57 protein-coding genes (2 of these 57 cut by a window edge) are annotated in these 55,950 nt (G+C 63.5%); 27 read left to right on the forward strand and 30 right to left on the reverse strand.

Annotated features, from left to right (window positions below):
- The 3 genes from HRU92_RS13165 to HRU92_RS13175 form a co-directional block, all read left to right on the forward strand.
- Positions 1-498, forward strand: the 3' end of a protein-coding gene (locus tag HRU92_RS13165; RefSeq protein ID WP_173088298.1) for a DNA repair exonuclease. It extends 771 nt beyond the left edge of the window; only the last 498 of its 1,269 coding nucleotides appear in the window; its start codon lies off the left edge, out of view; its stop codon occupies positions 496-498.
- A complete protein-coding gene (locus HRU92_RS13170; RefSeq protein ID WP_172121520.1) occupies positions 498-3,980 on the forward strand; it encodes an AAA family ATPase in 3,483 nt (1,160 codons plus the stop codon). Before HRU92_RS13165 ends, HRU92_RS13170 begins: the two co-directional genes overlap by 1 nt.
- Before the next feature lie 232 nt (positions 3,981-4,212).
- A complete protein-coding gene (locus HRU92_RS13175; protein ID WP_173088300.1) occupies positions 4,213-5,388 on the forward strand; it encodes a hypothetical protein in 1,176 nt (391 codons plus the stop codon).
- Between the two features lie 130 nt (positions 5,389-5,518).
- Here the strand turns inward: HRU92_RS13175 and HRU92_RS13180 are convergent, their stop codons facing one another.
- The 5 genes from HRU92_RS13180 to HRU92_RS13200 form a co-directional block, all read right to left on the reverse strand.
- Positions 5,519-6,286, reverse strand: a complete 768-nt coding sequence (locus tag HRU92_RS13180) for a hypothetical protein (RefSeq protein ID WP_172121522.1) — start codon at positions 6,284-6,286, stop codon at positions 5,519-5,521.
- 134 nt (positions 6,287-6,420) lie between these two features.
- Positions 6,421-8,727, reverse strand: a complete 2,307-nt coding sequence (locus tag HRU92_RS20880) for an EAL domain-containing protein (protein WP_172121523.1) — start codon at positions 8,725-8,727, stop codon at positions 6,421-6,423.
- Positions 8,728-8,861: 134 nt separating this feature from the next.
- A complete protein-coding gene (locus HRU92_RS13190; RefSeq protein ID WP_173088302.1) occupies positions 8,862-12,284 on the reverse strand; it encodes an error-prone DNA polymerase in 3,423 nt (1,140 codons plus the stop codon).
- A complete protein-coding gene (locus tag HRU92_RS13195) occupies positions 12,281-13,951 on the reverse strand; it encodes a DNA polymerase Y family protein (RefSeq protein ID WP_172121525.1) in 1,671 nt (556 codons plus the stop codon). Before HRU92_RS13195 ends, HRU92_RS13190 begins: the two co-directional genes overlap by 4 nt.
- On the reverse strand, positions 13,836-14,642 hold the full coding sequence (locus HRU92_RS13200; RefSeq protein ID WP_172121526.1) for a hypothetical protein: 807 nt from the start codon (positions 14,640-14,642) through the stop codon (positions 13,836-13,838). The genes HRU92_RS13195 and HRU92_RS13200 overlap by 116 nt, the downstream gene beginning before the upstream one ends.
- A 197-nt stretch (positions 14,643-14,839) precedes the next feature.
- Between HRU92_RS13200 and HRU92_RS13205 the strand changes: the two genes are divergently transcribed.
- Positions 14,840-15,280 (forward strand): TerB family tellurite resistance protein, encoded by a 441-nt coding sequence (locus HRU92_RS13205; protein WP_127754712.1) that lies wholly within the window; start codon positions 14,840-14,842, stop codon positions 15,278-15,280.
- A gap of 1 nt (position 15,281) precedes the next feature.
- Here HRU92_RS13205 and HRU92_RS13210 read toward each other — a convergent pair whose 3' ends face one another.
- Entirely contained in the window at positions 15,282-15,854 is a 573-nt protein-coding gene (locus tag HRU92_RS13210) for a hypothetical protein (protein WP_172121528.1), read from the reverse strand.
- A gap of 66 nt (positions 15,855-15,920) precedes the next feature.
- Here HRU92_RS13210 and HRU92_RS13215 point away from each other — a divergent pair, with 66 nt between their 5' ends.
- From HRU92_RS13215 to HRU92_RS13230, 4 genes are all read left to right on the forward strand, one after another.
- Positions 15,921-16,373 (forward strand): universal stress protein, encoded by a 453-nt coding sequence (locus HRU92_RS13215; protein ID WP_172121529.1) that lies wholly within the window; start codon positions 15,921-15,923, stop codon positions 16,371-16,373.
- Between the two features lie 94 nt (positions 16,374-16,467).
- Complete coding sequence (gene ppa, locus HRU92_RS13220) at positions 16,468-17,001, forward strand: inorganic diphosphatase (RefSeq protein WP_127754715.1); 534 nt, start codon at positions 16,468-16,470, stop codon at positions 16,999-17,001.
- A 64-nt stretch (positions 17,002-17,065) separates the two neighbouring features.
- Positions 17,066-18,436, forward strand: coding sequence for a serine hydrolase (locus HRU92_RS13225; RefSeq protein WP_173088308.1), 1,371 nt, complete (start codon positions 17,066-17,068; stop codon positions 18,434-18,436).
- The gene (locus tag HRU92_RS13230) at positions 18,433-19,032 is read left to right on the forward strand and encodes a chloramphenicol phosphotransferase (protein WP_172121531.1); all 600 of its coding nucleotides are present in this window, start codon (positions 18,433-18,435) and stop codon (positions 19,030-19,032) included. The genes HRU92_RS13225 and HRU92_RS13230 overlap by 4 nt, the downstream gene beginning before the upstream one ends.
- Here HRU92_RS13230 and HRU92_RS13235 read toward each other — a convergent pair.
- Entirely contained in the window at positions 19,029-19,562 is a 534-nt protein-coding gene (locus HRU92_RS13235) for a cytochrome b (RefSeq protein ID WP_172121532.1), read from the reverse strand. The genes HRU92_RS13230 and HRU92_RS13235 overlap by 4 nt on opposite strands.
- A 75-nt stretch (positions 19,563-19,637) precedes the next feature.
- Between HRU92_RS13235 and HRU92_RS13240 the strand changes: the two genes are divergently transcribed.
- On the forward strand, positions 19,638-20,096 hold the full coding sequence (locus tag HRU92_RS13240) for a MarR family transcriptional regulator (protein ID WP_173088310.1): 459 nt from the start codon (positions 19,638-19,640) through the stop codon (positions 20,094-20,096).
- On the opposite strand, the gene HRU92_RS13245 is transcribed toward HRU92_RS13240, so the two are convergent.
- The 4 genes from HRU92_RS13245 to HRU92_RS13260 all read right to left on the reverse strand — a co-directional run bounded on the left by HRU92_RS13245 (position 20,093) and on the right by HRU92_RS13260 (position 23,757).
- The gene (locus HRU92_RS13245) at positions 20,093-20,644 is read right to left on the reverse strand and encodes a dihydrofolate reductase family protein (protein WP_172121534.1); all 552 of its coding nucleotides are present in this window, start codon (positions 20,642-20,644) and stop codon (positions 20,093-20,095) included. The two genes, HRU92_RS13240 and HRU92_RS13245, sit on opposite strands and share 4 nt — an antisense overlap.
- A 217-nt stretch (positions 20,645-20,861) precedes the next feature.
- Positions 20,862-23,003, reverse strand: a complete 2,142-nt coding sequence (locus HRU92_RS13250; RefSeq protein WP_172121535.1) for a sodium-translocating pyrophosphatase — start codon at positions 23,001-23,003, stop codon at positions 20,862-20,864.
- Between the two features lie 153 nt (positions 23,004-23,156).
- Positions 23,157-23,483 carry a DUF167 family protein gene (locus tag HRU92_RS13255; protein ID WP_349236725.1) on the reverse strand — a complete coding sequence of 109 codons (327 nt, stop codon included), beginning with the start codon at positions 23,481-23,483 and terminating at the stop codon, positions 23,157-23,159.
- On the reverse strand, positions 23,467-23,757 hold the full coding sequence (locus HRU92_RS13260) for a YggT family protein (RefSeq protein ID WP_127754723.1): 291 nt from the start codon (positions 23,755-23,757) through the stop codon (positions 23,467-23,469). The genes HRU92_RS13255 and HRU92_RS13260 overlap by 17 nt, the downstream gene beginning before the upstream one ends.
- A gap of 153 nt (positions 23,758-23,910) precedes the next feature.
- Here HRU92_RS13260 and HRU92_RS13265 point away from each other — a divergent pair, with 153 nt between their 5' ends.
- The gene (locus HRU92_RS13265) at positions 23,911-24,408 is read left to right on the forward strand and encodes a DUF3597 domain-containing protein (protein WP_172121536.1); all 498 of its coding nucleotides are present in this window, start codon (positions 23,911-23,913) and stop codon (positions 24,406-24,408) included.
- A gap of 39 nt (positions 24,409-24,447) precedes the next feature.
- Here HRU92_RS13265 and HRU92_RS13270 read toward each other — a convergent pair whose 3' ends face one another.
- From HRU92_RS13270 to HRU92_RS13290, 5 genes are all read right to left on the reverse strand, one after another.
- The gene (locus HRU92_RS13270; protein ID WP_172121537.1) at positions 24,448-25,056 is read right to left on the reverse strand and encodes a DedA family protein; all 609 of its coding nucleotides are present in this window, start codon (positions 25,054-25,056) and stop codon (positions 24,448-24,450) included.
- 92 nt (positions 25,057-25,148) lie between these two features.
- Complete coding sequence (gene typA / locus HRU92_RS13275) at positions 25,149-26,960, reverse strand: translational GTPase TypA (RefSeq protein ID WP_127754726.1); 1,812 nt, start codon at positions 26,958-26,960, stop codon at positions 25,149-25,151.
- A gap of 186 nt (positions 26,961-27,146) precedes the next feature.
- A complete protein-coding gene (chrA, locus tag HRU92_RS13280; protein ID WP_172121538.1) occupies positions 27,147-28,367 on the reverse strand; it encodes a chromate efflux transporter in 1,221 nt (406 codons plus the stop codon).
- A gap of 60 nt (positions 28,368-28,427) precedes the next feature.
- Positions 28,428-30,521 (reverse strand): EAL domain-containing protein, encoded by a 2,094-nt coding sequence (locus HRU92_RS13285; RefSeq protein WP_248307174.1) that lies wholly within the window; start codon positions 30,519-30,521, stop codon positions 28,428-28,430.
- A 115-nt stretch (positions 30,522-30,636) separates the two neighbouring features.
- Positions 30,637-31,863: an argininosuccinate synthase gene (locus HRU92_RS13290; RefSeq protein ID WP_172121540.1), complete on the reverse strand. Its 1,227-nt coding sequence runs from the start codon at positions 31,861-31,863 to the stop codon at positions 30,637-30,639.
- A gap of 114 nt (positions 31,864-31,977) precedes the next feature.
- Between HRU92_RS13290 and HRU92_RS13295 the strand changes: the two genes are divergently transcribed.
- Complete coding sequence (locus HRU92_RS13295; protein ID WP_172121541.1) at positions 31,978-32,625, forward strand: LysE family translocator; 648 nt, start codon at positions 31,978-31,980, stop codon at positions 32,623-32,625.
- A 51-nt stretch (positions 32,626-32,676) separates the two neighbouring features.
- Entirely contained in the window at positions 32,677-32,835 is a 159-nt protein-coding gene (locus HRU92_RS13300) for a YqaE/Pmp3 family membrane protein (protein ID WP_072343446.1), read from the forward strand.
- Positions 32,836-32,837: 2 nt separating this feature from the next.
- Here the strand turns inward: HRU92_RS13300 and HRU92_RS13305 are convergent, their stop codons facing one another.
- From HRU92_RS13305 to thpR, 8 genes are all read right to left on the reverse strand, one after another.
- Entirely contained in the window at positions 32,838-33,218 is a 381-nt protein-coding gene (locus tag HRU92_RS13305; protein ID WP_172121542.1) for a restriction endonuclease, read from the reverse strand.
- A complete protein-coding gene (locus HRU92_RS13310; RefSeq protein WP_172121543.1) occupies positions 33,218-33,622 on the reverse strand; it encodes a VOC family protein in 405 nt (134 codons plus the stop codon). Before HRU92_RS13310 ends, HRU92_RS13305 begins: the two co-directional genes overlap by 1 nt.
- A gap of 10 nt (positions 33,623-33,632) precedes the next feature.
- Positions 33,633-34,835 (reverse strand): 23S rRNA (adenine(2503)-C(2))-methyltransferase RlmN, encoded by a 1,203-nt coding sequence (rlmN, locus tag HRU92_RS13315; RefSeq protein ID WP_172121544.1) that lies wholly within the window; start codon positions 34,833-34,835, stop codon positions 33,633-33,635.
- A 95-nt stretch (positions 34,836-34,930) separates the two neighbouring features.
- A complete protein-coding gene (locus tag HRU92_RS20770; RefSeq protein ID WP_282567565.1) occupies positions 34,931-35,056 on the reverse strand; it encodes a hypothetical protein in 126 nt (41 codons plus the stop codon).
- The gene (locus HRU92_RS13320; protein WP_127754735.1) at positions 35,053-35,274 is read right to left on the reverse strand and encodes an amino acid transporter; all 222 of its coding nucleotides are present in this window, start codon (positions 35,272-35,274) and stop codon (positions 35,053-35,055) included. Before HRU92_RS13320 ends, HRU92_RS20770 begins: the two co-directional genes overlap by 4 nt.
- Before the next feature lie 4 nt (positions 35,275-35,278).
- Positions 35,279-35,782, reverse strand: a complete 504-nt coding sequence (locus tag HRU92_RS13325) for an invasion associated locus B family protein (protein ID WP_172121546.1) — start codon at positions 35,780-35,782, stop codon at positions 35,279-35,281.
- 90 nt (positions 35,783-35,872) lie between these two features.
- Complete coding sequence (locus HRU92_RS13330) at positions 35,873-36,394, reverse strand: invasion associated locus B family protein (protein ID WP_172121547.1); 522 nt, start codon at positions 36,392-36,394, stop codon at positions 35,873-35,875.
- 216 nt (positions 36,395-36,610) lie between these two features.
- A complete protein-coding gene (gene thpR / locus HRU92_RS13335) occupies positions 36,611-37,150 on the reverse strand; it encodes an RNA 2',3'-cyclic phosphodiesterase (RefSeq protein WP_127754738.1) in 540 nt (179 codons plus the stop codon).
- 201 nt (positions 37,151-37,351) lie between these two features.
- On the opposite strand from thpR, the gene HRU92_RS13340 reads away from it, so the two are divergent.
- Positions 37,352-38,122: a Bax inhibitor-1/YccA family protein gene (locus tag HRU92_RS13340; RefSeq protein WP_127754739.1), complete on the forward strand. Its 771-nt coding sequence runs from the start codon at positions 37,352-37,354 to the stop codon at positions 38,120-38,122.
- 99 nt (positions 38,123-38,221) lie between these two features.
- Entirely contained in the window at positions 38,222-38,719 is a 498-nt protein-coding gene (locus tag HRU92_RS13345; protein WP_172121548.1) for a GNAT family N-acetyltransferase, read from the forward strand.
- A gap of 80 nt (positions 38,720-38,799) precedes the next feature.
- Here HRU92_RS13345 and HRU92_RS13350 read toward each other — a convergent pair whose 3' ends face one another.
- From HRU92_RS13350 to acnA, 4 genes are all read right to left on the reverse strand, one after another.
- Positions 38,800-39,147, reverse strand: a complete 348-nt coding sequence (locus HRU92_RS13350; RefSeq protein ID WP_248307176.1) for a DUF2794 domain-containing protein — start codon at positions 39,145-39,147, stop codon at positions 38,800-38,802.
- A 321-nt stretch (positions 39,148-39,468) separates the two neighbouring features.
- The gene (locus HRU92_RS13355; protein ID WP_173088312.1) at positions 39,469-40,170 is read right to left on the reverse strand and encodes a DUF1223 domain-containing protein; all 702 of its coding nucleotides are present in this window, start codon (positions 40,168-40,170) and stop codon (positions 39,469-39,471) included.
- A gap of 108 nt (positions 40,171-40,278) precedes the next feature.
- The gene (locus HRU92_RS13360) at positions 40,279-40,644 is read right to left on the reverse strand and encodes a VOC family protein (protein ID WP_127754743.1); all 366 of its coding nucleotides are present in this window, start codon (positions 40,642-40,644) and stop codon (positions 40,279-40,281) included.
- Positions 40,645-40,770: 126 nt separating this feature from the next.
- Complete coding sequence (gene acnA, locus HRU92_RS13365; protein WP_172121551.1) at positions 40,771-43,461, reverse strand: aconitate hydratase AcnA; 2,691 nt, start codon at positions 43,459-43,461, stop codon at positions 40,771-40,773.
- Between the two features lie 153 nt (positions 43,462-43,614).
- On the opposite strand from acnA, the gene ccmA reads away from it, so the two are divergent.
- From ccmA to HRU92_RS13390, 5 genes are read left to right on the forward strand one after another with little or no spacing between them, the layout of a single operon-like run.
- On the forward strand, positions 43,615-44,250 hold the full coding sequence (gene ccmA, locus HRU92_RS13370; protein ID WP_248307142.1) for a heme ABC exporter ATP-binding protein CcmA: 636 nt from the start codon (positions 43,615-43,617) through the stop codon (positions 44,248-44,250).
- Positions 44,247-44,912, forward strand: a complete 666-nt coding sequence (gene ccmB / locus HRU92_RS13375) for a heme exporter protein CcmB (protein WP_172121552.1) — start codon at positions 44,247-44,249, stop codon at positions 44,910-44,912. The genes ccmA and ccmB overlap by 4 nt, the downstream gene beginning before the upstream one ends.
- Before the next feature lie 9 nt (positions 44,913-44,921).
- Complete coding sequence (locus HRU92_RS13380) at positions 44,922-45,686, forward strand: heme ABC transporter permease (protein WP_172121553.1); 765 nt, start codon at positions 44,922-44,924, stop codon at positions 45,684-45,686.
- Positions 45,683-45,856, forward strand: a complete 174-nt coding sequence (gene ccmD, locus HRU92_RS13385; protein WP_172121554.1) for a heme exporter protein CcmD — start codon at positions 45,683-45,685, stop codon at positions 45,854-45,856. The genes HRU92_RS13380 and ccmD overlap by 4 nt, the downstream gene beginning before the upstream one ends.
- A complete protein-coding gene (locus tag HRU92_RS13390; protein WP_172121555.1) occupies positions 45,856-46,389 on the forward strand; it encodes a DsbE family thiol:disulfide interchange protein in 534 nt (177 codons plus the stop codon). Before ccmD ends, HRU92_RS13390 begins: the two co-directional genes overlap by 1 nt.
- 252 nt (positions 46,390-46,641) lie before the next feature.
- Here HRU92_RS13390 and HRU92_RS13395 read toward each other — a convergent pair whose 3' ends face one another.
- Positions 46,642-46,872 (reverse strand): DUF1674 domain-containing protein, encoded by a 231-nt coding sequence (locus tag HRU92_RS13395; RefSeq protein WP_172121556.1) that lies wholly within the window; start codon positions 46,870-46,872, stop codon positions 46,642-46,644.
- A 92-nt stretch (positions 46,873-46,964) separates the two neighbouring features.
- On the opposite strand from HRU92_RS13395, the gene htpX reads away from it, so the two are divergent.
- The 6 genes from htpX to HRU92_RS13425 all read left to right on the forward strand — a co-directional run bounded on the left by htpX (position 46,965) and on the right by HRU92_RS13425 (position 54,562).
- The gene (gene htpX, locus HRU92_RS13400; protein WP_173088314.1) at positions 46,965-47,948 is read left to right on the forward strand and encodes a zinc metalloprotease HtpX; all 984 of its coding nucleotides are present in this window, start codon (positions 46,965-46,967) and stop codon (positions 47,946-47,948) included.
- Positions 47,949-48,022: 74 nt separating this feature from the next.
- Entirely contained in the window at positions 48,023-49,258 is a 1,236-nt protein-coding gene (locus tag HRU92_RS13405) for an RsmB/NOP family class I SAM-dependent RNA methyltransferase (protein ID WP_172121558.1), read from the forward strand.
- 116 nt (positions 49,259-49,374) lie between these two features.
- Positions 49,375-50,988 (forward strand): heparinase II/III family protein, encoded by a 1,614-nt coding sequence (locus HRU92_RS13410; protein WP_172121559.1) that lies wholly within the window; start codon positions 49,375-49,377, stop codon positions 50,986-50,988.
- Positions 50,989-51,060: 72 nt separating this feature from the next.
- Positions 51,061-52,653, forward strand: coding sequence for a bifunctional phosphoribosylaminoimidazolecarboxamide formyltransferase/IMP cyclohydrolase (purH, locus tag HRU92_RS13415; RefSeq protein WP_248307143.1), 1,593 nt, complete (start codon positions 51,061-51,063; stop codon positions 52,651-52,653).
- Positions 52,654-52,751: 98 nt separating this feature from the next.
- Entirely contained in the window at positions 52,752-54,155 is a 1,404-nt protein-coding gene (leuC, locus tag HRU92_RS13420; protein WP_172121561.1) for a 3-isopropylmalate dehydratase large subunit, read from the forward strand.
- A complete protein-coding gene (locus tag HRU92_RS13425; protein WP_172121562.1) occupies positions 54,146-54,562 on the forward strand; it encodes a metallopeptidase family protein in 417 nt (138 codons plus the stop codon). The genes leuC and HRU92_RS13425 overlap by 10 nt, the downstream gene beginning before the upstream one ends.
- Positions 54,563-54,565: 3 nt before the next feature.
- On the opposite strand, the gene HRU92_RS13430 is transcribed toward HRU92_RS13425, so the two are convergent.
- Positions 54,566-54,958, reverse strand: coding sequence for a hypothetical protein (locus HRU92_RS13430; RefSeq protein ID WP_172121563.1), 393 nt, complete (start codon positions 54,956-54,958; stop codon positions 54,566-54,568).
- A 125-nt stretch (positions 54,959-55,083) separates the two neighbouring features.
- Here HRU92_RS13430 and rimM point away from each other — a divergent pair, with 125 nt between their 5' ends.
- Together rimM and trmD are read left to right on the forward strand one after the other, a co-directional pair.
- A complete protein-coding gene (gene rimM, locus HRU92_RS13435; protein ID WP_127754758.1) occupies positions 55,084-55,620 on the forward strand; it encodes a ribosome maturation factor RimM in 537 nt (178 codons plus the stop codon).
- On the forward strand, positions 55,617-55,950 hold the 5' end (the start) of the coding sequence (trmD, locus tag HRU92_RS13440) for a tRNA (guanosine(37)-N1)-methyltransferase TrmD (protein ID WP_172121564.1). The gene runs 347 nt beyond the window's last position; the window shows 334 of its 681 coding nt (coding positions 1-334); its start codon is at positions 55,617-55,619; its stop codon lies beyond the right edge, outside the window. The genes rimM and trmD overlap by 4 nt, the downstream gene beginning before the upstream one ends.

Below are 55,950 nucleotides of genomic sequence, written 5' to 3' on the forward strand. Positions count from 1 at the left end.
CTTTCGGGCCAGCAATCCTGGCGCGAAGTCATCGACGCGCTTGAAAGCAGCGTCGCCGCCTTACGCGCCGCCACCGCAGCGCCCCATCTGGTGCTGCGCCTCAAGCTGGCTGGTGAAACGCCCCTGAGCTGGCGCATGCGCCGCGATCGCGACTTGCTCCTCACCGAAATTGAGCAGCGCCTCGAGGAACTTGGTCAAACCTGGATCGAAAAGATCGAGCTGGCCACCACCTCCCCAAACACAGCCGAAATCCGTCCTTCGGCCGATCCCGTGCTCGAACTGGGTGACCTCATGCGCACCCAAAGCATCGGCCAGCACAGCGTCCGCGAAACCCTCCGGCAACTGGTCAAGGATGTGCGCGACAGCTTGCCACCCGAAGCGCGGCGCTTTGCCGGCGATGACGAAGCAGGTTTCGAAGCCTTTATCGATCAGGTGCTGAGCGAAGGCAGTGAGGACGTGGTCGCCCGTTTGCGTCAAAGCGAAGCCGGGGCCGATTAATGCGCCTGCGCCGGCTCGATCTGCTTCGCTATGGCAAGTTCACCGATTTTTCGCTGGATTTCGGCGCTCATGAGCCCGGAACGCCCGACCTGCACATCATCTATGGGCTCAATGAAGCGGGGAAATCCACCTCGCTTTCGGCCTATCTCGACCTGCTGTTCGGCATCGAGGAGCGCAGCCGCTACAATTTTCTCCACCCCTATCCGTCCATGGAAATTGGGGGGGTTTTGGAATTCAACGACGAAAATCACGCCCTTCGCCGCGTCAAGGGGCGCGCCAATTCGCTGCGCGACAACCGGGGCCAGCCTGTCACCGAGGCGCTGCTGAGCACGCCCCTAGCGGGCCTTACCCGCGACGCCTATCGGATGATGTTCTCGCTCGATGATCAAACCCTCGAAGATGGCGGCAACGCCATTCTGGAAAGCCGGGGCGATCTGGGAGAGCTGCTGTTTTCGGCGAGCACGGGCCTTGCCGATATCGGCCGCATTCTTGAAGGCCTCAAGGCGGAAGCGGACGGGATTTACCGCAAAAGCGCCAGCTCCACCCAGATTGCCGTCCACAAGCGCCAACTTGCCGAGCTGAAAACGAAGCGGGACCAGATTGATGTGCAGGCTTCCGCCCACAACGCCCTTGTCGCCGAACTGGACCGGGCGACCAGGGCGTACGAAGAGATCAGCAGTGAACTTGGGCGCGCCCGGGCTGAGCATGAAGCTCTAAGCCGCATTGCACGCGCATTCCCCCTCGCCCAGGATCACGCTCGCCTGACCGAGACGCTCGCCAAGTTGGAGGATCTTCCCCGCCCGCCCGCCCATTGGGGCCAGGAACTGCCAGGCCTGATGCACGATGAAACCCGGCTTCAAACGCGCAATGCCGAACTGGAAGGCCGCGCCAAGCGCCTTCGTGCCGAGATCGAGGCCATTGCAGTGGACGGGGCCGTGCTGGCTCTCGCCGAGCCCATCGAGGCACTTGCCGATGCCGCGGCCCGCTTTCGCACCGCCGAAGACGACTTGCCTAAGCGGCGCCAGACCTTGCTGGAGCAACAGGCCCGCATCTCCGCCATTACCCGCTCACTTGGGCGGGCGGACCAAGCCGACGCCCGCGCCCTCCTCATCCCGGCGCCGGTTGCCGGAACCCTGCGCGACCTGATCGAGCAGCGCTCCGGTATCGACGCGCTGCTCGCGACGGCCGAGCAGGAAGTCACCGCAGCTCAACTTGCCTTCGAGGCGGCCGAGCAGGAGCAACAAGCCTTGCTTGCCAAGCGGCCAAGCTTAGATCCATCGACTCTAGCCAATCTGCAAGCCGGCATCGCCGCCGCGCGCCAAAGCGACCTTAGCGCCCGTGAGCGGATCCATGCCAGAGAGCTCCCGCGGCTGCAACGGGAGTTCGATGGCGCGATGGCTGCCTTGCTGCCCTGGTCCGGCACTGCTGATGATCTGGCTGGCCTCACATTGCCAACAGTCGCGCAAATCAGCCAATGGCGGAGCGGCATCAGCGAAGCGGAGGCACGCGCAACAAGGCACCGGGAGAACCAGCGGGAACTGCTGGCGCGCCAAACTGAACAGCTTAATCGCATCAAGCATTTGCGGGCTGCCGGAGCGATCGACGATACCGAGGCTGCAAACCTGCGGGCCGAACGCGATGCCGCCTGGGGCCGCCATCTGGAGCAACTCGACCGCGACAGCGCTCTGCAATTTGCGGCTACCATGACGGCCGCCGACCAAATGACTGACGCCCGCATCGCCAACGCGCAGGCTACGGTGGAGATGCGCAGCCTTTCGGCTGAACTCACTTCCACCGAGGCGCGCCTGGCCCAGGAAGAAGCACAGCTGGAGGAAGCGGCAGCAGAACTCGAAACGCTGCGCTCGGCCCCCCGCGCCAGCCTGCCCGCTGACCTGGATCAACTCGCCGACACCGCCACACGCCAATTGCTGGACGACATCGACAATTGGCGCACGGGGGTCGAGCGCGCTCGCGCTGCGCTGGCGACGCTGGACGGCGCAACCGCCGCGCTCAGCGACACGCGCGCTGAACTTACCCGTGAACGGGACGAGCTTGCCCAAGCGCTGACCGCCACTGGCGCCGACACAAGCGCGTTGAGTGTGCCCGCGCTGCTGCAAAGCGCCGAGAACGCTTTGAACGCCGTCGCCTCCGCTCAGGCGGCAAGCGAAAGCGCGGACAAACTGCTGCGTGAGCGTGAGCGCGAACTGCTGGCGCGCCGCCGCGTTCGAGACGCAGCTTTGGGCAAGCAAGCAGACTGGCAGAACCGCTGGGACCGAACGGTGGAAGAAACCTGGTTTGCCGACCAGGCCCCCAGTACCGGCGCAGTGCGGGCAATTCTGGACGCCTTGGCGGAGCTTGGTGCAGAACTGCGCCACCGAGAGGAAACCGAGCATCGTATCGCTGCCATGGAGCGCGATCAGGCTGCCTTTCGCGAGCGAGTGGCGGAACTGCACAACGAGCTGAAGGAGACGTTCGAGCCTGCACAAGCCCCGCAACTGGCTGGAGCCCTTGCCCAAAGGAGCCGCCAAGCCCGCCAGAGCCTGCAACGCCGCATGGAAAAGGCTGGCGAACTCGAAGCGCTGCAGGCCGAGTTGGGGTCCCTGGCGCAAGAGCTGCGGGTCTGCGAGGCCAAGAAAGGCGAACTGCTCGAGTTCTTTGCCGCCGAGGACCTGGCCGGGGTAGCGGCAGCCCTGGCGCAGTGCGCCGAGCGCGACCGGCTCGAACATGAGCAAGCCAAGCTTGCAGCCCGCATTGTCGGCGAGATGAACGTGTCGAGCCTTGAAACGGCATTGAACAGGCTTGCCGATATTGACCGTACGGCGCTGGACGAAACGGCGGCGGTGCTTGCCGCCAGGCTTGAGGATTTGGACGAGCGGCGGCGGATGCTGTTCGCTGAAAGATCAATGGCGCAGGAACGACTCGCCGCAGTTGGCGGCGATGACGCGGTTGCCCGGATCGAAGCGGAACGGCGCACCTTGTTGCTCCAGATCGAGGAGCTCGCCTTGCGCTTTGTGCGCCTCCGCGCGGGAGGGCTTGTGGCCGAGCACGCCTTGCATGCCTACCGCGAACAGCACCGCTCTTCCATGATGCAACGCGCGTCCCAGGCATTCCAGCTGATTACCCGCAACGAATATACGGGCCTCACCACCCGCGCTGAAAAGGACGGGGAAGCGCTCATTGGGCTCGCGCGCGGCGGCGGCTCCAAGCTCGCCACCGATATGTCCAAAGGCACCCGGTTCCAGCTCTACTTGGCCTTGCGCCTTGCAGGATATGCCGAGTTCGCTGCCGTGCGCCCTTCTGTGCCGTTCATCGCCGACGACATCATGGAAACCTTTGACGAGCCGCGCTCGGAAGAAGTGTTTCGGCTCTTTGCCCAAATGGCCATTGTGGGGCAAGTGATCTATCTGACCCACCACCGCCACCTCTGCGACATTGCCCAGCAAGTGGTTCCGGGTGTGCGCATCCACCAGATCGCTTCCTGAGGCCTCAACTGGGCGCTCGGTGCATTCCCAGTGCCCCGCCGCCCTTTTATGTAAGAAACTTACAACTATCCTCAGCTCTTTGGGCAAATTCGTCATTGCCACCGAATGAATAGGTGGCCCTTCGCGGCGGTTGCTTGACGACGAAAGTAGGTTTGTTACAGATTGCTGCATCCCGGCCGTTTCGGCCAAGCGCACCAGCGCTCTAACCTGCCATTCCTGTCGAGGTCCGCCGATGAGCTACAAAGCCATCTATACCTATGCCTGGGACCTCCAGGAGGCTGGTGTTCCCGCGGCCGTTGACGAATTCCGGCGGCTGGGGCTCGACACCGTAACAGTGGCCGGTAGTTATCATGCCGGCAAGTTCCTGCGGCCGCGTGGCACCAGGGGCAAGGTGTATTTTCCCGAGGATGGCACAGTTTATTTCCATGCCGATCCGGCACGCTATGGCACAATTCAGCCGCTGGCAAACTCCCTGCTCGCCGAGGGCGATGTCCTTGGTGAACTGACGCGCTCGGATATGGCTACCAATGTGTGGCTGGTGCTGTTGCACAATACGCGGCTGGGGATGGCCCACCCGGAAAGTGTCGTGCGCAACGCCTTTGGCGATCCCTATTTCTACAATCTCTGCCCATCAGCTCCGGACGCACGCGCCTATGCTGTTGCTCTCGCGAGCGACGTAACCGAGCGCTATCCGGTATCGGGCATTTCCCTCGAAGCACCCGGCTGGACGCCTTATGCCCATGGCTTTCACCACGAATTTGCCCTCCTGAAGTCCAATGCCTGGCTCGAAAACCTGCTCGGGCTTTGCTTTTGCGAGCATTGCCTCGCCGACGCTGAGCGAGCCGGCATCGATGCGCGCCGGCTCAAGGCTCAAATTGCCAGCGACATCGAGGCTTATCTGGAAAGCGGCATCGATTATCCCGCCGACATGGCGGAAGCCTTCTGGCGAGCCGACCTGGCGGGAGACTTCGAGCTCCAGAGCTTTCTGGATTTCCGTTGCGGCGTCGTAACCTCCTTGGTCGGTGAAATTCGGGACGCCGTCAGAGCCGATGCAACGGTTTCGGTGATCCCCTCTGTTGCCCGGCCGACCGCCGGAGCCTGGTACGAGGGCAGCGATTTGCCCGCGCTGGCGCAAACGGCTGGAATCATCGAGGCGTGCTTTTATGAAGCATCGGCCGAGCGGGTTTCCGCCGACCTTTTCGATCTCCAGCGACGCCTCAGGGGCGCGGGCAAGCTGCGCGGCATCCTGCGCCCCTCCTATCCCGACCTTGCGAGCAAAACCGAATTCCTCGGCGCTGTGCAGGCGCTCCGCAACAGCGGCGTTGAAGAAGTCGCCTTCTACAACTGGGGCTTCCTGCGCCAAGACAATTTGGCGTGGATTGGTGACGTGATGCGGGAGCTTGGCTGAGCGAACCCGGTAACCGCTCTGCCGCAGACTCCCTGGCGGGTCCGGACGCTTGAGACATCGGTCTGGAACCACACGCCCCTCCCCCGTGCGCGAGTTTAGCCCGGCTGTGTGCACCACAAGGGCCCGGTTCTCACAGCTCCCCTTCGTCTGAGCCGCCGAGTTGGGCAATGCGCCGGGCCATGCGGGCGCTGGGAGCGACCAGCTTTACCGAGCCGCTGGGCGAGCCGAACAGCGCCTGCCGCTCTTCTTCGGTGGACATGAAGAACGGGTATCGCTCCAACAGCGGCGGATAAATCACCGGCACATCGGCCACCATCAGCACCATCGGGAAGCGCAGCCCGTGATAATACCGAGCCTCGCCCCACTGCGTGGAGTTGAACACCCTTCGGTAAAAGGCGGAGTGTTCGGGCCTCACCGAGGACAGGCAATAGCGAGCGCCATAATGGCGCGCGGCCATCACCCCGATCCTCAGGGCCAGAAAGGGCAAGGCCGGATAAGCTAGAGTCGCTTCGTGATCGGCGGTGAACCGGCCGGGATCCACCATGTGCACCCCGTCCGCAATCAACGGATCGAGGAGGTCAGGAAATACCGATTGTGATGGCGAAACCGGGGTGTCTCGGCTCAGATGATGGACGCGGATGGAACTCACCAGCCGCCCGTCGATAAGCACCCCGAAACAGGAAACATTGGGCAGTTCGTCGAACTCGTCGCGCACCACCTGCTGGCTGTTGAACGGGATGAATTCCTCCCGCCGATAGGCCTCGTAACGAAGCCGATACACTGGATCAAGCTGATCCTCTACGCTCACCCGCCGGTACTCGACCCTGTCCAAGAGATCGACAAGCGCTTCCGCAAAACGGGAAGTGCCCCCAGCAACGGGTGTGACTACCGCACTCATCACATCACCCCTTACACCCGACACAAGTTAATCACTTGTTAGTCATGTTGAAAACAGGGGAACTGCGGGGTCTGGCGGCGTTTCTGGCGAGGGAAATTTTCTGCCGCCGGCAAAAACGCCGGAGGGGCGGGCGTTTACCGAGAATTAACCGTTTTGACGATTTTCGCAGGGAAGCTTTGCGCCATGCGCATGCGGCCGATCAACTCGGCAATCTCGCGCCGCGGGAGCGGCGCGCCAAACAGGAAGCCCTGGATTTGATCCACGCAAGTATGCTGGGAAACCAGCTCCAACTGGTCCTCGGTTTCCACGCCTTCGGCAGTGATCACCAGATTGTTGTCCTTGCCCAGTTGGGCCACATTGGACAGGAGCTTGAGGGCCCGCGCATCGGCGGCGATGTTCATGACGAAGCTGCGATCGATCTTAAGCTTGGTGAACGGCAGCGCCTGCAGATAGCTTAGCGACGAATAGCCGGTGCCGAAATCATCAAGCGCAATGCCGATTCCCTTGGTCGCCAATCCACTCAGGATCTTGGTGGCCGCGTCCCGCTCCTCGATCAGCGCGGTTTCGGTTACCTCGACTTCCAGCCGGTGCGGTGCCAGGCCGGAACTGCGCAGCGCCTCCTCGACCATGTCACCGACATCGGCATTGCGGAAATCGCGAGCCGAGATGTTCACCGAAACGCTGACATCTTCGGGCCAGGAGCGGCATTCGCGCGTAGCGGTCGTCAACACCCAGCGGCTGATATCGGAGATCAAGCCGGTTTCTTCGGCCATTGGGATAAAAATGGCTGGGGAAATGGGTCCGAGTTCGGGATGGTGCCAGCGCGCCAGCGCTTCGCAGCTGACCACGCGCTGGGTTTGGATATCAACGATCGGCTGGAACACCAGGGACAGCGCGTCGGTATCAAGGGCATGGCGCAGATCGGTCTTGAGGCGCTGGCGATACCGGTAATCCACGTCCATTTCTTCCTGGAAGCACTGCACCTGCGACTTGCCCGAGCCCTTGGCCTTGTAGAGCGCAAGATCGGCCTTGGTCATCAGCGAATCCAGCCCCTCGGCCATGGCGTCCTCAACCACGAGGCCAACGCTGACATTGACAGCGATAACCTGGCCCATGATGTTGAATGGCGGCTTGAACACGGCAACGATGGCTTCGGCATCGCGCGCTGCCTCTGCCTGGGTGACATCGCCGCGATAAACCAGGAACTCATCCCCGCCAAAGCGGCCGACAAGGCAATCCACCCCCATCAAGGTGTCGAGGCGGTGGGACACCTCCACCAGCAGGCGGTCCCCGATCAGGTGACCCATCGTATCGTTCACATGCTTGAAGTCGTCGATGTCCACGATCATCAGCACGATCTCGCCAAAGGCGCGCGTGGTGCGGCGCTGCACCAGATCGGCTTCCACCAGTTCGGCGAAGTGCCCCCGGTTCGGCAAACCGGTAAGGCTGTCGAAATGCGCCATGAAGTTGATCCGCTCGGCCGCCTCCACGCGCGCGGTGATGTTTTCGAACAGCAGCACCTTTTGTTCGCGCCGTGAACTGACCGTAACTTCGATGAACTCACCGGTTTCGAGCTTCAGGACAGTCTTGCCACTACCCCGGGCAACGCAGTCGAGCAGATTCTGCGCATCCGGGTGCGACAGGGTATCGTGGGCTTCGGCCTGCGCGATGCTGTCGGAAAAGCACCGGCCGCCCCATTCTCCCGGCACCAGCGCCTGGAAGATCTTTTCGGCATAATCATTAGTGACTGAGATAAAGCCCCGGCTATCAAGCATGCACAGGCCATGCTGCATCGTATCGAGCGCGGTATCGAGCTCAATGGCGAGGCGGGAGGCCTCAACCCGCTGGTGAACCGCGCTAAGGAGGATCAAGCGGACATCGCGCGCCAATACGCGCATGCTGAGCAGCATGGGCAGCATCAGGACGCCAAGAACCTGGTGGTAGATATCCCCCCCGAGCAGCAACCCGGCGCACATCAGGGTGCAGGCAATAACCAGTTGCAGGGTGAGGAGCCGGTCCAGCCCGAAATTTCGCGTAACAATGCCCACCATGCAACCAGTGGTAGTGACCATGCTGATGATCTCCGCGACGGGATCATCAACAAAGACGAAGCTGAAGAAACACCAGGAGCCATAAACAAGCGCGGCGAAAGCGCCCCAGAGCGTAGCGCGCACTTCCCACTGATAGGCCGCGTCGACATCCTCTGGACCGATATCGGCCTGCTTGAACTGCGTCATGTCGATAAATCGAAAGACGGCGATCAACAGGAAAATGACGGTGATGCCCCAAAGCAGCGGAGATCCGGTTTTCAGCGCGGTCGTGGCCGCGCCGACAGCGCTGGCCAGCGTGCCGTAAATCATCGCGCGCCTGTCCTTATAGACAGACTTGACGGTCGATACGTAATCGAGCGCCGGCATTGATTTATGCGCGGGGGTGAACACACCTGTCTCCGGTTCGTGATCGGCCAATCAAACCTTATCGAGGTTAAGGAGGGCTTGAGATCGTGTCCTCAATACGTAAATTACCGAGAGCGATACCGGAAAGCCGCTTGCGAGCTTTTTCAGGAACGACCCGCCTAGTGAAAATTGCGTCCGCTGGGCAAGGCCGCATGGGCGTGGCGGCGGGCTGTATCTTCGTGGCGCAACTGGTCTCGTTCCGGTCCCCGGCTGCCCGGGGTGCCGGTGCGCCCTTCGTCCGCACGCGCCAACACGGCATCGCCCAAGGGATGACCATCGGCAATGTCCAAGAGGGTTGGTGTCAGGTCCGTCAGCTGTCGGGCAACAATATGGATCACGAGACCCTCCCGCTGCAGCTCGCCCTTAACCGCCAGCATGCGCGCACCCAGCACCACGCGCCGATTGGCTTCAAACACTTTTGGCCACACGATTATATTGGCCACGCCGGTTTCATCCTCGAGGGTAGCAAAGATCACTCCCTGCGCAGTGCCCGGCCGCTGGCGCACCAGCACCAGACCCGCCACCTCCACTTGCCGGCCGGGGGAAAGCCCCAGCAAGGCGCTGGCCTTGACCACGCCGCGCCTTTCTAGCTGCGGCCGGGCAAAATGCACCGGGTGGCCTTTTAGCGAGAAGCTGAGGTGGCGATAATCATGGATCACCTCTTCGCCGGGCGGCATCGGCGGCAGGCCCGCATCGGCTTCTCCTTCGCCGAGCGATTGCGCCCCTGGGGTGGCGGCAAACAAGGGCAGCGTTTCGGCGCCGGCAGTGGCCGTCAGCCCTTTTACCGCCCAGGCCGCATCGCGGCGCGACAGGCCCAACGAGCCAAAAGCATCCGCCTGAGCCAGGATCTCGAGGCTTGCCACCGGCAGCCCGGTGCGCAGCCATAGATCGCGCACGGAATCATAGCCCCGCCCGCGTCGCGCGACGAGCCGATTGGCGTGATCCTCCTTGAGCCCCTTGATCGCCGACAGCCCCAGCCGGATGGCATGGGTAGAGCGGATATCGTCCGCCATGTCGGCGTGTTGCGCCCAAAGATGCTCGGATGCAGGGCGGCTATCGCCTTCCAGCACATGCTCGAGGTCGGAGTGATTGATATCGACGGGCCGCACCTCTACCCCATGCTCGACCGCATCGCGGATAATCTGCGACGGGGCATAAAAGCCCATGGGTTGGCTGTTGAGCAGTGCGCAGGCAAACACATCGGGATAATGGCATTTGAGCCAGCAGGAGGCATAAACCAGCAGCGCGAACGAAGCCGCATGGCTTTCGGGAAAGCCATATTCGGCGAAACCCTGGATTTGCGCAAAGCAGCTTTTGGCGAACTCCAGCTCATAGCCATTGGCGAGCATCCCGGCGATGAACTCCTCGCCAAATTGCGCGATCTGGCCGGTGCGTCGCCACGCGGCCATGGCCCGGCGCAACTGGTCGGCCTTCCCAGCCGAAAAGCCCGCCCCGACCACGGCGATCTGCATGGCCTGCTCCTGAAATAAGGGAATGCCGAGGGTGCGCCCCAGCACGGCCTTGAGCTCGGGCTTGGGATAGGTGACCTCCTCATTGCCCAGCCGGCGCCGCAGATAGGGATGCACCATGCCACCCTGGATTGGCCCTGGCCGCACGATGGCCACCTCGATCACAAGGTCATAAAATCTTTGCGGCCGCATCCGCGGCAGCATGGACATCTGCGCCCGGCTTTCGATCTGGAACACCCCGATCGTGTCGGCGCGGTGGGTCATGGCATAAACCCGCGCCTTCTTAGATTGATCGGCATCGGTTTCTTCGGCCAGGAGATCCACCAGCCGGATCTCCTGATCGTAGTGGCGATGCATCAGCTCAAAACCGCGCCGCAGGCAGGACAGCATACCCAAGGCCAAAATATCGACCTTGAGAATGCCCAAAGCATCGATATCGTCCTTGTTCCACTCAATGATGGTGCGGCTTTCCATGGCCGATTTGCTGATCGGCACCAGACTTTCCAGCGAGTCCCGGGTGATGACGAACCCACCCACATGCTGGCTCAGATGGCGTGGAAAGCCATGCAGAACCTTGGTCACCTCGAACAATTGGGCGAGCACGGGATCATCGGGATGCATGCCGATCCGCTCGACTTCGCGCAGATCGAAAGGGGCACCCCAGCCCCATTGCATCTGGTTGAGCGCAGCCACCGTATCCTCGGCAACCCCGAACACCTTGGCGGCTTCGCGCATGGCGCTCTTGGAGCGATAGGAAATCACATTGGCGGTCAGGCCGGTGCGCTTGCCCCCATATTTCTGGTAAACATATTGCATCACCTCTTCGCGCCGCTCATGCTCGAAGTCGACGTCGATATCGGGCGGCTCGTCGCGCTCGGTGGAAATGAAGCGCCCGAACACCAGATTGCCGGTGACCGGATTGACCTCGGTGATCTCAAGGCAAAAGCAGACGGTGGAATTGGCCGCCGAACCGCGCCCCTGGCACAGGATCTTGCGCTCGTAGCGGGCAAACATCACGATGTCATGGACCGTCAGGAAATAGGCCGCGTAGCGCTTATAGGCGATCAGGCACAATTCGCTCCAGATCATGCGCTTGACCTCGTCGGGCACCCCATCGGGAAAGCGCCTGGCTGCGCCGGCCCAGGTCAAGCGCTCAAGGGTCTGCTGGGCGGTTTCCCCATTGCCGACCGTTTCCTCGGGATAGTTGTATTTGAGCTGGTCGAGCGAAAAGCCAATCCGGTCCATCAGCAGCTGGGTTTGCCGGAGGGCATCGGGATGTTCGGTAAACAGCCTTGCCATTTCCCGGCCGGGCTTGAGATGGCGTTCGGCATTAGCTTCGAGCCGCCTGCCGGCGGTTTCAAGGGTCAGGTGCTGACGGATGCAGCTGACCACATCCTGCACCATCCGCCGGTTGGGCTCGTGGTATAAAACGTCATTGGTGGCGAGCATGGGCACGCCATGCCGGCGCCCCATCTCGGCAATGCGGTTGAACCGGGCCCGATCGGAGCCGGCGTAGCGGGGGGCGGCAGCAACCCACACCCGCCCCTTGGCCTGCCCGGCCAGGGTTTGCAGCGTACACTCGGTCAGCTCCCAGTCGCTTTCATCGGGCATGAGAATAAGGAGCTGCCCCGCCGCCGGCTTTTCCCCTAGCTCGTTCATTTCCAGAAGATCGGCGAGATAGAGCACCGGAGCGCCCTTTTCCCCCCGCCCATTGCCCCGCGTCAGCAGCTGGCACAGGCGGCCATAAGCCTGCCGGTCACTGGGATAGGCGATGATGTCGGGCGTGCCATCGCTGAACACCAGCCGCACGCCTACGAGATAACGAAAGCCGGGCGCCTGCGGCCCCATGTCTCGCGCCACCATGTAGCCGCGCACCACGCCGGCAAAGCTGTTGCGATCGCATAGCCCGAGCCCGGTCATGCCATAGTGGATGGCGGCTGATACCAACTCTTCAGGGTGCGAACCGCTGCGCAGAAACGAGAAATTGCTGGTGCTCACCAGTTCCGCAAATTGCGGCGCCGGCGGCTGCTCCCGCCCGCTCCCCGCACGGGGGAATGACAGCACCTCGTTCATGAAAAGAACCCGTGCAGAAACCAGGAGGGCCCCGTGGCGCCGCCATAAAAGCCCTGCCGATAGAGCCAGAACCGGCGCCCGCCATCATCCTCGGCAATGAAATAATCGCGCGTTTGCGCTTCGGGATCAAAGCGCACCAATTGGGGTAGATAGGGCTGAGCCTGCCCCGGCTTGCTCCCCTGTCCCTGCGATGGCACCAATTGCAGGCGCTGGCCGCTGCGCCACCATTCGGCCGCCAGGCGCTCGGGCCCCGAGGTCTTGATGAACTGGTACCCCACCCGCCGCCAGATCATGCCGGCGGGAGGACCATCGGGCACCTGGGCGGCGGTGATGGTGATGGGCTCGGGCATCGGCAGGAGCCGCAGAGGCCGCGCCCGGCCGGGATCGGGCAGCGCTTCGGGATCGTCGGGGGTGCGGGCGATCACCGGCTCAAGCCGCACGGCCCGCTCGGGAATATGGGTATTGCTGAATTTGGTGCGCAGCACCGCCAGCGCCCCCAGGCGGCTAGCCATGCGGTCATAAAGCCGGTCCAGATCCTGTGCCCCGTCGGCAGCGGCAAAGGCGCCCACCTGCACGGCATCGAGCGGGGACACCGAGCTGGCAGCAAGCCGGATCGCATCAATGCCAAACCCCGCATCGTAATCTCCGCCCAGCCGCTCGGAGCGATGGGCGAAAAGACGCGCAATATGGGCAGGGTCTCGCGTGGCCCGGGCCGCATTGACCGACAGGCACATCACCTTGTGGTCCACCCGATAGAGGAACAGATGAAAGCTTTGCGCACCCAGCCCTTCGCTTTCGAGCCGCAGCCCAATCTGCACCGCCAGGTCATGGGCACACATCAGCACATCGTCCATCAAGCCGATCGGGTCGGCAAAGCGGCGCTCGGCATAGCGTTCAGCCAGGGGCAGGCGGGGCACGGGACGTTCTTCGAGTGCGCCATAGGCTTGGTCGAGCCGGGTCAGCAGCGACAAGCCGAACCGGGCCTGCAGGGCCTTGCGCTCGCGCCCGCGCACCTGCCCTACCTGCTTGAGCCCCATGGCATTGAGCCCGGCAATCTGGATCGGGCTGAGGCGAAGCGCGGCGACCGGCAGATGCGCCAGGACCCGCTCGGTATCGGCCGCAGCCACCACCTGGTTGGCGGCAAAATGGGCAACAGCCCAGGCTGCGCCCACGGTGGAGGCCACCGCGCCCTGGACCCGATAGCCCAGAACCGCCAGCCGCTTGAGCAGGGTCGCAAGCATCGCTTCCTCGCCGCCAAACAGATGCGATACTCCGGTGATATCGAGCACCAGATCGCCAAAGGGGCTCATGTCGGGCAGCACCGCGACCAGCGGGCTGGCATTGGAATGCCAATCAGCAAAATCGGCAAAGGCGGCTTCCAGGAGCGGCCGGCCGATAGGCAGCGTGTGCAGATCGGGCACCAGCGCGCGCGCATCGGCCAGGTTCTGGCCCGGGCTGAGCCCGGCCGCCGCCGCTTCCCGATCCACCGCTGCCAGCCGCATGCCCCCCTTGATGCGCTCAAACAGCGCGAGGGGTGACTGGAGTTGCCGGTCAGCCCGCTTGAGATAGTCGGTCGCCCAATCGGGCAGGTAAAGTGCCAGGAAGCGGCGTGCTCCCCGTTGTTCCATCCACACCGGGGCGGGCTGTTTGCTCTGCTCGAAAGCCATTTTCTGTCCACTCCAGGATCCATTCGCCGCCATGGCCTTGCCCAAGCGCGCCCTTTTCCAGCCGGGCGCTCCAGCGGCTCGCCCCTGGGGCACGGGCATCAAAGGGGGTGGGGGCGCTCAACAGGGGCGCCAGGTGCCAGCGCAACTGCGCGGCGCTCGATTCGCGCCAGCGCCCATAGCGCAGCAGAAACACCGATGCCCCGCCGCTTTGGGCCCGCATGCTGAGGCGCCGGCTGGCGGTGAAATCGAGAATCTTGGCCTGGCCCGCGACGTCGGCGACCACGGCCGCTACCGCTCCGCAGCCCAGCGCTTCCTCAGCTGCCCACAGCAATTCGGCGATATTGGCAGGCCGGATCAGCACCAGGTCAGCCGCATCAAAGCCGAAAAACTGCAGCCCGCTGCCATAGGGCAGGCCCATTTCCTGAGCATCGGCCGTCATCTGCAGATAAACCACTGCTTGGCGGGTGCCCCCCAGCAATCCCCGCGCCTGCCCCAGCGCAAACCCCAGCACAGCGCCGCCATTGCGCCGTTCATCGGCGAACACTTCATGCACCACCCCCGGGCCAGCCAGGGGAAAGCCGCCCGCCATCGCTCCCGGTGCCGCCGTTTCGGCCAGGGCCGGGCGGCGTTCGAGATCGGCAATACGGGTGCGCAGCGCCGCAAGGCGCGTTTGGCGGTCAAGGTCGCTCATGGGGCTTTCGGTTCTTGGTTCAGAACAAAACAAGAACACTACGGACCGGGTTCCGGAGTCAAGCCGAGTCTTTTTGCGGGGTTGGGGAAAAGGTTAACCTTTGCCATCCACCGCCCTCGCAATGAAGGATGGAACGCTAACCGCGCCTTAGCGCTTTCCTCTTACGCCGAAAGGCCAGATGCCGGCAGAGGTTTTGCATGTTCGACGCCCTTACTCGCTTGTTTGCAAAACCGGAAACGGCAATGGACGAGCATGATCCGCAACTGGCGGCAGCAGCCCTCCTGGTGCATCTGGCATCGGTGGACGGGCAGATGAAGCCCGAAGAGCAGCAGGCCATCAAGACTGCGCTGATGAGCCACTACCAACTCGATGAAGCGGCTGTGGATAAACTGGTGCGGCAAGGCGCCATGCGCGATGCCGAGGCGGTGGATTTCTACCGCTTTACCTCGGCCCTGACCGCGCTGGAGCTCGAGGATCGCATCGCCATCATCCGCATGATGTGGGAAGTGGTGTTTGCCGATGGCAAGAATCACGAACTTGAGGACAACATGGTCTGGCGCATTGCCGAGTTGATCGGCGTACCTTCGCGCGAACGCACCGTGCTGCGCAACCAGATCGGCAAATCTCGATCCTCTTGAGCTACCAGGCCTTGAAGGTGCCGATGGTTTTGGCTTCATCAAGCGCACAATCGAACTCGCCAGCCTGGTCGGCGGCGGCACGCGCCAACTCGTTGGCATCGGGATTAGCCAAGGCGTCCACATAGGCGATGTGACAGGAATTGCCTTCGGCAATCTGGCTAACCACCAGGATCTCGTTGCTGTCTTCGCCCGTTTCGGCATCGGCAGTGTGGTAGCGCACGATGGTCGCGATAGGCAGCCAGCGGCCGGAGGCGTTGGACAGCCGCCATTCCAGCTTGGGGCCGAGGCGGTTGAAGGGCGGCAGGGTTTGGGCGCCGTTCTCGTTGTTGTCGCCAAAGCCATAGGCCAGGGAAAAGCGCAGGTCCCCTTCCATGACCTTGAGCGGAAAGCCTTTATAGCCGGGGCAGGCCCAGCTGGCGCCGAAATCGTCGGCGTCAAGCACGAGGCACTCGTTCAGATCCAGATCGGTATAGGCGCTGTTGAAACCCGATTGGGCCAGGGCGGGGGTCGCCAAGGCACTGGCCCCCAATGCCGCACCGAGGCAAAATAGCCCTGCCATTCTGATCGAGATCAAATTCGCCACCTTTGTGTTTCTGCTACAAAACCGTTGCAAGCCATTCCATCACAGGGAGAAACGCCGATGTTCAACAACATCCTCATCGCCACCGACGGCTCCGAACTGGGCGACAAGGCCCTCGCTGCGGCGCTCAACCTAGGCAAGGGCAGTGGCGGAAAGGTGACCGTTTTGACCGTAACCGACCCGGTGACGACCATGGTTGGGGGCACGGGTGGATTTGGCCAGATTGATGCGGGGCCGCTGATCACCCAGCTCGAGGATGGCTATCGCGAACGTGCCGGCAAGGTGCTGGCGGCGGCGCAGGAGCAGGCGCAAGCCTTTGGAATAGCTGCCGAAACGCTGCACCTGCCCGACCATCTAGCGGCTGACGGCATCATCGAAACGGCCGAGCAGCAGGGAAGTGATCTGATCGTGATGGGCTCGCATGGGCGGCGGGGACTAGGGCGATTATTGCTGGGCAGCCAGGCGGCCGAGGTGCTGGCGCGCGCCAAAGTGCCGGTTTTGGTGGTGAAATAAGCCACTACAGGCAAGAGGCTTGCTTTTGCTGGCGGTTCTGGGCAACAAGGCCGCCACCTTTTCGCCACCCAGATGAACCAAGGCTGAACGCCCAATGAACATCGACGCCATTCCAATCGGCAAGAACCCGCCCGAAGACCTCAATGTGATCATCGAAGTGCCTTTGGGCGGCGAGCCGATCAAGTACGAAATCGACAAGGCCTCGGGCGCGTTGTTCGTGGACCGGTTCCTCTACACCCCGATGCGCTATCCCGGCAATTACGGCTTTGTGCCCCATACGCTGTGTGGCGATGGCGACCCGCTCGATGTGATCGTGATGAATTCGCGCCCGCTGGTGCCCGGCGCCGTGGTGCGCTCGCGCCCGGTTGGCGTGTTGTTCATGGAAGACGATGGCGGGCAGGATGAAAAGATCATCGCGGTGCCCGTGTCCAAGCTGACGCGCATGTATGACAACATCCTCGATATCGAGGATTTCCCGGAAATCCAGCTTGAGCGGGTGAAGCACTTCTTCACGCACTACAAGGATCTCGAGCCCGGCAAATGGGCCAAGATCGACCGGATCGGCAATCTGGCCGATGCGCGCAAGGTGATTCTCGATTCCATCGAGATGGCCAAGGGCGCCCAATAGGCCCTGCCCCATCTTGGCCGCAACGCGGGTGCAGCCTTCGAGCAATGCACCTGCGAGGGCCCCGATGAATCGTCGAACTGCAACGCTGCTTACCCTGGGCCTTTGCGCCACCCCGGCGCTGGCCCAGACAGCATCATCCTCCTCGCCCGACATCGCTGCGGCTTTAGCTGATCGGCTCGATCGCGCCGGGCAAGGCAAGGGTATTGCGACGGCCCGGGTGCACAATGGCGAGGTCCAATTTGCCGGCCATGGCGTTGTTGCCGAGGGCGGCGCGCCGGTAAGCGAAACGACGATCTTCGAGATCGGCTCGATCAGCAAGCTCTTCACCAATCTGCTGCTGGCGCAACTTGTGCTCGATGGCGCGGTGAGCCTTCATGCACCCGTTGCCAACTACCTGCCGGCCGGCACGGCGGTACCCAGCCTTGCCGGCCGCGAGATTACCCTGTTTGATCTTGCGACGCACAGTGCGGGCCTGCCCGCCATTCCCCCCGATCTGGGCGTGGCAGATCCCGCCGATCCATATCGCGGCTACAGCGCCGAACAGCTGCTGGCGTTTCTGACGGGCTACACGCTGCTCCGGGAACCGGGCAGCCAATTTGAATATTCCAATACTGGGGCGGCGCTCCTCGGACTGGCGCTCGAGCATACCGGGGGGAAACCCTACGCCGATCTTGTGCACGAGCGCATTCTTGAGCCCTTGGGCATGACCGAGACTGGCCTTGTGCCCGTCGATCCCGGGCGGTTTGCCACCGGGCATGACCGGGCCGGCAATGCGGTACCCCATTGGGGCTTTGACGTGTTTGCCCCGGCGGGTGGTTATTGCTCCACCGCCGCCGATCTCACTCGCTTCGTCCAAGCCGCCAGCGGCGCTGTGGTGACCGATCTCGCTCCAGCCTTCGCGCTGATGCTGGCTGAGCAGCGACCGGCTGGTTCGCCCAATATGCGGATTGGGCTGGGCTGGATGGTGCTTAATGGCCCAACCGGCCCACTGATCTGGCACAATGGCATCACGGGGGGCTTCAACAGCTTCATCGGCTATGCGCCCGAAAGCAAAGCGGGCGCGGTGGTGCTGGCCAATGCGGTGACGCAAACCGGGATCGAGGATTTGGGCTTTCACCTGCTCGAGCCCAGCCTGCCGCTGGCGCCACAACCAGAGGGGCGAGTGCCGGTCAGCATCGATCCAGGGCTACTGCCGCGCTATGCCGGCACTTATCGGCTAGGGCCCGAATTTGACCTGGTGGTCACGAGCGAAGGGGGGCGGCTGTTCGTGCAGGCGAGCGGGCAAGAGCGGCTGGAAGTGCTGCCGCAAAGCGAAACCGAGTTCTTTTACACCGTGGTCGACGCCCAGATCAGCTTCGAGCTCGATGCCGAGGAGCAGGTCACCGGTCTCGTGCTGCACCAGAATGGGCAGGATATTCCCGGCAAGCGGCAATGAGCGGCCGGGTCGTCATCCTCAATGGCGCGCCGCGCTCGGGTAAATCAAGCATCGCCCGGGCCATGCAGGACAGCCTGCCCGGGCAGTGGATCAATCTAGGGGTGGATGGCCAGAACGCCACCCTGCCCGAAGTGCTGCGGCCCGGAATTGGGTTGCGGCCGGGCGGTGAGCGGCCCGATCTCGAGCCGGTGGTGGTCCGGCTTTATCACGCGCTTTACGCCACGATCGCCGCCCATGCCCGCGATGGCTTTGATGTGGTTGCGGATGTCGGGCACCACGACGGCTATTCGGCACCCCTCGGGATCCTGCCGCGTTCGGCGCGGCAGCTAGCGGGGCTCGATGCACTGCTTATAGGCGTGCGCTGCCCGATCGAGACGATCATGGCGCGCCGCAATGCCGATCCGCAAAACGGGTTCTATGCCGCGGGACCAGGTGTTCCCGCACCGGTGCTGCGCTGGCAGGAGGCGGTGCACCAGCCCGGCATCTATGATGGGGAAGTGGACACGGGCAGCATGAGCCCACAGGACTGCGTGGCCGTGATCGCGGAGGCGCTGACCCGGCCCAAAACGGCCCTGCCCCAGCTCGCCCGGCTCTAGCGCCCGAGCCCCATGCGGGCCAGCAAATTGTCGCGGCGGATGAACTGGTGGTAAAGCGCGGCGGCGATGTGCCCAAGCGCCAGGATCAGCAGCAGCCGTGCCACAATGGCATGCACGGTAAAGGGTGGTGCCAGGGCAAAATCGGGCAAGGCACCGCCGCCGCCAAACAGCACCAGATTACCGCCGGTTGTGATCAGGGTGCCCATGCCGCTCGCGACCATGACAAGGATCACCAGGTAAAGCCCATAGTGCACGCTGCGCGCCGCCAGGTGCTCGAGCCGCGAGGGGCTGGCGCCGTCCTCGGGCCGGCGATCGAAGAACACCCACCAGACAATGCGGAACACGGTCAGCACGGCGATGCAAACCCCGACAATGGCATGAAAGCGCAGCAAGGCCGCTTCGGTCGCCGGATCACTGGCATTGCTGGCAGACAGGCCGGTACCCAGCATGACGGCGATGGCCGCCGCGGTGATCCAGTGGATGAGGATGGCGATAGTGCCATAACGACGCGGCGTACTCTTGAGCGACATGGGAGTGATCCTTGTGCCAGCTGGAGGGACCGCCTATACATAGCATACTATGAACAAAGATAGCAAGCTATGTAAATGGCACTGAGCCGTGAAACTTCGGCGGGGTACCTCGCCAACTGGGCCGCGCGACTGTTTGCGCGCGAACTGGACCGCCAGTTGCAGCCCACAGGCATTGCGCCCGCCTATATGCCGGTGATGTTCGCCCTGGACGACGGGGGAACGCTGACGCAAAAGGAACTGGCGCGCCGCGCGGCCGTGGAGCAACCGACAATGGCCGCAACGCTCAACCGCATGGAGCGCGACGGCTTCATCAGCCGCCGGCCCGACCCGGGGGACCGGCGCAGCGCGCTCGTCGTGCTGACCCCTTCCGGGCTGGCCCTGCTGCCCGAGGTGGAGCGGGTGGTGCACACGATCAATGCTCTGGCCCTGGCGAGCCTTTCCAGCGCCGAACAGGCGGCGTTCTTTGCCGCAATCGGCAAGATCATCGCGGCACTGGAACACCAAGATCCAGCCCTTGCCCCATCGACCGCCTAATCGGCGCGCCGGCTATAGGTGAGGATGGCATTGCCCTTGCTGGTGCGCTCCATATTCTTGAGCTCGAGGCGGGTGGTCGGATCATCGGGGCCGAACAGGTGCCGCCCCTTGCCGGCAATCACCGGGTGCATGATCAGCACCAGCTCGTCCATGAGGCCCGCGAGCAGCAATTGGCGCACCAGCGACAACCCGCCCATGGCGGCGATATCGCCGCCGGGCTGGTTCTTGAGCCGGCGTACGAAATCGAGGAGGTCCCCCTCGATCAGCTCGGCATTGCTCCAAGCAAGCGGCGGGGTCAGGGTTTCGGAGGCGACATATTTGGGCACGCCATTGATGAACTCGGCAAAATCGAGGTCCTGGCTGGCATTGGGCCAATAGCCGGCCCATTGCTCAAAGCCGACGCGGCCCATCAACACCGCGTCGATGCTGCTGATGGTCTGGTCCATCAGGGTGCCCAGTTCGTCGTCAAAGCTATCGAATTGAAACTGGTCGGGCGCTTCGGCGACGCCATCCACGGAGTAAAACAGGCCGGCTATGAGTTTTCGCATGATGTTGTCCTGATCTGGATGACACTTGCTCTTGCGACGCACAGAACGGCCCGAGTTCGACAATTCTGCGGCGATTTTGTTGGGGGTCCCTCCGTTTAGCTCGAAAGGATCAGTCGGTGTTTTCCGGGGGCAAGGGGGCTTCGGGTTCCCTGCTGATGGCAAGAAGGCCCGGGAAACACCCGGGCCTTCTTGAGTTTCGGTCGAGGCGGATGCCTTGCTAGCCCCAGTGCGCTAGGACGGCGAGCAGTAGCAGGGCGACGATATTGGTGATCTTGATCATCGGATTGACGGCGGGGCCAGCCGTGTCCTTGTAGGGATCGCCGACAGTGTCGCCGGTGACGGAGGCCTTGTGGGCGTCGCTGCCCTTGTGGTGCACGACGCCGTGGGAGTCAGTGAAGCCGTCCTCAAAACTCTTTTTGGCATTATCCCAGGCGCCGCCGCCGGCGGTCATGGAGATGGCGACAAAGAGCCCGGTGACGATCACGCCCATCAGCATGGCCCCGAGGGCGGAAAAGCCGGCGGCGGGACCAGCGATCCAGTTGATCAGGAAGAACACCACAATGGGCGACAGCACCGGGAGCAGCGACGGCACGATCATTTCGCGGATGGCGGCTTTGGTCAGCATATCCACGGCGCGGGCATAATCAGGCTTGGAAGTGCCGGCCATGATGCCGGGATCGGCCTTGAACTGGCGGCGCACTTCCACCACGACCGATTGGGCGGCGCGCCCCACCGCCGTCATCGACATGCCACCAAAGAGGAACGGCAGCAGGCCACCAAAGAGCAGGCCCACCACCACATAGGGGTCCGCGAGCGAGAAGGTGAGCGTGCCCATGCCCTGGAAGATCGCGGGGGCATCGGGCAGGGCCGAGAAGTAGATCAGGTCCTGGGTATAGGCGGCAAAGAGTACCAAGGCGCCAAGCCCGGCCGAGCCGATGGCATAGCCTTTGGTGACGGCCTTGGTGGTATTGCCCACGGCATCGAGTGCGTCGGTGTTGTGCCTGACTTCGGCCGGCAAGCCCGCCATTTCGGCGATGCCGCCGGCATTGTCGGTGACCGGGCCAAAGGCATCGAGCGCGACGACAATGCCGGCCAGCGCCAGCATGGTAGCCACGGCGACGGCAATGCCGAAGAGGCCTGCCAGCGAGTAGGTGATGATGATGCCGGCAATGATCACCAGCGCAGGCAGCGCGGTGGATTCGAGCGACACCGCAAGGCCCTGGATCACATTGGTGCCGTGGCCGGTGACGGAGGCTTCGGCGATGGAATTGACCGGGCGCCGACCGGTGCCGGTGTAATATTCGGTGATGACGATGATGAGCCCGGTGATGGCCAGGCCCGTCACCCCGCACCAGAACAGCGACCAGGGGGTAAAGACCTTGTCGCTGGCTTCGATCAGAAGGTTCATGTCGCCAAAGATCATCCAGAGCACGGGCACGAGCACGATCAGGGACAGCACGCCGGTGGCGATGATGCCCTTGTAAAGCGCGCCCATGATGTTGTTGCTGGCCCCGAGCTTGACCGCAAACGTGCCGGCGATCGAGGTCAAAACGCAGGCGCCGCCAATGGCGAGCGGCAGCACCATGCCGGCAAGCTTGAGCGCTTCGGGCAGGATGATGGCGGCGAGCACCATGGTGGCGACGATGGTGACCACATAGGTTTCAAACAGATCGGCGGCCATGCCGGCGCAATCGCCGACATTGTCGCCCACATTGTCGGCGATGGTGGCTGGGTTGCGCGGATCATCCTCGGGGATGCCGGCCTCGACCTTGCCCACCATGTCGCCGCCCACATCGGCGCCCTTGGTGAAGATGCCGCCGCCCAGGCGCGCAAAGATCGAGATCAGGGAAGCGCCAAAGCTCAGCGCCACCAAGGCATCGATCACGGTGCGGCTGGTGGGCGCATAGCCGATGCCGGTCAGCAGCAGGAAGTAGACGGTAATGCCGAGGAGCCCCAGCCCCGCGACCAGCATGCCGGTGACGGCACCCGATTTGAAGGCCAGATCGAGCCCGCGGGCGAGCGAAGTCGTGGCGGCCTGGGCGACGCGCACATTGGCGCGCACCGAAACATTCATGCCGATAAAGCCGGCGGCGCCGGACAACACGGCGCCCAGCAAAAAGCCGATGGCCGCATAGGTGCCCAGCAACAGCCAGGCGGCGATGAAGATCACCACGCCGACAATGGCGATGGTGGTGTATTGCCGCTTGAGATAGGCCGAGGCGCCTTCACGCACGGCAGCCGAGATTTCCTGCATGCGCGCCGATCCGGGATCGGCGGCCAACAGGGTACGCGTGGTGATCACGCCATAAACAACACTCAGACCGCCACAAACGACGATCAGCCACAAAGCTAAAGTCATGCACAAGTCCCCTCAATGCCTTGAGGGATCCGCTCCCGGTGCGCCGATCCTCCAATCGGCGGAGCCGGCTCCTCCACGAACCCCCTCCACGGCGATGATGCGGGGGAATGGGCGGCAAGGCAATCGCTAATGCGATGTTTTGTCGCGGCCTTGCTACAGGGCGGCAGCGAGGCTCGCAGCAAGTGCGGGACCGTTGCCAGTGATGCGCAGGGTCTTGAGGCGCGCGGTGGTGCCTGAGGTGATGCGAATGGCCGACCGAGATACGCCCAGCACTCCGGCAAGCAGGCCGATCACCGCGTCATTGGCCTTGTTCTTGTCGGGGATGGCAGCAACGCGCAGCTTGAGGGCCGCGCGCCCATCACCCAGCACCATGATTTCGTCGAGGGCGGTGCGCCCGGCATTGGGCAGCACGCGCACCAGTAGGGTCAGCCCGGCGGCATCGATCCGCCAGGGGAGCGTTGGCTCAAACGACGTTGGGATAGCCGTAGCGCAGGATCACCTGCTGGATAAAGAAGATGATCAGGAACAGCACGATCGGGCTGATATCGAGGCCCGAGAAATTGGGCAGCATGTTGCGGATCGGGCGCAGCACCGGCTCGGTCAGCTGGTTGACCATGCGCCAGACCGCCGCGACGAACTCGTTGCGGGTGTTGATGACGTTGAAGGAAATCAGCCAGCTCATGATGATCATGATCAACACGACCCACCAGTAGAGCTGGAGGACAACCATGATGACATCGAGGACGGCGGCCATGAGCGGATGATCCTTCGCGAAATAACTAGGCGCTATCTAGGGCTTCGGCGCCGCTCCGGCAAGAGTGCCCATGCAAGGCTGGCAGCGACGATCCCCGGAACAGGGTTGCGCCCGAGACGTTGAGTGGCTCCAACAACAAACAGGAACCAAGCAATGGGTTTTTTCAGCGACATCAAGGACAAGATCTTCGGCAAGCACGAGGCGCAGCCCACAATCGTCGCGCAGGCCCCCGCGCAGGCATCCCCAAGCGCTGCCCCGGCCGCACCAGCTCCAAGCCGCCAGCCGGCCGGCGCTGCCGCGTCGCCGGCCGCAGCTTCCTCGCCGGTGCCAACAGCACCAGCCGCCCAGGGCAATGCTGCAGCGGCCCCGGCGGCGACTGGCGCCAGCAGCGGGGCGCAGGTCGACGTGGCTGCGATCCTTGATGCCGCGGTGGCCAAGAGCGGCCAAACGCTGGACTGGCGCAAATCCATTGTCGATTTGATGAAAGCTCTAGGTATCGACAGCAGCCTTGCCGCGCGCAAGGAATTGGCCCAGGAGCTCAACTACACCGGCAGCACCGAGGACAGCGCGGCCATGAATATCTGGCTGCACAAGGCGGTGATCCAGAAGCTCGCCGACAATGGCGGCAAGGTGCCCGCTGAACTGCTTTAAACAGCCAAACGGCGTCCGGCTTCTGGCCGGGCGCCTGTTCTAGCCGATATCCTTGATCGGCTTCCAGGTGGCGAAGCGATAGAGATAGATGACGACGGCAAGGATCACGACGCCGGTTGAGACCGGATCGACCCAGGCTTCCACCGCCTCATAGCCTTCGTGGAGCAGATAGCCCGAGGCGGTCAGGAGCCCGGTCCAAAGCACGGTGCCGATCGCCGAAACGGTGATGAAGCGGCCAAAGGGCATGGCAGCAAGACCGGCCGGCACGGAAATGAGGGTGCGGATGGCGGGGATCAAGCGCCCAACCAGGATCGCCCAGATGCCATGGCGGTCGAACCAGTGCACGGCCTTGTCGATATCGTCTTCGCTGACCGTGGCGATGCGCCCAAGGCGATTGCAAAGCAGGGTGAAGCGATGCAGGCCCAAAAGGCGGGCTGCGAAATACCAGACCGACGTGCCCGCGAGCGACCCCAGCACGCCGGCGAGCAGCACGCCCCAGCCATTAAGCTCGCCACTGGCGGCCACATAACCCGCAAAGGGCATGATCAGCTCGGAGGGAATGGGCGGAAAGACGTTCTCGGCCACCATCAGGAGAAAGATCCCCAGATAGCTCCATTGGGTAATGGTGCCGATGATCCACTCGCTCATGATTCACTCCGTCTCCGATGGGGCGCACCATTACCGCAAAACGCCAAAAAAGGGTAAGGGCCCCGTTGTTTCCAACGGAGCCCCTAGTGTTTTTAACCGGCCTTGGAGCGCAGCGCGCGCTTGCGATCATTGGGATCGAGCCAGATCTTGCGCAGGCGGATCGACTTGGGGGTCACCTCGACATATTCGTCTTCGGCGATATAGCCGAGCGACTGCTCCAGGGTAAGCTTCTTGGGCGTGGTCAGGCGAACCGCCTCATCCTTGGAGGTGGTGCGGATATTGGTCAGCTGCTTGCCCTTGAGTGCGTTCACTTCAAGGTCGTTGTCGCGGCTGTGCTCACCGATGATCATGCCTTCATAGATGTCGACGCCAGCATCGATCATGATCGGGCCGCGATCTTCGAGGTTCCACAGCGCAAAGGCGACGGACTGGCCGGTGCCATTGGAGATCAGCACGCCGGTGCGACGGCCGGGCAGTTCGCCCTTGAACGGGGCAAAGGAGTGGAACAGCCGGTTGAAGATGGCCGTGCCGCGGGTATCGCTCAGCAATTCAGGCTGGTAGCCGATCAGCGAGCGGGTTGGCACCAGGAGACGAATACGCGTACGGCCAACGCCCGAAGCGCGCATTTCGACCAGCTCGCCCTTCCGCTCGGTCATCTTCTGGACGACCGTGCCGGTGTGCTCATCATCGACGTCGATGATGACTTCCTCGATCGGCTCCAGCTTGACGCCGTTTTCTTCCTTCATCAGCACTTTAGGGCGGCCGATGGTCAGCTCGAAGCCCTCGCGGCGCATGTTTTCGATCAAAACGGCCAGCTGCAATTCGCCGCGGCCAGCCACGTCGAAGCTGTCATTGTCATCGCCCGGCGTCACCTTGATGGCGACATTGCCTTCGGCTTCGCGCATCAGGCGTTCGCGGATCACGCGGGACTGCACCTTGTCGCCTTCGCGGCCGGCCAGTGGGCCGTCATTGATGCGGAAGGTGACCGACAGGGTCGGCGGATCGATCGGCTTGGAGGCGATCGGCTCCATATTGGTCGGCGAGGAAATGGTGTCGGCAACGGTCGAGGTTTCGAGACCGGCAATGGCGACGATGTCGCCAGCTTCGCCCACATCCACGGGGGTGCGCTCGAGGCCACGGAAGGCCAGCACCTTGGAAACGCGACCCTTTTCGACGATCTTGCCTTCGCGGCTGAGCGTATGGATGGGATCGCCGGCCTTGACCGAGCCCGAAAAGATGCGGCCGGTCAGGATGCGGCCGAGAAAGGCATTGCGCTCGATGGTGGTGACCAGCATGCGGAACGGACCGGTTTCGACCTTGGGCTCGGGCACATGCTCGATGACCTTGTCGAGCAGCGGCGCGAGGCTTTCCTTGGGACCGGCGGGATCGGCACTCATCCAGCCCTGCTTGGCAGCGCCATAAAGGATCGGGAAGTCGAGCTGTTCGGGCGTTGCGTCGAGGGCGATGAAGAGATCAAAGATTTCTTCGAGCACTTCGAGGTGCCGCTCGTCCGACTTGTCGATCTTGTTGATGGCCACGATGGGACGCAGGCCCTGGGCCAGCGCCTTGCCAAGCACGAACTTGGTCTGGGGCATCGGGCCTTCGGCGGCATCGACGAGGATCACGACACCATCGACCATGGAGAGGATACGCTCGACTTCGCCGCCGAAATCGGCGTGGCCGGGGGTGTCCACGATATTGATGCGGGTGTCTTTCCAGAGCAGCGAGGTCACCTTGGCGAGAATGGTGATGCCACGTTCGCGCTCGATGTCATTGCTGTCCATGGCGCGCTCTTCGACGCGTTCGTTTTCGCGGAACGAGCCGGACTGCTTGAGCAGCACGTCGATCAGGGTGGTCTTGCCATGGTCAACGTGAGCGATGATGGCGATATTGCGCAAGGACATTAGGGGCGGAGCCTTTGAATGCATGATTCACGCCCACAAACCGCCACGCGGCGACAACGAGTTGAACCATGAAGGAAAACAACAACGCCACCCGCTAACAGGCAGGACCGGCGCTTTTGTCGCGGCTATTACAGGTTTTAGCGCCATCGGACAATCCCTGTGACTGCAGGGCGGCAATGCACCGCGTCACACAAGGGCCAAAAGGCATCCACCAAGCGCGGTCGCGCCGACCAAAATCCAGGGCGGCACGCGACCGACCGCGAGTAGTAAATAGATGGTTACGGCGAGGGCATAATCCAAGGGGGTGCGCAGGGCCAATGTGGCCACGGGATCAAACAAGGCGGCAGCCAGCAGCGCCACCACCGCCACATTGGCGCCCCCAATCAGGTGGGCGACGGCGGGAACAGCGGCTAGGCGGCGCCACAACGGCAAGGCTGCCCCCATCAGCAGCAAGCCGGGCGCGAAGATGGCGAGCGTTGCGCCGAGCGCACCCAGCAGCGTGTAGCCGGACGGGGCGGCGGCAGCGCCAAGGAAGGTGGCAAAGGCAAACAGCGGCCCCGGCACCGCCTGGGCGGCGGCATAGCCGGCCAGAAAGGTTGGCGGCGACACCCAGCCGGGCGCCACCACGCTGTCTTCCAGCAAGGGCAGCACCACATGCCCGCCCCCGAACACCAGGGCGCCGGTGCGATAAAAGGCATCAAGGAACTGCACGGCAAAGCCGCCCACCCCCGCAGCGGCGAGCAGCGGCAGACCAAGGAGCAGCAGGGCGAAGGCGGCAAGGAGCGCGATGCCCATACGCATCGACAAGGCTCCGGCAGGCACGGAAGCGCTGGTACCGCTGGTGTTGCCCCAGCCCAGCAGAAGGCCACAAAGCGCGCCAAGGCTCATCACCAAAAGCTGCCCGGCAATACCGGGCACCAGCGCCAGCAACACCAGCGCCAGGGCAGCCACGCCAAGGCGGGAGGGCGTGGTGAGGAGCGCCCCGCGCATGCCCCAGACGGCTTGGGCCACAACAGCCACCGCCACCAATTCAAGGCCATGGAGCGCCCCAGACAGGGCTGGTCCCTGAAGGGCAAGAAGGCCGGCAAAGAAGGCCAGCATCAGGAGGGCCGATGGCAGGGTGAAGCCAACAAAAGCTGCCAGCCCGCCGAGCCAGCCGGCGCGCACCACGCCCAGGGCAAAACCGACCTGGCTGGAGGCCGGCCCCGGCAGGAGCTGCCCCAAGGCTACGAGCTGGGCATAGCCATGCTCATCCACCCAGCCGCGGCGGGCGACAAGTTCGTCGCGGAAATAGCCGAGATGGGCGATGGGGCCGCCAAAGGAGGTCAGTCCCAGGGCTAAAAAGGCGGCGAAAACCTCGCCCGGCGTGCCGGCAGGCGGGGCGGTGGGGGCGTCGGCTCGGCTCATCCGTGCACCCTTAGCCTCAAGTTATGACAGCGCGATAACGCCACCGCTCACCAGCGGCGCTCAGGAGGCCGCGCGCAGCAATCGGGTGTGCTCGACTTGCCGAATAAGCATCAGCTCGAGCACGGCCGGGGCCAGGGGCGGGGAAAACAGGAACCCCTGCACTTCCGAGCAACCCAGGGCGCGCACCAGTTCGAGCTGTTCGGGGGTTTCCACCCCTTCGGCCGTGGTGGTCATCCCGAGGCTCTGCCCCAGCCCGATCACCGCGCGGATGATAGCCAGATTGTCGCTGCGGGTGGTCAGATCGCGCATGAAGGAGCGGTCGATCTTGATCTTGTCGAAGGGGAAGGAGCGCAGATAGGAAAGCGAGGAATAGCCGATGCCGAAATCGTCCATGGAGATGCGCACACCCATGGCGCGCAGCTGATGCAGCGCCCGCAGGGTGGATTCGTTGTCGGCGAGCAGCAGCGATTCGGTGATTTCGAGCTCGAGGCGGCTCGCGGGCAGGCCCGCATCGGCAAGGGCCGAGCGGATTACGCTCACCAACTCCTTGTTGCGGAACTGGACGGTTGACAGGTTCACTGCAACGCGCACCCCGTCGGGCCAGGTGGTGGCCGTGCGGCAGGCCTCGCGCAGCACCCATTCGCCCAGGGGCACGATGAGGCCGGTTTCCTCGGCAATGGGGATGAACTCGGCGGGAGAAATCGAGCGCTCCGCGCAATCCCAGCGCAACAGGGCCTCGACGCAGCCGATCTTGTTTTGCTCCAGATCGAGCAAAGGCTGGAAGACGAGGCGCAGCTCGTCACGCGCCAGGGCGGCCCGTAGGCCCGCCTCGATGCTGCGGCGCTGCTGCAACTCCTCGTCCATACCCGTTTCAAAGAAGTGGAAGGTGGAGCGGCCATCCGCCTTGGCCTTGTAGAGCGCCATATCGGCATGTTTGACCAGGGTATCGGTGTTCACCCCATCCTGGGGCGCCATGGCGATCCCAACCGAGGCGCTGATATCGATCTGGTGCTCTCCAATGGTGAAGGGCGCCGCCATTGCCTTGACGATGCGGTTGGCCACCTTGGCGGCATCGGCCTCGCTCGACACCGAGCGCAGCAGCAAGGCAAATTCGTCGCCACCCAGACGGGCCAGCAGGTCGTTGTCGCGCGTCGTGCGCCACAAGCGCATCCCGGCTTCCCGGATCAGCTCGTCGCCCACCGCATGGCCCAGCGTGTCGTTGACACCCTTGAAGTGGTCGAGATCGATATACAGCACCGCCGCCTGTTCGCCGCGCCCGATCGCGGCTTCCGCATTGGCCATTTCCTCGAGGAACTGCACCCGGTTGGGCAGATCGGTCAGGGCGTCATGGCGGGCGAGATAGCGGATGCGCGCCTCGATCTGGCGCTGCTCGGTGATGTCTTCGTGGCTCGACACCCAACCGCCATCCTTCATCGGATGGTGCTGCATCATGATGACGCGGCCGTTGAATTCATGCACGTTCTTGCCGTATTCGCCGCGCGCGATGATGTCGCGGCGCCAGGCGATATATTGCTGCCGGGACGTGCCCGAACTCATGCCGCTATCGAACAGGTGGCCCAAAATTTCTTCGAGCTGGGTGCCGGGCCGCACCAGCGCCTCGGGCAGATTGTAGATGCGCTGATAGGGCTCGTTGCAGATCACGAGGCGCCCCTGGGCGTCGCACATGCACAGGCCCTGGGAAATATTGTTGACCGCCGCGTCGAGCCGGATGTTCTGGCGCTCGAGCTCGCGTCCGCGCTTTTGCATCACTTCGGTACGCGCGATTTCCTCGGTCACGTCCTCATGGGTGATCACCCAGCCCAGCGCCGGATTGAACACATGGGCGGTTTCGATGATGCGCCCGCCCCGCACTGCTTCCTGGCTTTTATGGCGCGCGCCGTCGCGATTGGCCAGCAATTCGCCGGCATAGGCCGCGTAAAAGGCCTCGGGGGTCTGGTCGGGGTGATTGCCCAGGCTCGACGAGATCCCCACCACCGCCTTGAGCGTCATGCCGACCTGGAGGTGCTCGGGCTCAAAACCATAGATTTCGCAATAATGCTGGTTCCACAGCACCAGGCGAAATTGGGGGCTCCACACGCAAAATCCATAGGGCATGCTTTGGAGCGCCGCATCCAGCAGCAGCGCCCCGGACATCTCGCTCAAACTTCCAGCGTCCAATGCCCGCACGAGCCGACCCCTTCCGCGGTGCTTTGCGCACAACGGACTAACGCTAGAGGTCGGCTCTTAAGGCCCGATTAACGCGGAAGGCTTATGGGCGCTCCGCCTTGCGATTGCGCGCCGCCCAAGTCTTGAGCCGCAAGCCGTTGAGGCGGATGAAGCCCTCGGCATCATGGTGGTCATAAGCGACCGCGCCTTCCTCGAAGGTGACGAGGTCCATGGAGTAAAGCGAGTTGGGCGATGTGCGCGCAATCACATTGGCGCTGCCCTTGTAGAGCTTCACCGTGACTTCGCCCGACACATAGTCCTGGCTCTTGTCGATCATGGCCTGCAGCATCTCGCGCTCGGGGGAGAACCAGAAGCCGTTGTAGATGAGCTCGGCATATTTGGGCATCAGCTCGTCCTTGAGGTGAGCTTCGCCGCGATCGAGGGTGATCGATTCAATGCCGCGATGGGCCACCAGCATGATGGTGCCGCCGGGGGTTTCATAAAGCCCGCGCGACTTCATGCCGACAAAGCGGTTCTCGACGAGGTCAAGTCGGCCAATGCCATGCTTGCCACCGAGCTCATTGAGCTTGGTCAGCAGCGCGGCCGGCGACAGCTTTTCGCCATTGACCGAAACCGGATCGCCCCTTTCGTAGCCGATGGTGATGATCTCGGGCTCGTTGGGGGCCTGTTCGGGATCAACCGTGCGCTGGGGCACATAATCGGGATAAGGCACGCCGGGATCTTCCAGCACCATGCCTTCCGAGGAGGTGTGCAGCAGATTGGCGTCAACCGAGAACGGGGCCTCGCCCCGCTTGTCCTTGGACACCGGGATCTGGTTGCGCTCGGCATAATCAAGCAGCTGGGTGCGGCTGCGCAGGTCCCATTCGCGCCAGGGAGCGATCACCTTGATCGAAGGGTCGAGCGCATTGGCGGTCAATTCGAACCGCACCTGGTCATTGCCCTTGCCTGTGGCGCCATGGGAGATGGCATCGGCGCCGGTTTCCTGGGCGATTTCAACCAGGCGCTTGGCGATCAGCGGGCGGGCAATGGAGGTGCCCAGCAGATACTGACCCTCATACACCGCGTTGGCGCGGAACATGGGAAACACGAAGTCGCGCACGAATTCCTCGCGCAGGTCCTCAATGCGGATATCCTTGATGCCGAACATCTCGGCTTTCCGGCGCGCCGGCTCAAGCTCTTCGCCCTGCCCGAGATCCGCGGTGAAGGTCACCACTTCGCAGTTATAGGTTTCCTGCAGCCATTTGAGGATGATGGAGGTATCCAGGCCGCCCGAATAGGCGAGCACGACCTTCTTGATGTCTTTTGCCATAACTTTGGTTCTTGCGCTTGGGGGTTGGCGCCAGCTGGCGCCACAAATCGGGCGCACCCTATTCAGCCCGGGCCGGGCATGCAATTGTCCGGGCCGAATTTCTTGAGCACCCCTATGCCCGCCTTTGTTCCCGATCTTTCCGTGCTGCTCGCCTTTGCGCTGGCGGCTTTCGTGCTGGCGATCACGCCCGGACCAGACATGGCGCTACAGATGTCGCGCGCCATCAATTACGGGCGTGGGCATGGCTTTGCCACGGCAGCGGGGGCGATGAGCGGCATCCTGGTGCATACGGGCTTGGCCGCTTTTGGCATTTCGGTGCTGATCGTGGCGGCGCCGACGGCATTTCTCGTGCTCAAGATCGCTGGCGCCCTTTACCTATTGTGGCTGGCCTATGGCGCGGTGATGCATGGAGGCGGGCTGCGCCTGGCCGAACGGGCGGCCCGGACGCCAACGCTGCGCGAAAGCTATGCCACCGGGATCGGGATCAATCTGCTCAATCCCAAAGTGGTGCTGTTCTTCGTGACCTTCCTGCCCCAGTTCGTCGACCGGCACGATCCGGCCGCGCCCGGCAAGCTGTTTTTCCTGGGGGGCGAATTCATCCTGGTTTCCATTCCGGTGGCCATTGCCATGGTGCTGGCGGCCGAGCGCATGGCGGGCCTGCTCGCGACCAACAAGCTAGTGCAGCGCGCGCTCAACTGGAGCTTTGCGGCGGTGTTCACCGGTTTTGCCCTGACCATCCTCCTTGCCGAAGGGCGCCGCTAGGAACGGCTGGCCGCGTTTGTTCGTTAGCCCGGCAAAACAAGAGGGCAAGGCATGGACGTTCTGCGCATTATCCTGTCGGTGATCATTCCACCGGTCGGCGTCTTTCTTCAGGTGGGGCTCGGGCTGCAGTTCTGGCTCAATATCCTGCTAACGCTGTTGGGTTATTTCCCCGGCCTGATCCACGCCGTGTGGGTGATCTTGCGCAAATAGAACTAGTCGCGCGGCTTGCGGCTGGCGCGCCGCTCCCGCGTCATGCGAGTGGGGGCGTGGAAGTCGGGCCGCTTGGTTTGCACCCACGCAATGAACTCGGCCAGTTCCCGATCGGCCCGCAGCGCCTCGACGTCGTTGAGCTTGCTCGCCAGCTCGGTTTCGGAAAACCGCGCGTGAATGGCGCTGTGGCAGATCTGGTGCAGCTGCACCGTACCCAAATGGGTACCGCCCTTGAGGCGCGGCGTCAGATGATGGCGGCTGGATTTGGCTTCGGGCGGGATGGGGCGTTCGCACAGGGGGCAGATCAAAGGCGCCCTCGCCGCGGCCAAGCGCTCCGCTGCCGCGATGGCCGCATCGATGCGCCGTTGCGATGGTCTTGGCATCAGCCGATTTCGGCGAAGCGCAGCAGATACCCGTCCGGATCCTGCACACAGAACTGGCGTTGCCGCACCACGCCGCTGCCCGCCTGATAGATCTTGGTTTCAACGGGCAGGAACAACGCGACGCCGGCCGCCGCAAGGTGCTCGAGCACGGGATCAAGGGCGCTGACGCGGATCTGTAAGTTGATGCCGCGCCCGAAGGGAGGCTCGAGCGACCCCGTCTTCCAGTCTCGAGCCAAGCCGAGTTGGTCGAGCATGAGAAGGGCCCCTTCCCGCTCCAGCATGGCAAAGCCTTCGGCGGGCCGCTCGTAGCGAACGGCAAAGCCCAGGAGCTCGCAGTAAAAGCGCAGACTGCGCGAGAGATCGGCGACGGACAACTCGGGGATCAATGCCGGATCGCCGCCCATCGCTGCTCCCTTAGCCGGCGAGCGCTTCGCGATCCTTGCGGCTCAAGCGCTCGCTTTCGCTCTTGAGCTGGCCGCAGGCAGCAAAGATGTCGCGCCCGCGGGGCGTGCGCACGGGGCTGGCATAGCCGGCCTTGTTGACGATATCGGCAAAGCGCTCGATCCGCGAGGAAGGCGAGGTGCCATAGTTCGAGCCGGGCCAGGGATTGAACGGGATGAGGTTGATCTTGGCAGGAATGCCCGCCAGCAACCGCACCAGTTCGCGCGCCTCGGCATCGCTGTCATTGATGCCATCGAGCATCACATATTCAAAGGTGATGCGGCGGGCATTGGAGAGGCCCGGATAATTGCGGCAGGCCTCGAGCAGTTCTTCGATGGGCCACTTCTTGTTGATGGGCACGAGCACATCGCGCAAATCATTGTTGGTGGCGTGCAGGGAGATGGCAAGCATCACGTCGATCTCGCGCCCGGTGGGCTCGATAAAGGGCACGACGCCAGAGGTCGAAAGGGTAATGCGGCGCTTGGACAGGCTCATGCCGTCGCCCGCCGACGCGATCAGCAGGGCCTGCTTGACGTTCTCGTAATTATAAAGCGGCTCGCCCATGCCCATCATCACGATATTGGTGATGGCACGGCTCCCGTCAGCCGGAACAAGACCGCCATCATCGGGGCGGCTGCCGCCGGGGAAATCGCCCAGCCGCTCGCGGGCCATCAGCACCTGCCCGAGAATTTCCCCGGCGGTGAGATTCCGGACAAGCTTTTGCGTGCCGGTATGGCAGAACGAGCAGGTAAGCGTGCACCCGACCTGGGAGGAAACGCAAAGCGTGCCGCGGTCCTGCTCGGGGATATAAACGGTTTCCACCTCGACGGGTGGATAGAGCGGATTGGCGGGATCGCGGAAGCGGAACAGCCATTTGCGGGTGCCATCGCTCGAAACCTGCTCGGAAACGATCTCGGGGCGATCAAGGATGAACTTGTCGGCCAGCAGCTGGCGCACCGGTTTGGCGACATTGGTCATGCGCTCGAAATCGGTGACCCCGTTCACATAAAGCCAGTTCCACAACTGGCTCGCGCGCATCTTGCTTTCGCGCTCGGCAATGCCCGCGCCCACCAATGCCTCGGCGAGCTGCGGCTTGCCCAGGCCGATCAGCGAAGGCCGGCTGGCGACCGGCGAACGCACGGCAGACGAATGGTCAAGATTAAGCGCAATGCTCATGGGGGCAAAGGTCCGGAAGGTGCGGGATCAGGTGGCCAATAGCATATGGGGCGCGCCGGCGCAAAGTCACGGGCCCGGGAGGTGCTGAGGGGCTGCTATTCGCCAGGCGCGGGATGATCCTTGCCCTGGGTGGGGCGATCAAACAGCGAAGCCGTGAGAGCAACCGAGAAGGCGGCAATGATGACGACGGCAAAGTTGGCAACAACTCCCCACTCAATCATTCTTCCAGTCCTTTCAGATGGCGTCTTGCCAGCCAATGTAAGCCCAAACTGCTGATGAAACAACCAACCACCACGAAGGCTGCAGTGGGCGAGCCACTGGACGATTGCGCCAGCGCCACGATCGGCGCCAAAGCACCAATCCCCACCAGCGCCATGGCTACGCCATTCATGTAAGTGGCGGTCAGCTTGCGCTGTTCATTGCGGACGAGCTTGCTCAATCCCTCAGCATTCGGCGGAGACGGCCTGGGTGGCAGCGGTGGAGCCGGCGAGCGAGAAGGTTTGCGCCACCTTGATGCCGGCACTGGTGGTGCCTTCAACGACCAGGCTCGAGCCGGCGCGGATGGCGCTGGCGAGCGCATCGCTTTGCCCGGCATCGTCGAGCCAGGCGGCATCGTTCTGGGTAAAGAGATTGAAGGTCTGCCCATTCACCGTGACGGTCGCGCCGCTATCGGGCTGGAAGGTGAAGCCGGCAACCAGATTGAACTCGCTGGCGACATTTTCGCCGGGCCGGCTGGTGAGGTAGAGATAGGCCTGCGTATAGCCATCGGGCGTGGGGGTCACGGTGGTGGGCTTGGTCATGGCAAAGCAGACCGGCCCGGCCCCATCGGACGCTGCATAGCTCGACCAGTCCCGGAAATCACCGAGCAGCCGCACCGACTGGGCTGCAGCGCTGCCAACCGAAAGCAGGCTGGCCACGACCACAAGCGAAACAAAGCGCGAAACCATAAGGGGCCTCATCAAACACAGGAAGGACGAGGGCCGCGACGCGGCACCTCGCCCGGATAGGAGGATTGCTCGAGCGGGGTCCAGCCCCGATCAGGCGCAGGCTGCGTCGATGGCGTTCATCGCCGCCGTGGCGCCCGAAAGCGAATAGGTGTCGATCGTGTTGGTGCCGCGCTGGGAGGTTCCGCGCACCTGCAGCTTAGTGCCGCCCTTGAAGGCCTGGACAAACCCGCCTTCGTCGCCGGTCGAAGCCAGCCAGGCCGCCGAGCCCTCGGTGACCATCGGATAGGACTTGCCATCAATCGAAGCGCTAGCCTTGGCGTCACTGCTGTTGAAGGGGTAGCCGATAATGGTCTGCACCTCGTTCTTGGTGCCCATGCCCTTACGGTGAATGATCATGAAGTGAACGGGGTCGCGATTAACACCGGCGGGCTCGCTCGATTGCGGCGCGGCCGAGATATAGCAGAGCACCCCCGAAGCATCGGTCGCCTGCCAGGCGGTCCAGGCATTGAAACTGCCGAGCTCGGTTGCCTGCTGCGCCTGCGCGACAGGGGCCAGAGCCATGACCGCGCCGACCGCGAGCCCAAACACAAGGCTACCGGTTTTCAACGTCATCGCCAAATCTTCCTCATCTTTGAAGGTACGCATCTAGTGGGATTTGCTGCTCGCAAGCTTAAGCCCCACATGGTTACTAAGGTGTCAAGCGCCGCCACGCCCCAGCGCTAGCCATCAAGTGAGCGGCAATCGTGACGCTAAAAAGGCGCGGGGCAGCGGCAATGACGTGCTTTGCAGGTAAAGGGTCAAGCTCGCGTTAACACTGCCGTGAGCGGCTCACGCTTCGAGCGAATAACTTTGCTCGACCACATAGGGGCCGCCACCCACCGAGTCACGGCTGGAAAACAGCACAAAGCGCCTGGGCGTGAATTCAAGCGGCTCGAAGCGCCCGGCCTCGGCGATAAAGCGGGCCACCTCCTCGGGCGCCGAGCCGCGCAACCTGGCCAAGGTTATATGGGGCACGAATTTGCGGCCCTCGGCGGGAAGGCCGGCGCGCTGCAGCACCCGCTCCTGGGCCGCCTGCAGGCGGCTGAGCGCCTCGCTGGGCTCAACTGCGGCATAAAGCGCGCGCGGCTTGGCCCCCCCAAAGGCACCCAGATGGGTCAGCCGCACCGGAAAACTCAGAGACTGGCTCAACCGGTCGAGGCTGTCGGCGACTTCATTGGCGGTGCCATGATCCACATCACCGATGAAGCGCAGGGTGATGTGGTAATTCTCGGCATCGATCCAGCGCGCGCCGCTGAGGCCGCCGCGCTTGAGCGACAGGGCAAAGGCGATATCGCCGGGAACTTCAAGGCCAGTAAACAGCCGGGGCATGAGGCCTCCTTTGCCCGCGGGCAGGCAAGACAATCGCAGCCAGCCTAGCATAACTGCCTGAGAGGGGCAGTCGAATCGTCGCGGCTGGGCGAACAGGGTTGTAAAGGACTTCTCCCCCATCCATATTACCGATCAAGTGGCGCCCAACAACGCCCTCGGCGGGAGGAAACCGCCTTATCCGTCAGTGAAAGGATAGTGCATATGGCTGAATATGACCGTCAGACCCTGAATGCGCGGGCCGGCTCGGCCTTAGCCATCGACGAGGGCCTGCGCAGTTACATGCTGCGCGTCTACAATTACATGGGCATTGGCCTGGTGGTAACTGGCCTTGCGGCCTGGTTTGCTGCCGCCGCTGCCATCACCACCAATCCAGATGCCGCCGTGGCCCAACTGGCCAATGGCCAGTATGTGACCCAGTGGGGTTACCTGCTTTATGCCAGCCCGCTGCAGTGGGTCGTGATGCTCGCGCCCCTCGCCTTCGTGATGGTGCTGAGCTTTGGCATCAACAAGCTCTCCGTGCCCGCCGCCCAGGCCACTTTCTGGGCCTTCTCGGCGATCATGGGCCTGTCGATGAGCTCGATCTTCCTGGTTTACACCGACGCTTCGATCGCCAAGGTGTTCTTCATCACCGCGGCAACCTTTGGCACGATGAGCCTTTATGGCTACACCACCAAGCGTGACCTGACGGCGATGGGCTCTTTCCTGATGATGGGCCTGATCGGCCTGATCATCGCCTCGATCGTCAACATCTTCATGCAGTCGAGCATGATGGAGTTCATCATCTCCGCTGTCGGCGTGCTGATCTTTGTGGGCCTGACCGCCTATGACACCCAGAAGATCAAAGAAAGCTATGCCGAGCACCATGGTGCCGACACGCTCGCCAAGAACGCCATCATGGGTGCGCTCTCGCTGTATCTGGACTTCATCAACCTGTTCATGATGCTGCTCCGCCTGTTCGGCAACCGCGAATAATTCCGACCCGCGGCCCTGGGCCGCGGATTTCGATGGACACTGTTTGGGGACCGCAGTCATAAAGGCTGCGGTCCCTTTGCTTTGTCGAGTTGACGTATCGTGTCCGACTTCCGCCTGCGCCCGTTCGAGTGGTCCGATGTGCCCGCGATCACCCGCATCTACCGACATTATGTCGATCACACCGCCATTACCTTTGATACCGAAGCGCCCGACGAAACGGCCATCGCCGAGAAATATGCGGGCCTCTTGCGCTTGGGTCATCCGGTGATCATCGCCGAGCGCGCGGGCAAGCCCATCGGCTATGCCTATGCCAGCTTTTATCGGCCCCGCGCGGCCTATCGCTTCACCTGCGAGGATTCGCTTTATCTCGATCCTGCCGAAACCGGGCGCGGCATCGGCAAGGCAATGCTGAGCGAGCTTCTGACGCAGTCGCGGGCCTTTGGCTTCAAGCAGATGCTGGCGGTGATCACCGCCGATACGGCCAACTCGGTCGGCATCCACGAGAGATTTGGCTTCCACCGCGTCGGGTATTACGAAGCGGTTGGCCTCAAATTCGACCGCTGGCACGACATCGTGCACCTGCAACTGGCGCTTTAATCAGGCAGCTTGTTAAACCGATGAGCCTGAGCAACACCCGCTGAGGCGCGGCTGCAGTCCGCCGGACCGGCAACAGGCGGTTAACCCACCACCGCCAGTTGCGGATCGAGCACGCGGAGCACCTGCGCCAGTTCGTGGCCGCGCTTCAAAATGCGGCCCTGCTGGTTGGTAACGGCATATTGCCCCTGGCGATTGCGCAAGCGCGGGGTTTTCTCGATCAGGTAAAGTGGTCGCTCGGACACGCGGGCATATACCGAAAACACTGCCCGCTCGCGCAGGAAGTCCATGGCGTAATCTCGCCACTCGCCCTGCCCGACCTTGCGGCCATAAACCGACAGGATCAGCGCCAGTTCCTTGCGGTCAAAGGCAACAATGGCTGGGACCTTGCTGGGCTGCGGACTGGGCGGCGCCTCGGCCTGATGCACCAATTCGAGCTTCACCGGCTTGCTGTTTGGAACACGCGCTTGCACGCTTGGCCTCGCACTCCTTGTTGCAGAACCGTCATGATCGCGGCATTCGACCGGCGATGCAAGCGCTTCACGGCACCGCCATCGCCCTAGGCCAAAATACCCCATTTAGGCCACACTGCTTCCCTTTGGCTGCCCCATTGCACCGCGACAGTGTCATCGTTGCCCCAAGGCTGGTGGCTGGCCGACCGAGCCCCCCGAAGAACGCCGCCACCAGTTCCTCCAAAGAGCAGTCAACTTCTCCCGTCCCTGGTTTCCAGCGGCGGGAGATTTGTTTGGGGGTCAGCGCTCGTAGGACGCAGCGCCCAGAATGGCTCCTGGCAGCCCATTGCGGTCTTCCTGCACGATCACGGCGATGCCGTCGCCCGCTTCGGCGGCAAGTTCGGCCAATGGCAGTTTGAAACGAGCGCCAGCCTTGCCTTCCCACATGCCCAGCATGTGTCGGCCGGTGACCACCTGGGTATAGCTCATCGCCTTGCCCGCGTTTTCGCCGCGCTCGATCTGCACCTGCGCCTGGCGCAGATAGGTGACGAGCCAAACCACTGCATCGGCGGTTCCGGCACGAGGGCCGATCTCGACCTCGAGCATGCCGGCATCGCTTTCGATATCCACCGGCAGGGTCAGGCTGGCCGAGCGAATGGCGCTATGCACTTCGGCGCGGTGCGAGCCCACCACATCCTGCTTGCCGTTGACCACCATCTGCGGCGTGTAGATGCGCGGCGTGCCCCAACTCTTGGCATAGGCGCGCTGCCGGTCGGAATTGGCCGGATTGCCGAAAGTGTCCTTCCAGCCCACATAATCCCAATAATCGACATGAAAGGCGAGGGCGATCACGTCCTCGTCTCGGCCCAGGCTCGACAGCAGCGCATCGGCCGGCGGGCAGGACGAGCAGCCCTGGCTGGTAAACAATTCAACCACAGCCTTGGGCCGCTCGCGCAGGCTTTCGGCCTGGCTAGAGGGGGCCATGGCCAGAAGTGCGATCATCGCCATGATTACGGCGGGGGTGCAAGGAGGAACCATCCCCAAGTTGTAAGCCACAGATTGGTTGGCCCGCCAGTCAAAACGGGGTGACAAATACCGGCTCGGTTAACCTTAGGCGGGAGCGTGGCAGACCAGCTCCAGGTTATTGCCGTCGGGATCGAGCACAAAGGCGGCATAATAATCGGGACCGTAATTGGGCCGGAGCCCCGGGCCACCATTGTCGCGGCCACCTGCGGCGAGAGCGGCGGCATGGAATGCATCCACGGTCGCGCGGTCGGGGCTGCGTAGGGCGACATGGACCGGCATCGCGCCGTCGGCTGCGGTCAGCCACAGATCGGCGGGTTCGCCCGTTCCGCCCAGCCCCGCAACCCCGGGATAGGCCGCTTGCTGGCTATAGCCGAGCGGAGCCAATGCTGCCTTGTAAAAAGCCAGCATCGGCTCGAACTGCCCGGTGACAATGCCCAGATGATCGATCATTTTTTCCACTCCATTTGCGTATGGCGGAACCCTCGCAGCCCCTTGCGACAAACCCTGTCAGCAGCAAACGAAAATGGCGGCCCCCAAGGGCCGCCATCAAGAATTATCTGGCGCGGGAATGAACCCTTATGCGGCCACGAGGCTGCGCAGCACATAGTGCAGGATGCCGCCATTCTTGTAGTAATCGAGCTCGTTGGCCGTATCGATGCGGCAACGGGTTTCGATGATAAAGCTTGTGCCGTCGGCGCGGGTGATCTTGACCGGCACAATAGCACGGGGAGCCAGGTTTTCCACCCCGACGATGTCGATGGTTTCGGTGCCGTCGAGCCCCAGCGTCTGCCAGCTCTCGCCGTCCTTGAACTGCAGCGGGATCACGCCCATGCCCACAAGGTTGGAGCGGTGAATACGCTCGAAGCTCTGCGCGATCACGGCTTTAACGCCCAAGAGATTGGTGCCCTTGGCCGCCCAGTCGCGCGATGAGCCCGTGCCATATTCCTTACCCGCAAAGATCACGAGCGGCGTGCCCTGGCCCTGATAGGCCATGGCCGCATCATAGATCGGCATCTGCGAGCCATCGGGACCCTTGGTGAAGCCACCTTCAACGCCCGGCAGCATCTGGTTCTTGATGCGGATATTGGCAAAAGTGCCGCGCATCATCACCTCATGGTTGCCGCGCCGGGCGCCATAGGAGTTGAAATCGCGCGGGGCGACCTGGTGCTCCTGCAGATATTGGCCCGCCGGGGTGGAGGGCTTGAACGAGCCGGCCGGGGAGATGTGGTCGGTGGTGATCGAGTCAAGGAACAGGGCCAGCACCCGCGCGCCGTTGATATCGGTCACCGGCTTGGGGGTCATGTCCATGTCTTCGAAATAGGGCGGGTTCTGCACATAGGTCGAGGAGCTGTTCCAGCCATAGGTTTCGCCGCCTTCGATGGCGATGGCCTGCCAGTTGTCGTCGCCCTTGAACACATCCGAATAGCGCCGCTTGAACATTTCAGGCGTCACATGGGTGCGCACGATCTCGGCGATCTCGTGATTGGTGGGCCAGATATCGCGCAGATAAACCGGCTGGCCGTTCGAGCCGATGCCCAGCGGCTCAGTGGTGATGTCGACATTCATCGAGCCGGCAATGGCATAGGCCACAACGAGCGGCGGGGAAGCGAGGAAGTTCGCCTTCACATCCGAATTGACGCGGCCTTCGAAATTGCGATTACCCGACAGCACCGACGCAGCCACCACGTCGCCGGTCTGGATCGCCTTGGAGATGGCGGCCGGCAGCGGGCCCGAATTGCCGATGCAGGTGGTGCAGCCATAGCCGACAAGGTTGAACCCAAGGGCATCAAGATCGGCCTGAAGGTTCGCGGCGGTGAGGTAGTCGGTCACCACCTGCGAGCCGGGGGCCAGCGAGGTCTTGACCCAAGGCTTGGAGTTGAGGCCGAGGGCGCGTGCCTTGCGGGCAACGAGACCGGCAGCCACCAGCACCGATGGGTTGGAGGTATTGGTGCAAGAGGTGATGGCGGCGATCACCACATCACCATGCCCGATGCTGAACTCTTCGCCTTCCACGGGAACGCGGGTGTCCTCGGTCTTGCCGAATTCCTTGGGCAGCCCTTCGATAAAGGCCTGCTTGGCATTGGTCAGAACGATACGGTCTTGCGGGCGCTTGGGACCCGAGATCGAGGGCACGACGGTGGAAAGATCGAGCTCGAGGGTCGAGGTGAACACCGGATCGGGCGAATTGGTGTCGCGGAACATGCCCTGGGCCTTGCTATAGGCCTCAACCAGCGCCACGCGCTGCGGGTCGCGGCCCGAAGTGGTGAGGTATTTCAGCGTATCGGCATCGACGGGGAAGTAGCCGCAGGTGGCGCCATATTCAGGGGCCATATTGGCAATGGTCGCCTGGTCTTCGAGGCTGAGGTAGTCGAGACCCGGGCCATAGAACTCGACGAACTTGCCGACCACGCCCTTCTTGCGCAGCATTTCGGTGACGGTCAGCACGAGGTCGGTGGCGGTGATGCCCTCGTTGATCTTGCCCGTAAGCTTGAAGCCCACGACTTCGGGGATCATCATGGTGATGGGCTGGCCGAGCATCGCTGCCTCGGCCTCGATGCCGCCCACGCCCCAGCCCAGCACAGCCATGCCATTGACCATGGTGGTGTGGGAATCGGTACCCACCAGCGTATCGGGATAAGCGACGATCTCGCCGTTCTCTTCGCGGGTCCACACGGTCTGGGCGAGATATTCGAGATTGACCTGGTGGCAGATGCCGGTGCCGGGGGGCACGACGCGGAAATTGTCGAAGGCCGACTGGCCCCAGCGCAGGAACTCGTAGCGTTCGCCATTGCGTTCATATTCGAGCTCGACATTCTGCTCGAAGGCCATCGGCGTGCCAAAGCTGTCGACCATCACCGAGTGATCGATCACGAGATCGACGGGCACCAGCGGATTGATCTTTTGCGGATTGGCGCCGAGCTTGGCGGTCGCATCGCGCATCGCGGCCAGATCCACCACGGCCGGAACGCCGGTGAAGTCCTGCATCAGCACGCGCGCCGGGCGATAGGAAATCTCGTGCTCGGTGCTGCGCGTCTTGAGCCATTCGGCCACAGCCAGGATATCGGCCTTGGTGACGGTGCGGTCATCTTCGAAGCGCAGCAGGTTTTCCAGGACCACTTTCATGGAATGGGGCAACGCGGAAACGCCCTCCAGCCCGTTCTTTTCGGCTTCGGCGATGGAATAATAGGTGTAGCGCTTGCCGCCGACCTCAAGGGTCGATTTGGCGTTGAAGCTGTTCAGTGAGGTCACGGTGTTCCGCCCTGTCATCTAGCGTTGCGGCGAACGCGGGGCGTGCGGCCAACGGGCCGGGCAACCGCCCAAAGACGTCGCCTTTCCTGGAATGACTCCAATCTAGAGGGCTTATATCCAACAAAGATTACCCTTGCCAGTGCCGCCTTTAGTTCAATACGAGATGGGGCCATGTCCCCTCGGCAAGTGTTTCCAGCCCTGCATCTGCGCGCCCAAGGCCTTCAATGCGGACGGGGCGGCACGCCCCTTGGCCAGCCTTTGGACCTCTTGGCCGAACCGGGCACGGCGCTGCTGCTGCGCGGACCCAATGGCGCGGGCAAGACGACGCTGCTGCTGACGCTCGCGGGCGTAGTAGCGCCCATAGCGGGCAGCCTTGCGCTCGACGGCGTTGATCCCGACGAGGGGCCATTTCTCCATTTCTGCGGCCACCGCAACGCGGTCAAGCCGCGGCTGAGCGTCGAAGAAAACCTGCAGTTCTGGGCCGCGCTGAACGGCGGCGATGGCCTGCCGGTGCCCGATGCGCTGGAACAGGTGGGCCTGGGCGCCCTGGCCCGGCTCGATGCCGGCTATCTGTCGGCCGGGCAGGGGCGGCGCCTGGCGCTGGCCCGGCTGCTGGTCTCGCCGCGCCCGCTGTGGCTCCTTGATGAACCCACCGCCGCGCTCGACCGGCAGGGTCAGGCATTGGTTGCCGGCCTTATCGATGCGCAACTGCAAAGCGGCGGCATTGTCGTGGCCGCCACCCATGACGAACTCGCCCTCGCCGATCCCACGCGGATCACCACCCTGACCCTGGAGCCGAGCCGATGAGCGGTTTTGCGGCGGCGCTCGGGCGCGACCTGCGCCTCGCTCTGCGCGGGGGTGGCGATGTGCTGACGCTCGTCCTCTTTTTTGTAATCGTGGGCGTCGTTGTGCCCTTTGCCGTTGGTCCCGACCAGGCGCTGCTCGCCCGGCTTGCGCCGGGCATGATCTGGATCGCGGCGTTCTTGTCCATGCTGCTCGGGCTCGATCGGCTGTTCCGGCCCGACCATGAGGATGGCACCCTGCTGCTCTTGCGTCAGGCGGCGCTCCCTATGCCGGCGATCATCGCCGCCAAGCTGCTGGCGCACTGGCTGCTCGCGGCCTTGCCGCTGCTTCTTGCCAGCCCGCTGCTGGCAATCTTGTTATCTATGGACCTTGCGAGCTTTTGGCGCACCCTGCTGTCGCTGCTGGTGGGCACGCCGGCGCTTGCCGCTTTTGGTGCTATCGGCGCGGCGATAACGGTGGGGATCGGCCGGGGCGGTTTGCTGGCCCCGATCCTCATCGCGCCCCTTTCGGTGCCGGTGCTGATCTTTGGCGTTGGCGCCATTCCGGCTGGGCCTGGACCGGATCAATCCGGCAGCGCCTTGCTGTTTCTCGCGGCGATTAGCCTCATCGCCTGCGCCACTGCGCCCTTTGCTGCGGGTCTTGCGATAAGTGCGAGCGAGGATTAGTTGAGCCCCATGACGCTTGCAACCGCACCCAAACAGCGCTGGTGGAACCGGATTGCCCATCCCGGGCAGTTCGTCGCCTGGACGCGCCCGCTGCTCTGGCCACTCACCGTGGCCACCGCGCTCCTGTTCCTGGTTGGGCTGTGGTTCGCCTTGTTCAACTCGCCCCAGGACTACCAGATGGGCGACACCGTGCGCATCATGTATGTGCATGTGCCCACCGCATGGCTGAGCCAATTCGTTTACGCGACCATGGCCGTTTCGGCGCTGGGCACCCTGGTCTGGCGCCACCCGCTGGCCGATGTGGCGATGAAGACCGCCGCGCCCCTGGGCGCCTGCTTTACAGCGCTGGCGCTCTTTACCGGCTCGCTCTGGGGCCGCCCGACCTGGGGTACGTTCTGGGAATGGGACGGGCGCATGACCTCGACGCTGGTCCTGCTGTTCATCTATCTCGGCATTATTGCGCTCTGGCGCGCCTTTGACGACCAGCTGCGCGGCGCCCGGGTGATTGCCGTCTTCACCCTCGTGGGTGCGGTCAATATACCCATTATCAAGTTCTCGGTGGATTGGTGGTCGACGCTCCATCAACCCGCCAGCGTCTTTCGCGCCGACGGGCCGCGCATGCCGCCGTCCATCCTGACGCCGCTCTTCGTGATGTTCTTTGCCTTTACGCTGCTGTTCATCACGCTCCAGCTCAAGGCCATGCACACCGAGATCAAGCGCCGGCGCGTCGCTACGCTCGAGCGCCGGGCAGCCCAGGGAGCGGCAGACGCATGATCGATCTGGGACCCCACGCGCTCTTTATCGTTTGCGCCTATCTTGGTGTTGCGCTTGTCGTGGCCGCGCTGATCGGCTGGACCCTCTGGGACGCCCGCCGCACCGAGCAGCGGCTCAAGGACCTCGAAGCGCGTGGCATCCGTCGCCGCTCGGCCGAGCCGGCCGCCTGATGCGCTTCCTCCTGTTTGCCCTGCCGCTGCTGCTGCTCGCCGGTCTCGTCGCGATCTTCGCCAGCACCATGAACCGCGACCCTTCGCTGGTGCGCTCGGTGCTGATCGACAAACCCGCGCCGAGCTTCGCCCTCGAAGCGGTGCCGGACCTCGGCGTGCCCGGCTTTGCCACCGAAAACCTCACCGGCGGGGTCACGGTGGTCAATGTGTTTGCCTCCTGGTGCATCCCTTGCCGCGCCGAGCACCCGCTGCTGACCAGCCTCAAGGACAGTGGCGATATCCGGCTCTTTGGCATCAACCAGGCCGACGCCCCCGAAAATGCCCGCGCCTTTCTGGCCGAACTGGGCAATCCCTATGATGCGGTCGGCGCCGACCGCGACCGGCGCGTCTCGATCGATTGGGGTGTTTATGGCGTGCCCGAAACTTTTGTGGTCAACCCGCAAGGGGTCATTACCTTCAAGCATGTCGGCCCCCTGACCCCCACCAGCCTCGAACAGGAACTGCTGCCGGCGATCGCGGCTGCACGGGGGTAAAGTTTAGGGTTCTGCATCCGTCGCGAAGCGCCCTCCGCGATAGAAGTCGCCCGGCCCTCCCCTCACGGGGGAGGGAGGCATAGAGCCGCGGATCCGGAGTCCAGCCGTGAGGCTCTAGCTCTCCAGTGTTTGTATCCGGCCTTGAAGGCCGGCCTTCCCTCCCCCTTGAGGGGAGGGATCGAGGGAGGGGGTCGTGGTGAAGCGCACTATCGTGCCGCCATACCCAAGCGTTTGAACCTCAGGAAAGCACCCTCAAAAATCGCTGGTTAAACCCTTGATCTCCCAGTCCCCGTAGCGCACCGGCTCGAGGCCGCCGCGGCCGCCTTTTTCGGCCGGGTTCTGGGCCGCAAGGCGGTCGATCTCGGCGCGGCGCGCTTCGGCTTCCGCCAGAGCCCGTTGCGCGGCAGGAGACAGGGGCGGGCGCGGCGCGGGCTCGGGGGCAGTCGCGGACGGCTCTGGGGCATTTGGCTCATTGTCGTTCATTGCGCTTCTCCCAAGGCTTGGGCCCCGGCGCCTTGCATGCAACCGGATCGCACCCAACATAATTGGCCAGACACGCAAACCCAAGAGGCACCATGTACAACACGCTTCGCACCTTTGGCCTGCTGGCGGCGCTGACGGCGCTGTTCATGGTGGTCGGCTATTTCATTGGTGGCAGCTCGGGCATGATGATGGCCTTTGGCTTTGCGCTGCTGACCAATCTGTTCAGCTACTGGAACTCCGACAAAATGGTGCTGCGCATGCAGAACGCCGTTCCGGTGGAGCGCAGCCAGGTGCCTCAACTCTATGAGATGGTCGACATCCTCTCGCAAAAGGCCGGCATCCCCACTCCCGCTGTTTATGTGATCCAGACCGACCAGCCCAATGCCTTTGCCACCGGGCGCAATCCGCAGAATGCGGCCGTGGCGGTGTCCACGGGCCTCCTGCAGCAACTCGATACCCGCGAAGTCGCTGCCGTGGTCGCCCATGAGCTGGCCCATATCCGCTCGCGCGATACCCTGACCATGACCATCACCGCCACCTTTGCCGGCGCCATTTCGGCCCTGGCCCAGTTCGGCCTGTTTTTCGGCGGCGGCAATAATCGCGACAATCCGCTGGGCGGCATCGGCGCGCTCTTGATGGTGTTCCTGGCGCCGGTTGCGGCGATGATCGTGCAGATGGCGGTGAGCCGCACCCGCGAATACGAGGCCGACAAGGATGGCGCCGCCATTTCGGGCGATCCCCTGGCGCTGGCTTCGGCGCTGGCCAAGATCGCCACCCTTGCCGGGCGGCAGGTCAATGTTCAAGCCGAACGCAACCCCGCGATGGCCCATATGTATATCATCAATCCCCTGTCCGGGCAGCGCATGGACAATCTCTTCTCCACCCACCCCGATACGGGCAACCGCATTGCCCAGCTCCAGCAGCTTGCAGCGCAGCTTCAGGTGGTTGATAAGGACCCCCGGCCGGCGCGCGGGCCCTGGTCGGCTTCGCCACGCCGTCCGGCGCCTGGCGGTGCCACCTGGCGCGCGCCGTCGGCCGGCCGGGACAATCCCGGTGATCGCGGCCCCTGGGGATAAAACAAATCAAGACGCACAAACCTGAACCGGCCGGCCTCAAGCTTCGCCTCGTTGCCGCGCAGCGCCTGCGGGGCGTGCTCGCGGGCGAACATTTCGCGCCCCTGGGCCCTGCCGATCTGGCTGACGGGCGCGACCGCGCTCTCGCCAACCGGCTGATTACCACGGCGCTGCGCCGCCACGGCCAGCTCAACTTCATTCTCCATGCCCTGCTCGACAAGGGCATGCCGGGCAAATCAGGCACCTTCGAAGCCGTGCTGCGCCTGTCGGTCGCGCAGCTGATTTTCCTGCCCGATCTGGGCGCCCATAGCGCGCTGTTTCTTGCGGTCGAGGCGGTCAAGCGTGATCCCAAGGCGCGCCACCTGGCCGGGCTGATGAATGCCGTGTTGCGCACCGCGCAGGCCAATTCGGCCAAGTTCAGCATGCTGTCGGACGATTTGCTGCTGCCCGAGACCTTTGGCGACACCTGGCTGGCCGCCTATGGCGAAGACGCCATCATTGCCTTTGAAGCCGCGCTTTTGGCCGGCGCACCGCTGGACCTGACGCTCAAGCATGACGACCCCGAACTGCGCGATGCGCTGGGCGCCGTCCCCCTGATGGCCGACAGCGTGCGGATCGATGCGCGCGACAAGCCGGTGGAAGCCCTGCCAGGATATAGCGACGGGCGCTGGTGGGTGCAGGATGCTGCCGCCGCGATCCCAGCGCGCCTGCTCGACCTGCCCGCGAATTCGCGCGTGCTCGACCTTTGCGCCGCGCCGGGCGGCAAGACCGCCCAGCTGGTCAAGGCCGGCTATGCAGTCACCGCGCTCGACGCCGATGCCAAACGCATGGAGCGCCTCGCCGGCAATCTCGAGCGCCTCGACTATAGCGCGCAAACCGTCGTGGCCGATGCCACCACCTATGCGCCCGAAGAGCCCTTTGCCGGCATCGTGCTCGATGCCCCCTGTTCGGCGACCGGCACTTTCCGGCGTCACCCCGAAGTGCTGTGGCACCGCTCGCTCAGCGACATTGCCGGGCGCGTCCGCTTGCAGCGCAATCTCCTGCGCAATGCCGCCAAGTGCCTCGCGCCCGGCGGCGTGCTGATCTATTGCGTTTGCTCGCTCGAACCTGACGAAGGCGAAGCACAGGCCGCATGGGTGCTGGCCAACCTGCCCGAACTTGAACTGCTGCCGGTTACAGCAGAGCAATTGCCTGGCTTGCCCCAAGCCATCACGTCAGAAGGAACGGTGCGCACGCATCCGGGCATGGCACCAGGCGCGCAAAACGGGGGAATGGACGGTTTCTTCGTGGCGCGATTCCGCCGCCGCTCCTAGAATGGCCGCCGGAAAGTCGCGCAAATCACCTAGCGCCTTTGAGGCATGAACTCGTTGCAGCCATTAGCCGCCCCGGCGGACCCATATCGCTCCCTGCCACAAGGGAGCGCCCCGCCGTGATTCCACTGGTTCATCACGCCCGCCGTGCGGCTCTTGGGCTGGCCGACCGTGTGGTCACGCTTCCGGCTGTGCGCTGGACCTGGCGCAGCCTGGCCGACAATAGCTGGAGCGGCAACCTGCCCGAACTGCGTCCGGCCGATGCGGAGGCCGTACGCGACATGATGGCGGGGCGTTATCTGCTGGCCTCCAAGCTGGTGCAGACCGGCGGCACCTCGCCCTTTGCCGAGCCGCCCGAGCACCTGGAATGGTGGCAGAACCTGCAGAGCTTTTCCTGGCTGCGCCATTTCCGTGACCTGCGCGACCCCGGCGAGCGGTTTTTCGCCCGCACCCTGGTGCTGGACTGGATCGAGCGCGATGGCGGCTTTGCCCGCCCGAGCTGGGCTCCCACGATCTGCGCGCAGCGCGTGCTCAATTGGCTGCGCCACCTCAATATGCTGCTCGATGGCGCCACCCCCGAGCAGTCCCGCACTATCCAGCGCGCCCTTGGCGCCCAGATCCAGAGCCTCAAGGTGCGCGAAGGGCTGGCGAGCGATCCGGTTGATGCGCTGTTTGCGGGCATTGCGCTTTTGGGCGCCGCCGCCTGCGATGCCGAGGGCAGCACCGATCTGGCCGCGCGGCTGCGGCGGCTCAACGCGCTTTTGGCCGAACAGCTCGACCGGGACGGGCTGCATCGCTCGCGTAATAGTCGGCTTCAGCTGCAATTGCTGGTGGAGCTTTCAAGCGTGCGCCGCGCGCCCCTGGGCCCCAAGACCGAAGCTACGGCCGAATTGGCCGCTCAGATCGATCGCATGCATATGTGCCTTGATGCCCTGACCCTGGGCACGGGCGAGCCGGCTTATTTCCAGGGCTGCGGCCAGCTGCCCCACGACATCCTGATCGCCGTGCAATCCGACGGCCCGCCGCTGCGGCGGCGCAGCATGCTGCTCGGCGGCTACGGCATTTTGCGCGCCGGCGACGCGGTTCTGGTGGCCGATACCGGTCCCGCGCCTGCACCGGACTTTGCCGCCCAGGCGCATCGCAGCCCGCTGGCCTTCGAGTTCTCGACCGGCAACGCGCTGCTGGTGGGCAATTGCGGCCCAGCTCCTGCCGATCTGCCCGGCGGCGAAGCTTCGTTCCGGCAAGCCGTTGCCCATTCGGGCCCGACCATTGACGGCCAGGATCCCGAACCATCCGGTGCCGTCGGCCGTCGCGGGCCCCTTCCCAAGCCAAAGCTGGAACTGGCGGAAAACGCGCTCACCCTCACCACGGCCGGTTATCGCCGCCGCTTCGGGGTCGACATCGAACGCCAGATCACCTTGATTGGGGATGGCGAAACCCTGGTCGGCCAGGATCGCCTGATTGCGCAGGGCACGCCCAGTGGCGTGCTCTGCCTGCGCTTTCATCTCGGGCCCGGCACGGTGGTGCACCGGGTTTCGGAAGAAAGCGTTGCGCGGCTTGTTCTCCCCAATGGCGAAGTGTGGAGCTTTTTGTGGGAAGGCGCGAGCCTTTACGAAGACGATTCCGTGCGCCAGTCTGCCTCCTTGGGCTTGGTGCGTACACGCCAACTCGTGCTCGAGGCACAGGCCGCTGCTGGCACGGAGATCGCCTGGATCTTCACCCGCCAGAACTGACAGGCGGTTGGCGCATGCGGGCGCTTCATGCTAGCGAGCACCCGGCAAACACCAGATATAGGGGCAAAACCGATGGACGCGGGCAACACACATAAGATCGGCCGGGCGCTGCTATCGGTGTTCGACAAATCCGGCATGGTCGAGTTTGCCTCGGGCCTTGCCGAAGCGGGGGTGGAACTGGTGTCCACTGGCGGCACCCAGCGCCTGATCGCCGAGGCCGGCCTGCCGGTGCGCGAGATTGCCGACCTCACCGGCTTTCCCGAAATGATGGATGGCCGCGTCAAGACCCTCCACCCCAAGGTGCATGGCGGCCTTTTGGCGGTGCGCGACAATCCGGAACATGCCGCTTCGATGAGCGAGCACGCCATCGGGCCGATCGACCTCGTCGCCGTCAATCTCTACCCCTTCGAGCAGACCGTGGCCTCGGGCGCGGGCTATGACGCGATCATCGAGAACATCGATATTGGCGGCCCCGCCATGGTGCGCTCGGCGGCCAAGAACCATGCATTCGTAACTGTGGTGGTCGACCCGGCCGATTACCCCGCCATTCTCGAAGCGGTGCGCGCTACTGGCGGCGTGCCCTTTAGCCTCCGCCAGAAGCTCGCCGCCAAGGCCTATGCCCGCACCGCGGCCTATGACAGCGCCATTTCCGCCTGGTTTGCCCAGACGCTCGATTATCCCGAAATCCCCTATCGCGCCTTTGCCGGGACCTTGCGCGAAGTCATGCGCTACGGCGAAAACCCGCATCAATGGGCGGCATTCTACACCACGGGCGAAAACCGCCCCGGCGTCGCCACCGCCCGGCAGGTGCAGGGCAAGACCCTGAGCTACAACAACATCAACGACACCGATGCAGCCTTTGAGCTCGTAAGCGAGTTCGACCCCGCCGAGACCGCGGCTGTTGCCATCATCAAGCATGCCAATCCTTGCGGCGTTGCCGTTGGCCCCAATCTGCTCTCGGCTTATCGCGCGGCGCTGCGCACCGACCCGGTCAGCGCCTTTGGCGGCATTGTCGCCACCAACCAGCCGCTCGATGCGGCGGCGGCCGAGGAAATCGTCAAGACCTTCACCGAAGTGATCGTCGCCCCTTCTGCCTCGCCGGAAGCGGAAGCCATCATTGCCGCCAAGAAGAACCTGCGCCTGCTGCTGACCGGCGGCGTGGCCGATCCCAAGGCCGATGGGCTGACCGTCCGCTCAGTCGCCGGTGGCCTGCTCGTGCAGGGGCGTGACAATCGCAATGTGAATGATTGCGAGCTTCAGGTCGTCACCCAGCGCGCGCCCACCGAGGCCGAAATGCGCGACCTCAAGCTTGCCGCCCTGGTCGCCAAGCACGTCAAGTCCAATGCCATTGTTTACGTCAAGGATGGCGCTACCGTAGGCATTGGCGCGGGGCAGATGAGCCGGGTGGATTCCGCCCGCGTTGCCCATCGCAAATCGATCGACGCCGCCCAGGCCGCCGGGATCGATGGCGCGCTGACCCAGGGCTCCGTCGTGGCCTCCGATGCCTTTTTCCCCTTTGCCGACGGCCTCGAAGCGCTGGTTGCGGCTGGCGCCACTGCGGTGATCCAGCCCGGCGGCTCGATGCGCGACAATGAGGTGATCGCTGCGGCCGATGCCGCGGGTATCGCCATGGTGCTCACCGGCATGCGCCATTTCCGTCACTGAACAGTAACCGTACTCTCGGGTACGGTTCTGCTTGACCGGTGCGGGGGCTTGGGCTTAGAACGGCTCCAAAGTACAGCCCCTATCCGGAACGCTCGCCCATGGCACCCCGCACGCTCTACGACAAAATCTGGGACGACCACCTGGTCCAGAACAATGCTGACGGCACTTCGCTGATCTATATCGATCGGCATCTCGTGCACGAAGTGACGAGCCCGCAGGCCTTTGAGGGGCTGCGCATGAACGGGCGCAAGGTGCGCCATCCCGAGCGCACCCTGGCGGTGGTGGACCACAATGTCCCCACCACCGACCGTTCGCTGCCTAATCCCGACCCGGAAAGCGCCATCCAGATCGCCGCGCTGGCCGAGAACACCCGCGATTTCGGCATCGAATATTTCGACCCCTTCGACAAGCGCCAGGGCATCGTGCACATCGTGGGCCCCGAACAGGGCTTCACCCTGCCCGGCATGACCATTGTGTGCGGCGACAGCCACACCTCGACCCACGGTGCCTTTGGCGCTTTGGCCCATGGCATCGGCACCTCGGAAGTCGAGCATGTGCTGGCGACCCAGACCCTGATCCAGCAAAAAGCCAAGAACATGCTGGTGCGCGTGGATGGCAAGCTGCCGCCCCATGTCACCGCCAAGGACATCATCCTGGCGATCATCGGCGAGATCGGCACCGCTGGCGGCAATGGCCACGTCATCGAATTTGCCGGCGAAGCCATCCAGGCTCTCTCGATGGAAGGCCGCATGACGGTCTGCAACATGACGATCGAGGGCGGCGCCCGCGCCGGCCTGATCGCGCCTGACCAGACCACCTTTGATTATGTTCAGGGCCGCAACCGCGCGCCCAAGGGCCAGGCCTGGGACATGGCGCTCGACTATTGGAAGACGCTCTACACCGACGAAGGCGCCCATTTCGACAAGGTCGTGGTGCTCAATGCCGCCGACTTGCCCCCGATCGTTTCCTGGGGCTCCTCGCCCGAGGACGTGATCTCGGTGACCGGCGTCGTCCCCAATCCCGACGACATCGCCGACGAAAACAAGCGCGCCTCCAAGTGGCGGGCGCTCGACTATATGGGCCTCAAGCCCGGCACCAAGATCACCGATATTCCGGTGGAGCGCGTGTTTGTGGGTTCGTGCACCAATGGCCGCATCGAGGATCTGCGCGCTGCCGCCGCCGTGATCGGTGACCGCAAGGTGGCTGCCGGCGTTTCGGCCATGGTCGTGCCCGGCTCGGGCCTCGTCAAGGATCAGGCCGAAGCCGAAGGGCTGGACCAGATCTTCAAGGCTGCTGGCTTTGAATGGCGTGAACCGGGGTGCTCGATGTGCCTCGCTATGAACCCCGATAAGCTCAAGCCCCAGGAGCGCTGCGCTTCGACCTCCAACCGCAATTTCGAAGGCCGCCAGGGCTTCAAGGGCCGCACCCATCTGGTGTCGCCCGCCATGGCCGCCGCGGCCGCCATTGCCGGCCATTTCGTTGATATCCGCGAGTGGCAGTAAATCCCTGGGGAGAGCGCCTGGCGCCCTCCCTCGATGATTTCGAAGCTTTGGCCCGCGAAGCCCTTGCGGGCCTTCCCGAGCCGTTCAAGACCCTTGCGGCCGATGTCACCTGTTCGGTGGCCGAATGGGCCGAGGACGATGTGCTCGAAGGCTTTGGCATGGAAAGCCCCTATGAGCTGATGGGGCTGTTCCAGGGCATTGGCCTGACCGAGGACGGTGCCGTGCCCCAGACCGGGCAGATGCCCAATAATGTGACGCTTTATCGCCGCGCCATTCTCGATTTCTGGGCCGAAAACGACACCGACACGCTGGGCGAGATCATCACCCACGTGCTGGTGCACGAGATCGGCCACCATTTCGGCTTTTCCGACGACGACCTGGACGCCATCGACAACGCCAGTAATTAGGGACTAGGACGCCCGGTCGTCCGGATTGGGCGACTGCACCGTGATCGCGGCCGGCTTGCGGGCGGCGTCGGTGGTCTGGTCTTCCTCGCTGCCCTCACGCGGGACGAATTCATAATCATTGCTGAGCGTGCCGGGCTCGTCCTCATTGACGCGCAAGGCGAGGCGCTGCTTGTCCAGCTGCACGAACCAGTCATCCCAATCCACCAGCTCCCAGCCGCCATAGGGGTTCACGTCCGGCCCCTCATTGCGCTCGGCATTGAGCGCATGCTGGCCAAAGGTCAGCTGCAGCAAATAGCGGCTTTCGCGCACATCGGGCGTTTCCATCATGATGGGGTTGCCGGCTCGCGCCTGCGTCCATTGCCGGATTTCTTCCCGACCGCTCAGAACTCTCGCCATTGCTGGGCTCCTTTCAACTGTGTGTGCACAATTGCCGGACGCCCCCTTGGTTCCCGCTCCCCTCGCAGGCAATTCCCAAGCGTCGTGCCGCCTGCTATGGGGAGCCATCCCCAGCGAGGTAAGCCATGACCCCAACCAATAACCGCCTGCTGCTTGGCAAGATCGGGGCCGCACACGGCATCAAGGGCGAGGTGCGCATCGCCACCTTTACCGCCGAACCCCAGTCCATTGCCCAGTATGGCGCCCTCGAAACCGATCGCCCCGGCCTCACCATCACCATCGAGGCCCTGCGCCTGCAGAACAATGTTGCCATTGCGCGCCTCAAAGGCATTGCCGACCGCAATGCCGCCGAAGCGCTCAATGGCGTGTCGCTGTTTATCGACCGGGCTCGCCTGCCCGAGCACGATGATGAGGACGAGTTCTACCACGCCGACCTCTTGGGCCTGGAAGCGCGGCTGGAAAATGGCACCGTGCTCGGCACCGTCGTGGCGCTGCCCAATTTTGGCGCCGGCGATCTGATCGAAATCCGCGATCCCGTTTCCGGCGACACTTTTCTTTACCCCTTCACCAAGGCCGTTGTGCCCGATGTCCGGCTGGGCGACGGCTATCTCACCATCGTGGTTCCCCTCGATGCACCCGAGGGCGAGGAAGAGCCCGATTGAGCTTTTCGGCTGAGATCATCACCCTGTTTCCCGATCTCTTTCCGGGGCCCCTCGGCGCTTCCGTGCTGGGGCGCGGGCTCAATGATGGGCTGTGGTCGCTCAAGGCCACCCAGCTGCGCGATTTCGCCACCGACCGGCACCGCACCGTGGACGACACTCCGGCGGGGGGCGGCGCCGGCATGGTGCTCAAACCCGATATCGTGGCGCGCGCCATAGATGCCGTGACGCCCTCTGGGGATCCGCGCCCGCGTATCCTGATGAGCCCGCGCGGCGCGCCGCTGACGCAAAAGCGGGCGCGCGAACTGGCGCTGGGCCCGGGCGCCGTGATCC

The sequence above is a fragment of the Devosia sp. 1635 genome, from assembly GCF_013185955.1.
GTDB lineage: Bacteria > Pseudomonadota > Alphaproteobacteria > Rhizobiales > Devosiaceae > Devosia.

Bases quoted from the DNA above. Each gene is read 5' to 3' on its own strand.
- HRU92_RS13170 (WP_172121520.1), top strand. From the start codon at position 498: ATGCGCCTGCGCCGGCTCGATCTGCTTCGCTATGGCAAGTTCACCGAT.
- HRU92_RS13175 (WP_173088300.1), top strand. From the start codon at position 4,213: ATGAGCTACAAAGCCATCTATACCTATGCCTGGGACCTCCAGGAGGCT.
- HRU92_RS13180 (WP_172121522.1), bottom strand. From the start codon at position 6,286: ATGAGTGCGGTAGTCACACCCGTTGCTGGGGGCACTTCCCGTTTTGCG.
- HRU92_RS13190 (WP_173088302.1), bottom strand. From the start codon at position 12,284: ATGAACGAGGTGCTGTCATTCCCCCGTGCGGGGAGCGGGCGGGAGCAG.
- HRU92_RS13195 (WP_172121525.1), bottom strand. From the start codon at position 13,951: ATGGCTTTCGAGCAGAGCAAACAGCCCGCCCCGGTGTGGATGGAACAA.
- HRU92_RS13200 (WP_172121526.1), bottom strand. From the start codon at position 14,642: ATGAGCGACCTTGACCGCCAAACGCGCCTTGCGGCGCTGCGCACCCGT.
- HRU92_RS13205 (WP_127754712.1), top strand. From the start codon at position 14,840: ATGTTCGACGCCCTTACTCGCTTGTTTGCAAAACCGGAAACGGCAATG.
- HRU92_RS13215 (WP_172121529.1), top strand. From the start codon at position 15,921: ATGTTCAACAACATCCTCATCGCCACCGACGGCTCCGAACTGGGCGAC.
- ppa (WP_127754715.1), top strand. From the start codon at position 16,468: ATGAACATCGACGCCATTCCAATCGGCAAGAACCCGCCCGAAGACCTC.
- HRU92_RS13225 (WP_173088308.1), top strand. From the start codon at position 17,066: ATGAATCGTCGAACTGCAACGCTGCTTACCCTGGGCCTTTGCGCCACC.
- HRU92_RS13230 (WP_172121531.1), top strand. From the start codon at position 18,433: ATGAGCGGCCGGGTCGTCATCCTCAATGGCGCGCCGCGCTCGGGTAAA.
- HRU92_RS13235 (WP_172121532.1), bottom strand. From the start codon at position 19,562: ATGTCGCTCAAGAGTACGCCGCGTCGTTATGGCACTATCGCCATCCTC.
- HRU92_RS13240 (WP_173088310.1), top strand. From the start codon at position 19,638: ATGGCACTGAGCCGTGAAACTTCGGCGGGGTACCTCGCCAACTGGGCC.
- HRU92_RS13245 (WP_172121534.1), bottom strand. From the start codon at position 20,644: ATGCGAAAACTCATAGCCGGCCTGTTTTACTCCGTGGATGGCGTCGCC.
- HRU92_RS13250 (WP_172121535.1), bottom strand. From the start codon at position 23,003: ATGACTTTAGCTTTGTGGCTGATCGTCGTTTGTGGCGGTCTGAGTGTT.
- HRU92_RS13260 (WP_127754723.1), bottom strand. From the start codon at position 23,757: ATGGCCGCCGTCCTCGATGTCATCATGGTTGTCCTCCAGCTCTACTGG.
- HRU92_RS13265 (WP_172121536.1), top strand. From the start codon at position 23,911: ATGGGTTTTTTCAGCGACATCAAGGACAAGATCTTCGGCAAGCACGAG.
- HRU92_RS13270 (WP_172121537.1), bottom strand. From the start codon at position 25,056: ATGAGCGAGTGGATCATCGGCACCATTACCCAATGGAGCTATCTGGGG.
- typA (WP_127754726.1), bottom strand. From the start codon at position 26,960: ATGTCCTTGCGCAATATCGCCATCATCGCTCACGTTGACCATGGCAAG.
- chrA (WP_172121538.1), bottom strand. From the start codon at position 28,367: ATGAGCCGAGCCGACGCCCCCACCGCCCCGCCTGCCGGCACGCCGGGC.
- HRU92_RS13285 (WP_248307174.1), bottom strand. From the start codon at position 30,521: ATGTCCGGGGCGCTGCTGCTGGATGCGGCGCTCCAAAGCATGCCCTAT.
- HRU92_RS13290 (WP_172121540.1), bottom strand. From the start codon at position 31,863: ATGGCAAAAGACATCAAGAAGGTCGTGCTCGCCTATTCGGGCGGCCTG.
- HRU92_RS13295 (WP_172121541.1), top strand. From the start codon at position 31,978: ATGCCCGCCTTTGTTCCCGATCTTTCCGTGCTGCTCGCCTTTGCGCTG.
- HRU92_RS13300 (WP_072343446.1), top strand. From the start codon at position 32,677: ATGGACGTTCTGCGCATTATCCTGTCGGTGATCATTCCACCGGTCGGC.
- HRU92_RS13305 (WP_172121542.1), bottom strand. From the start codon at position 33,218: ATGCCAAGACCATCGCAACGGCGCATCGATGCGGCCATCGCGGCAGCG.
- HRU92_RS13310 (WP_172121543.1), bottom strand. From the start codon at position 33,622: ATGGGCGGCGATCCGGCATTGATCCCCGAGTTGTCCGTCGCCGATCTC.
- rlmN (WP_172121544.1), bottom strand. From the start codon at position 34,835: ATGAGCATTGCGCTTAATCTTGACCATTCGTCTGCCGTGCGTTCGCCG.
- HRU92_RS20770 (WP_282567565.1), bottom strand. From the start codon at position 35,056: ATGATTGAGTGGGGAGTTGTTGCCAACTTTGCCGTCGTCATCATTGCC.
- HRU92_RS13325 (WP_172121546.1), bottom strand. From the start codon at position 35,782: ATGGTTTCGCGCTTTGTTTCGCTTGTGGTCGTGGCCAGCCTGCTTTCG.
- HRU92_RS13330 (WP_172121547.1), bottom strand. From the start codon at position 36,394: ATGACGTTGAAAACCGGTAGCCTTGTGTTTGGGCTCGCGGTCGGCGCG.
- thpR (WP_127754738.1), bottom strand. From the start codon at position 37,150: ATGCCCCGGCTGTTTACTGGCCTTGAAGTTCCCGGCGATATCGCCTTT.
- HRU92_RS13340 (WP_127754739.1), top strand. From the start codon at position 37,352: ATGGCTGAATATGACCGTCAGACCCTGAATGCGCGGGCCGGCTCGGCC.
- HRU92_RS13355 (WP_173088312.1), bottom strand. From the start codon at position 40,170: ATGATCGCACTTCTGGCCATGGCCCCCTCTAGCCAGGCCGAAAGCCTG.
- HRU92_RS13360 (WP_127754743.1), bottom strand. From the start codon at position 40,644: ATGATCGATCATCTGGGCATTGTCACCGGGCAGTTCGAGCCGATGCTG.
- acnA (WP_172121551.1), bottom strand. From the start codon at position 43,461: ATGACAGGGCGGAACACCGTGACCTCACTGAACAGCTTCAACGCCAAA.
- ccmA (WP_248307142.1), top strand. From the start codon at position 43,615: ATGTCCCCTCGGCAAGTGTTTCCAGCCCTGCATCTGCGCGCCCAAGGC.
- ccmB (WP_172121552.1), top strand. From the start codon at position 44,247: ATGAGCGGTTTTGCGGCGGCGCTCGGGCGCGACCTGCGCCTCGCTCTG.
- HRU92_RS13380 (WP_172121553.1), top strand. From the start codon at position 44,922: ATGACGCTTGCAACCGCACCCAAACAGCGCTGGTGGAACCGGATTGCC.
- ccmD (WP_172121554.1), top strand. From the start codon at position 45,683: ATGATCGATCTGGGACCCCACGCGCTCTTTATCGTTTGCGCCTATCTT.
- HRU92_RS13390 (WP_172121555.1), top strand. From the start codon at position 45,856: ATGCGCTTCCTCCTGTTTGCCCTGCCGCTGCTGCTGCTCGCCGGTCTC.
- HRU92_RS13395 (WP_172121556.1), bottom strand. From the start codon at position 46,872: ATGAACGACAATGAGCCAAATGCCCCAGAGCCGTCCGCGACTGCCCCC.
- htpX (WP_173088314.1), top strand. From the start codon at position 46,965: ATGTACAACACGCTTCGCACCTTTGGCCTGCTGGCGGCGCTGACGGCG.
- purH (WP_248307143.1), top strand. From the start codon at position 51,061: ATGGACGCGGGCAACACACATAAGATCGGCCGGGCGCTGCTATCGGTG.
- leuC (WP_172121561.1), top strand. From the start codon at position 52,752: ATGGCACCCCGCACGCTCTACGACAAAATCTGGGACGACCACCTGGTC.
- HRU92_RS13430 (WP_172121563.1), bottom strand. From the start codon at position 54,958: ATGGCGAGAGTTCTGAGCGGTCGGGAAGAAATCCGGCAATGGACGCAG.
- rimM (WP_127754758.1), top strand. From the start codon at position 55,084: ATGACCCCAACCAATAACCGCCTGCTGCTTGGCAAGATCGGGGCCGCA.